At 52.6% G+C, this 57,671-nt stretch carries 53 protein-coding genes (1 of these 53 running past the window's edge); 38 read left to right on the top strand and 15 right to left on the bottom strand.

Annotation, left to right across the window (positions count from 1 at the left end; genetic code table 11):
• Positions 1–333 precede the first annotated feature (333 nt).
• The 12 genes from BMW31_RS09130 (at position 334) to BMW31_RS09195 (ending at position 11,547) form a co-directional block, all read left to right on the top strand.
• Positions 334–1,002, top strand: coding sequence for a hypothetical protein (locus BMW31_RS09130; RefSeq protein WP_143049177.1), 669 nt, complete (start codon positions 334–336; stop codon positions 1,000–1,002).
• Complete coding sequence (locus BMW31_RS09135; RefSeq protein WP_091824482.1) at positions 923–1,870, top strand: Mu transposase domain-containing protein; 948 nt, start codon at positions 923–925, stop codon at positions 1,868–1,870. Before BMW31_RS09130 ends, BMW31_RS09135 begins: the two co-directional genes overlap by 80 nt.
• A gap of 21 nt (positions 1,871–1,891) precedes the next feature.
• A complete protein-coding gene (gene istB / locus BMW31_RS09140; RefSeq protein WP_091824485.1) occupies positions 1,892–2,632 on the top strand; it encodes an IS21-like element helper ATPase IstB in 741 nt (246 codons plus the stop codon).
• A 550-nt stretch (positions 2,633–3,182) separates the two neighbouring features.
• A complete protein-coding gene (locus tag BMW31_RS09150) occupies positions 3,183–3,758 on the top strand; it encodes a GDSL-type esterase/lipase family protein (RefSeq protein ID WP_255404923.1) in 576 nt (191 codons plus the stop codon).
• A gap of 134 nt (positions 3,759–3,892) precedes the next feature.
• A complete protein-coding gene (locus tag BMW31_RS09155; protein ID WP_091824496.1) occupies positions 3,893–5,314 on the top strand; it encodes a threonine/serine exporter family protein in 1,422 nt (473 codons plus the stop codon).
• A 128-nt stretch (positions 5,315–5,442) separates the two neighbouring features.
• On the top strand, positions 5,443–5,715 hold the full coding sequence (locus BMW31_RS09160; protein WP_091824499.1) for a co-chaperone GroES: 273 nt from the start codon (positions 5,443–5,445) through the stop codon (positions 5,713–5,715).
• 45 nt (positions 5,716–5,760) lie between these two features.
• Complete coding sequence (gene groL / locus BMW31_RS09165; protein ID WP_091824502.1) at positions 5,761–7,389, top strand: chaperonin GroEL; 1,629 nt, start codon at positions 5,761–5,763, stop codon at positions 7,387–7,389.
• 596 nt (positions 7,390–7,985) lie between these two features.
• Positions 7,986–8,219, top strand: a complete 234-nt coding sequence (locus BMW31_RS09175) for a hypothetical protein (RefSeq protein ID WP_091824791.1) — start codon at positions 7,986–7,988, stop codon at positions 8,217–8,219.
• Entirely contained in the window at positions 8,207–8,668 is a 462-nt protein-coding gene (locus tag BMW31_RS09180; RefSeq protein ID WP_091824509.1) for a LexA family protein, read from the top strand. The genes BMW31_RS09175 and BMW31_RS09180 overlap by 13 nt, the downstream gene beginning before the upstream one ends.
• Before the next feature lie 25 nt (positions 8,669–8,693).
• Positions 8,694–10,250 (top strand): RapZ C-terminal domain-containing protein, encoded by a 1,557-nt coding sequence (locus BMW31_RS09185; RefSeq protein ID WP_091824512.1) that lies wholly within the window; start codon positions 8,694–8,696, stop codon positions 10,248–10,250.
• A 43-nt stretch (positions 10,251–10,293) separates the two neighbouring features.
• A complete protein-coding gene (locus BMW31_RS09190; protein ID WP_091824515.1) occupies positions 10,294–10,722 on the top strand; it encodes a hypothetical protein in 429 nt (142 codons plus the stop codon).
• An 87-nt stretch (positions 10,723–10,809) separates the two neighbouring features.
• Positions 10,810–11,547: a nucleotidyltransferase family protein gene (locus BMW31_RS09195; RefSeq protein ID WP_091824518.1), complete on the top strand. Its 738-nt coding sequence runs from the start codon at positions 10,810–10,812 to the stop codon at positions 11,545–11,547.
• A gap of 673 nt (positions 11,548–12,220) precedes the next feature.
• Here BMW31_RS09195 and BMW31_RS09200 read toward each other — a convergent pair.
• The gene (locus tag BMW31_RS09200) at positions 12,221–13,171 is read right to left on the bottom strand and encodes a helix-turn-helix transcriptional regulator (protein WP_091824521.1); all 951 of its coding nucleotides are present in this window, start codon (positions 13,169–13,171) and stop codon (positions 12,221–12,223) included.
• Positions 13,172–13,331: 160 nt separating this feature from the next.
• On the opposite strand from BMW31_RS09200, the gene BMW31_RS09205 reads away from it, so the two are divergent.
• From BMW31_RS09205 to BMW31_RS09235, 7 genes are all read left to right on the top strand, one after another.
• Positions 13,332–14,621, top strand: coding sequence for a TolC family protein (locus tag BMW31_RS09205; protein WP_091824524.1), 1,290 nt, complete (start codon positions 13,332–13,334; stop codon positions 14,619–14,621).
• On the top strand, positions 14,605–15,501 hold the full coding sequence (locus BMW31_RS09210) for an HlyD family secretion protein (RefSeq protein ID WP_091824527.1): 897 nt from the start codon (positions 14,605–14,607) through the stop codon (positions 15,499–15,501). The genes BMW31_RS09205 and BMW31_RS09210 overlap by 17 nt, the downstream gene beginning before the upstream one ends.
• Before the next feature lie 3 nt (positions 15,502–15,504).
• The gene (locus BMW31_RS09215; RefSeq protein WP_091824530.1) at positions 15,505–16,962 is read left to right on the top strand and encodes an ATP-binding cassette domain-containing protein; all 1,458 of its coding nucleotides are present in this window, start codon (positions 15,505–15,507) and stop codon (positions 16,960–16,962) included.
• A gap of 4 nt (positions 16,963–16,966) precedes the next feature.
• Positions 16,967–18,067 carry an ABC transporter permease gene (locus BMW31_RS09220; RefSeq protein ID WP_091824533.1) on the top strand — a complete coding sequence of 367 codons (1,101 nt, stop codon included), beginning with the start codon at positions 16,967–16,969 and terminating at the stop codon, positions 18,065–18,067.
• The gene (locus tag BMW31_RS09225) at positions 18,064–19,149 is read left to right on the top strand and encodes an ABC transporter permease (protein ID WP_091824536.1); all 1,086 of its coding nucleotides are present in this window, start codon (positions 18,064–18,066) and stop codon (positions 19,147–19,149) included. Before BMW31_RS09220 ends, BMW31_RS09225 begins: the two co-directional genes overlap by 4 nt.
• Before the next feature lie 119 nt (positions 19,150–19,268).
• Positions 19,269–20,813, top strand: coding sequence for a glutamine-hydrolyzing GMP synthase (guaA, locus tag BMW31_RS09230; RefSeq protein WP_091824539.1), 1,545 nt, complete (start codon positions 19,269–19,271; stop codon positions 20,811–20,813).
• Positions 20,814–20,934: 121 nt separating this feature from the next.
• Positions 20,935–21,933: an SEL1-like repeat protein gene (locus BMW31_RS09235; protein WP_091824543.1), complete on the top strand. Its 999-nt coding sequence runs from the start codon at positions 20,935–20,937 to the stop codon at positions 21,931–21,933.
• Between the two features lie 274 nt (positions 21,934–22,207).
• Here the strand turns inward: BMW31_RS09235 and mscL are convergent, their stop codons facing one another.
• Entirely contained in the window at positions 22,208–22,597 is a 390-nt protein-coding gene (gene mscL, locus BMW31_RS09240; RefSeq protein ID WP_091824546.1) for a large-conductance mechanosensitive channel protein MscL, read from the bottom strand.
• A 297-nt stretch (positions 22,598–22,894) separates the two neighbouring features.
• Here mscL and gap point away from each other — a divergent pair, with 297 nt between their 5' ends.
• From gap to BMW31_RS09255, 3 genes are all read left to right on the top strand, one after another.
• Positions 22,895–23,926, top strand: a complete 1,032-nt coding sequence (gap, locus tag BMW31_RS09245; RefSeq protein ID WP_091824550.1) for a type I glyceraldehyde-3-phosphate dehydrogenase — start codon at positions 22,895–22,897, stop codon at positions 23,924–23,926.
• Between the two features lie 82 nt (positions 23,927–24,008).
• Positions 24,009–24,938, top strand: a complete 930-nt coding sequence (gene miaA / locus BMW31_RS09250) for a tRNA (adenosine(37)-N6)-dimethylallyltransferase MiaA (RefSeq protein WP_091824552.1) — start codon at positions 24,009–24,011, stop codon at positions 24,936–24,938.
• Positions 24,939–24,989: 51 nt separating this feature from the next.
• Complete coding sequence (locus tag BMW31_RS09255; RefSeq protein ID WP_091824555.1) at positions 24,990–25,922, top strand: diacylglycerol/lipid kinase family protein; 933 nt, start codon at positions 24,990–24,992, stop codon at positions 25,920–25,922.
• A 358-nt stretch (positions 25,923–26,280) separates the two neighbouring features.
• Here the strand turns inward: BMW31_RS09255 and BMW31_RS09260 are convergent, their stop codons facing one another.
• Positions 26,281–26,982: a Crp/Fnr family transcriptional regulator gene (locus BMW31_RS09260; protein ID WP_091824795.1), complete on the bottom strand. Its 702-nt coding sequence runs from the start codon at positions 26,980–26,982 to the stop codon at positions 26,281–26,283.
• A gap of 219 nt (positions 26,983–27,201) precedes the next feature.
• On the opposite strand from BMW31_RS09260, the gene BMW31_RS09265 reads away from it, so the two are divergent.
• From BMW31_RS09265 to BMW31_RS09280, 4 genes are all read left to right on the top strand, one after another.
• A complete protein-coding gene (locus tag BMW31_RS09265) occupies positions 27,202–29,148 on the top strand; it encodes a glycogen debranching enzyme N-terminal domain-containing protein (protein ID WP_091824558.1) in 1,947 nt (648 codons plus the stop codon).
• Between the two features lie 18 nt (positions 29,149–29,166).
• On the top strand, positions 29,167–30,435 hold the full coding sequence (locus BMW31_RS09270) for a glycosyltransferase family 4 protein (protein ID WP_091824561.1): 1,269 nt from the start codon (positions 29,167–29,169) through the stop codon (positions 30,433–30,435).
• A gap of 33 nt (positions 30,436–30,468) precedes the next feature.
• Positions 30,469–31,938, top strand: coding sequence for a glycoside hydrolase family 57 protein (locus tag BMW31_RS09275; protein ID WP_091824564.1), 1,470 nt, complete (start codon positions 30,469–30,471; stop codon positions 31,936–31,938).
• 704 nt (positions 31,939–32,642) lie between these two features.
• Complete coding sequence (locus BMW31_RS09280) at positions 32,643–33,236, top strand: sigma-70 family RNA polymerase sigma factor (protein ID WP_091824567.1); 594 nt, start codon at positions 32,643–32,645, stop codon at positions 33,234–33,236.
• On the opposite strand, the gene rpe is transcribed toward BMW31_RS09280, so the two are convergent.
• Both rpe and BMW31_RS13590 read right to left on the bottom strand, forming a co-directional pair.
• The gene (gene rpe / locus BMW31_RS09285) at positions 33,233–33,889 is read right to left on the bottom strand and encodes a ribulose-phosphate 3-epimerase (RefSeq protein ID WP_091824571.1); all 657 of its coding nucleotides are present in this window, start codon (positions 33,887–33,889) and stop codon (positions 33,233–33,235) included. The genes BMW31_RS09280 and rpe overlap by 4 nt on opposite strands.
• Positions 33,890–33,904: 15 nt before the next feature.
• Positions 33,905–34,030, bottom strand: coding sequence for a hypothetical protein (locus tag BMW31_RS13590; protein WP_255404924.1), 126 nt, complete (start codon positions 34,028–34,030; stop codon positions 33,905–33,907).
• Positions 34,031–34,497: 467 nt separating this feature from the next.
• Here BMW31_RS13590 and trpD point away from each other — a divergent pair, with 467 nt between their 5' ends.
• From trpD to BMW31_RS09320, 7 genes are all read left to right on the top strand, one after another.
• Positions 34,498–35,502 carry an anthranilate phosphoribosyltransferase gene (gene trpD, locus BMW31_RS09290; protein ID WP_091824574.1) on the top strand — a complete coding sequence of 335 codons (1,005 nt, stop codon included), beginning with the start codon at positions 34,498–34,500 and terminating at the stop codon, positions 35,500–35,502.
• Positions 35,503–35,508: 6 nt separating this feature from the next.
• Positions 35,509–36,318, top strand: coding sequence for an indole-3-glycerol phosphate synthase TrpC (gene trpC / locus BMW31_RS09295; protein ID WP_091824578.1), 810 nt, complete (start codon positions 35,509–35,511; stop codon positions 36,316–36,318).
• Positions 36,319–36,389: 71 nt separating this feature from the next.
• Positions 36,390–37,085: a phosphoribosylanthranilate isomerase gene (locus BMW31_RS09300; RefSeq protein WP_091824580.1), complete on the top strand. Its 696-nt coding sequence runs from the start codon at positions 36,390–36,392 to the stop codon at positions 37,083–37,085.
• Positions 37,082–37,858 (top strand): tryptophan synthase subunit alpha, encoded by a 777-nt coding sequence (gene trpA, locus BMW31_RS09305; protein ID WP_091824583.1) that lies wholly within the window; start codon positions 37,082–37,084, stop codon positions 37,856–37,858. The genes BMW31_RS09300 and trpA overlap by 4 nt, the downstream gene beginning before the upstream one ends.
• A 245-nt stretch (positions 37,859–38,103) precedes the next feature.
• Positions 38,104–39,309 carry a tryptophan synthase subunit beta gene (gene trpB / locus BMW31_RS09310; RefSeq protein ID WP_091824586.1) on the top strand — a complete coding sequence of 402 codons (1,206 nt, stop codon included), beginning with the start codon at positions 38,104–38,106 and terminating at the stop codon, positions 39,307–39,309.
• Positions 39,296–40,708: an anthranilate synthase component I family protein gene (locus BMW31_RS09315; RefSeq protein WP_091824589.1), complete on the top strand. Its 1,413-nt coding sequence runs from the start codon at positions 39,296–39,298 to the stop codon at positions 40,706–40,708. The genes trpB and BMW31_RS09315 overlap by 14 nt, the downstream gene beginning before the upstream one ends.
• On the top strand, positions 40,705–41,295 hold the full coding sequence (locus tag BMW31_RS09320; RefSeq protein ID WP_091824594.1) for an anthranilate synthase component II: 591 nt from the start codon (positions 40,705–40,707) through the stop codon (positions 41,293–41,295). Before BMW31_RS09315 ends, BMW31_RS09320 begins: the two co-directional genes overlap by 4 nt.
• Here the strand turns inward: BMW31_RS09320 and BMW31_RS09325 are convergent.
• On the bottom strand, positions 41,285–42,547 hold the full coding sequence (locus BMW31_RS09325; RefSeq protein WP_091824597.1) for a hypothetical protein: 1,263 nt from the start codon (positions 42,545–42,547) through the stop codon (positions 41,285–41,287). The two genes, BMW31_RS09320 and BMW31_RS09325, sit on opposite strands and share 11 nt — an antisense overlap.
• A gap of 360 nt (positions 42,548–42,907) precedes the next feature.
• On the opposite strand from BMW31_RS09325, the gene BMW31_RS09330 reads away from it, so the two are divergent.
• Positions 42,908–43,543 carry a UpxY family transcription antiterminator gene (locus BMW31_RS09330; protein WP_091824600.1) on the top strand — a complete coding sequence of 212 codons (636 nt, stop codon included), beginning with the start codon at positions 42,908–42,910 and terminating at the stop codon, positions 43,541–43,543.
• A 45-nt stretch (positions 43,544–43,588) separates the two neighbouring features.
• Here BMW31_RS09330 and BMW31_RS09335 read toward each other — a convergent pair whose 3' ends face one another.
• Genes BMW31_RS09335 through BMW31_RS09350 form a run of 4 tightly spaced genes read right to left on the bottom strand, consistent with a single transcriptional unit; the run spans position 43,589 to position 47,357 of the window.
• The gene (locus tag BMW31_RS09335; RefSeq protein WP_091824603.1) at positions 43,589–45,157 is read right to left on the bottom strand and encodes a peptide chain release factor 3; all 1,569 of its coding nucleotides are present in this window, start codon (positions 45,155–45,157) and stop codon (positions 43,589–43,591) included.
• 7 nt (positions 45,158–45,164) lie between these two features.
• A complete protein-coding gene (gene rfbD, locus BMW31_RS09340) occupies positions 45,165–46,064 on the bottom strand; it encodes a dTDP-4-dehydrorhamnose reductase (RefSeq protein ID WP_091824607.1) in 900 nt (299 codons plus the stop codon).
• A 28-nt stretch (positions 46,065–46,092) separates the two neighbouring features.
• The gene (locus BMW31_RS09345; protein WP_091824611.1) at positions 46,093–46,644 is read right to left on the bottom strand and encodes a DUF4924 family protein; all 552 of its coding nucleotides are present in this window, start codon (positions 46,642–46,644) and stop codon (positions 46,093–46,095) included.
• Between the two features lie 44 nt (positions 46,645–46,688).
• Positions 46,689–47,357, bottom strand: coding sequence for a LysE family translocator (locus BMW31_RS09350; RefSeq protein WP_091824614.1), 669 nt, complete (start codon positions 47,355–47,357; stop codon positions 46,689–46,691).
• 165 nt (positions 47,358–47,522) lie between these two features.
• Between BMW31_RS09350 and BMW31_RS09355 the strand changes: the two genes are divergently transcribed.
• A complete protein-coding gene (locus BMW31_RS09355; protein WP_091824618.1) occupies positions 47,523–48,503 on the top strand; it encodes an ROK family protein in 981 nt (326 codons plus the stop codon).
• 405 nt (positions 48,504–48,908) lie between these two features.
• Here the strand turns inward: BMW31_RS09355 and BMW31_RS09360 are convergent, their stop codons facing one another.
• The 5 genes from BMW31_RS09360 to BMW31_RS13490 form a co-directional block, all read right to left on the bottom strand.
• On the bottom strand, positions 48,909–50,681 hold the full coding sequence (locus tag BMW31_RS09360) for a chloride channel protein (RefSeq protein ID WP_255404925.1): 1,773 nt from the start codon (positions 50,679–50,681) through the stop codon (positions 48,909–48,911).
• A gap of 75 nt (positions 50,682–50,756) precedes the next feature.
• Positions 50,757–51,326 (bottom strand): L-threonylcarbamoyladenylate synthase, encoded by a 570-nt coding sequence (locus tag BMW31_RS09365; protein ID WP_091824623.1) that lies wholly within the window; start codon positions 51,324–51,326, stop codon positions 50,757–50,759.
• Positions 51,327–51,506: 180 nt separating this feature from the next.
• A complete protein-coding gene (gene fmt, locus BMW31_RS09370; RefSeq protein ID WP_091824626.1) occupies positions 51,507–52,463 on the bottom strand; it encodes a methionyl-tRNA formyltransferase in 957 nt (318 codons plus the stop codon).
• Between the two features lie 122 nt (positions 52,464–52,585).
• The gene (locus BMW31_RS09375; RefSeq protein ID WP_177166302.1) at positions 52,586–53,188 is read right to left on the bottom strand and encodes an outer membrane beta-barrel protein; all 603 of its coding nucleotides are present in this window, start codon (positions 53,186–53,188) and stop codon (positions 52,586–52,588) included.
• Between the two features lie 710 nt (positions 53,189–53,898).
• Positions 53,899–54,072: a hypothetical protein gene (locus tag BMW31_RS13490; RefSeq protein WP_177166303.1), complete on the bottom strand. Its 174-nt coding sequence runs from the start codon at positions 54,070–54,072 to the stop codon at positions 53,899–53,901.
• 307 nt (positions 54,073–54,379) lie between these two features.
• Here BMW31_RS13490 and BMW31_RS09380 point away from each other — a divergent pair, with 307 nt between their 5' ends.
• The 3 genes in view from BMW31_RS09380 to BMW31_RS13690 are tightly spaced (at most 56 nt apart) and all read left to right on the top strand, a layout consistent with a single transcriptional unit that may run on beyond the window.
• The gene (locus tag BMW31_RS09380; RefSeq protein WP_091824632.1) at positions 54,380–55,882 is read left to right on the top strand and encodes an MATE family efflux transporter; all 1,503 of its coding nucleotides are present in this window, start codon (positions 54,380–54,382) and stop codon (positions 55,880–55,882) included.
• A 5-nt stretch (positions 55,883–55,887) separates the two neighbouring features.
• The gene (locus BMW31_RS09385) at positions 55,888–56,799 is read left to right on the top strand and encodes a capsular polysaccharide synthesis protein (protein ID WP_177166304.1); all 912 of its coding nucleotides are present in this window, start codon (positions 55,888–55,890) and stop codon (positions 56,797–56,799) included.
• A gap of 56 nt (positions 56,800–56,855) precedes the next feature.
• Positions 56,856–57,671 carry the 5' portion of an acyltransferase family protein gene (locus BMW31_RS13690; protein ID WP_410524443.1) on the top strand. Its footprint extends 174 nt past the window's final position, so only the first 816 of its 990 coding nucleotides appear in the window; the start codon lies at positions 56,856–56,858; the stop codon falls past the right edge of the window.

A 57,671-nucleotide genomic window follows, 5' to 3' on the forward strand; every position in this document is an offset into this window, starting at 1 on the left:
CAGAAAACAGAAAATGATTAACTTTGCACCCGGAAGACAGCTGTCAACCTAAAGTGCACTTAACAGAAAAACCTGACAACCAGATTTCCACATAAGAAATTTATTGTCAACCTAAAGAACATTTAACTACTAAAACTGTCAACTAAATCTAGGACAGGAGACCCCAAAAAGTGGTCCATCTGACCAATTTGAAAGTGGTCCACCCGACCTGCTGAAAGTGGTCCACCTGACCTGCCGAAAATGGTCCACCCATTTTCTTTGTTAAATGTTCCTCTGATTGCCTGAGAAAGGCTACCTTTATCTGTTAATTATTCTAAAGAGGACTAATTGCAGATGCCTATGCCTAACAATGCCATCAAGATGAACAAACTTCGTCAAGTATTAAGACTGGGCGGCAGCGCCCATGGTACCCGCAGCATCGCCGTGATGCTCGGTCTCTCCCGTACGACGGTGAGAAAGTACCTCCGTATCTACCACCGGCTGGGACTGTCCCTTGGGGAACTCCTTTCCAAGGACGACGCCACGCTGTATGAACTCTTTCAGGTCAATCCCAACTCCGGCCGCCCTGAGAGCCCGTCGGCCAGGGAACTCCTGGCCCTGCTTCCTTCATATGCACGGCGGCTGAGGAAGCGTGGGATGACCAAGAAACGTCTCTTCGAGCATCCCGTAGGTTACTCCAAGAGCCGTTTCAACTCCTTCCTGCTGGCCTACATGGAACAGGGCCGGACCGTCATGCACATAGAACACAGGGCCGGCGAGCGCATGTTCATAGACTTTGCCGGCGACAGGCTCCACCTGACCGACCCCACAACGGGGAAGCGGACTGCCGTGGAGGTCTTCGTGGCCATCCTGCCCTGCAGCCAGCTGACCTACGTCGAGGCGGTCATGAGCCAGGACAAGGAGCATCTCATTGCGGCATGCGATGGAGTTCTTCGGCGGCGCTCCGAGAATCATCGTTCCCGACAATCTCAAGTCCGCCGTGAAGAAGCCCGGTCGCTATGAGGCCGTGATCAACGACGACTTCGAGGCCTTTGCGGAGCATTACGGCTGCGCGGTCGTGCCGGCAAGGGTGCGCCGGCCCAGGGACAAGGCGCTCGTGGAGGATGCCGTCAGGCTGACCTACCAGCGCATCTATCCCATGATTTCCGATGAGGACGCGGCCTCCGTGGAACTGCTCAACGCAGCCATCAGGAAGGCCCTGGAAGCTCACAACAACACACCGCTCACGGGCAGGCCGTACAGCCGCAGGGAACAGTTCGAGGACATTGAGCGCACGGCGCTCTGTCCGCTTCCCGAACGCCCCTTCGAGCTCCACAACCGGCGCATGCTCACCGTGCAGCGCAACGGGCACATACGCCTGCACGGCCATTTTTACAGTGTCCCTTACAGCTATGCGGGCAGGAAAGTGAGCGTATTCTACAACTCTTCCGATGTGGACGTGTACATCCATTACCGGCTTATCGCGCACCATTCCAGAAGCGCGGAGGGGTTTGGATATACCACCGCCGCGGAGCACCTGCCCCCAGGACAGCGCATGGCCATGGAGGATGACCCCACGCCGTATATCCGTCAGGCCGGGGACATCCACCCGGTAGTTCAGGAGTATCTCAGCATGGTCGCCACGGGCAAGAAAGTACCGCAGCAGGCCTGCAATGCCTGCAGGGGCATCCTCTCCCTTGGACAGAAGGCCGGGAAAGAACGCCTCGTGGCCGCCTGCAGGCTGGCCATGCAGCTGCAGGCCTACAACTACGCGGCAGTGGAGCATATATTAAGAACCGGACAGGACCGCACCTCGGCCCCCGAGGACGGGACAATGCCGGAATCAACGCCAAGGCACGCAAACATCAGGGGAAAGGATTATTATAACTGACAAACTTAAAGGAACAAAGCAATGGAAATGAACAGGGAAACACTGGGCAGGATGCTGCAGATGCGCCTGCTGGGCATGCACGCGGCCTTCAAGGCCTCACAGGAAAACTTCACCACCGACAGGATGACCACCGACGAGTTTGTCTCCTGGCTCGTCACCAGCGAGTGGGACGACAGGTGCAACCGCACCATAGAGAGGCTCATCCGGCAGGCAGGCTTCCGCTATCAGGCCGCGGTGGAACACATTGACTACGGCACCCCGAGGGGGATTGACCGCAATCTCGTACAGCGCCTGGCGGAACTGGGCTTCATGGCAGAAGGACGGAACGTGTTCATCACCGGAAGTACGGGAACGGGGAAAAGCTATCTGGCCACGGCCCTGGGATACAGGGCCTGCCAGAAAGGCCACAAGGTGCTCTATGCCAACACGGCAAGGCTCATGGCACAGCTCAGGATGGCCAGGACAAAGGGAACCATCCTGCAGGAACTCAAGAAAATAGAGCGCACGGAGCTGCTCATACTCGATGACTTCGCACTACAGCCCTTCGACACACAGGCCAGGAACCATCTCATGGACATCATCGAGGACAGGCATGAAAGAAAGTCAACCATCATCGCCTCACAGATACCCGTACGGGGATGGTATGATGCCATTGCCGACAAGACCGTGGCAGACGCTCTCATGGACAGAATCGTGCATCAGGCCATCAGGATAGAACTTGAAGGAGAATCTCTCCGGAAAAGGCAAGAGAAAAAGAATTAAAACGCTTGCCATATTGAAAATAATGTTTATATTTGCAAAAAACAATTACTAACAATGACGTAGGAAAAGGAACACTCCAAAGGAAGAATGATGAACATTTTAACATATCAGATGTGCAGTAACTTGGGCGGGCCACTTTGCGTAGGCCAACTGGGTCTGTTTCGAGTGGATTTTTCATCTTGCGCTAAGTTTTTAATTTCTTGATGCACCTTGTTCCTCAAACACTTCGATATATAAATATGGTAGTGTAGCTCTTTGAATAAGTTAAAATCATCCTCTATAGAATACATGCTAATGATTCTTGTTGGGTCATGTACAAAATGTGTTACCGGTGTGTTACCACCGCAAAATTCATAGCAAAGTGAAAGTTTAAGGAATCTATATAGCACATTGACATATACTCAATTACATTAAAATGAAATAGTGCTGAAAATGATTCCAGCCGAATCACAAATTATTCCAGCGCCAGTTCGAGTTCCACGACCAGCTGCTGAGCGACCTCTCAGCCTGGCTCGGCTCGTTCCGGGCGCCGCGGCAGGATGCCGTTCGCGTGGCTTGCATCGGCAACAGCATTACCGACGGCATGGGTATAGACATGGCGGAGGCCGAAGGTTATCCCGCCCGGTTGCAGCAGTTGCTGGGCGAGGGCTACAGGGTAATGAACTTCGGGGTGAGTGCGCGCACCGTTCTCAACAAGGGCGACTGGCCTTATCAGCATGAACGGGCCTGGCACGATGCACTCGGCTACAACCCCGACCGGGTAGTGCTGATGTTGGGAACCAATGATTCGAAGCCTTATAACTGGCAGTACGGCAGCGAGTTTGAGCACGATTACCAGCAACTCATAGACAGTCTGCAGGCCCTGCCGGCCAGGCCGCACATCTATCTCTGCACCCCGATACCGGGCCAGAACTCCTCGTGGGGCATCAACGACTCCACCATCAGCCGGGCCATTATCCCCGCCCTACGCCGCTTGGCCAAGCGTAACGGCCTGCCGCTCATCGACCTGCACGCCCGCTTCAGCAACAAGGACGGGCTGCAGCTGCAGCGTGACGGGGTGCATCCCACGGCCCGCGGCGCGGCTCAGCTGGCCGAAATCGTGTGCCGGGAGCTCAAGAAGAATTGACAGCCCGATTGACATAAAGCAATAAAACGCCCGTTGCAGCGCTTTTTTATGTTCCTGCCGGTCGGGCGGTTCACGTTTTTTCGTACTTTTGCAGCGTACAATCAGCAAGCAAATTCACGAAACTCAACTTACGCATGGAACCCATCGAACAGGTTACTTCCGAAAAGATACTGCGGCGAAAGCTCGACTTGCTTCTCCGCACAGGCCAGATTTTGGTAGAGAGTTCGGCCGATACGAGCCGCATCATCCGGAATATGAAACGCACGGCAGCCTACCTCGGTCTGCCTGAAGAGAACCTGCACATCAACGTAGACTACTACATGCTGCAGGTGAACGTGAGCGACGAGACCCATTCTTTTTCCAAAATGCAGCGCTGCGACCGGCATGGCATCGACATGACTGCCATCCAGGACATCAGCAAACTGTCGTGGCAGGCCATCAAGGAAGACTATTCGCTCGACCGTTACAGCGAGGAACTGGAGAAAATAGCCCACACCCGGCGCCATTACTCGGAGTGGATGGTGGCCATCTGTGCAGGTTTCGCCTGCGGTGGTTTCTGTATCCAGTTCGGCTGCGACTGGCCTGCGTTCTTCTACGCCTCCATTGCCGCCATTCTGGGTAACCGCTTCCGCATGTACTTGAACAGCCTGGGTTCCAACGTGTATGCCAACATCGCCATCGCTGCCTTTGTGTCCACACTCATTGCGTGGGCGTCGGCGTTCATCTCAACGCCCGTGGTAGAGGCTCATATCCCCGACTGTCTGCTGCCTGTGTTCCATTCAGATACGCCCTGGCATCCGCTCATGGCCTGCGCTCTCTTTATCGTTCCGGGCGTTCCGCTCATCAACTTTGTGAGCGATATGCTCGACAATCACATCGAGACCGGCCTGGTTCGGGCCACCAATACGGTCATCATGGTACTCGCAATGTCGTTCGGCATCGCCGTAGCCATTAAGGTTTGCGGCATCGATAACTTCGTGAAGAGCTTGAGCATGACGCCCCACCACACGTTCGGTGAGTATGCCTTGGCGGCTGCCATATCAGCTATGGGCTTCGCAACCATCTTCAATGTGCCCCGCCGGCTGATGCCCTGGATTGCCGTTGGCGGCATCATAGCCGTTTGCTCGCGTAACTTTATCAACTTAGGGCCGAGCAACGGCAATATCGGTCTCGACCTGGGACCCATCCTCGGCACGCTTTGCGGCTCGGCGCTCATCAGCATCGTCAACATCAAGATGGTGCATCTGGTCCACACGCCGCATCAGTGCATCACCATTCCGGCCGTCATCCCGATGGTTCCCGGCGTGCTCATGTACCGTGCCCTCTATGCTGTTATCGACATGCAGGGCGTGGTTGGCGAGGTTACCCTGGCCGCCCACAACGCCATCAACGGCTCGCTGCTCATCATCTGCATCGCCATCGGCGTGGCCATTCCCAACATCTTTGCGCGTAAGTGGATAGCTCCCGACCGGCGGAAGAAGCTCAACCGCCTCATTGAGGAGCGCAAGGCGAGGGGAGAGTTCATTGACCTGGACGCCGTGGTGGAGAGCAAATGACCCCTTGGGCTGACAGAATTGTCAGTCAGAAGTGTGCCAATTTTGTCATTCGACGAGATTGGCACACTTTTCGTATAGCGTAGGGCGTAAACCTGAAAGTTCAAACAAACAATTAAAATATAAGTATTATGACAATTAAACCATTAGCAGACAGAGTGCTGGTACTCCCCGCACCAGCTGAAGAAAAAGTAGGTGGAATCATTATTCCGGATACAGCAAAGGAGAAACCGCAGCGCGGCAAGGTGATTGCTGTTGGCAACGGAACCAAGGATGAGGCAATGTTCCTGAAGGTGGGCGATACCGTTCTCTATGGCAAATATGCCGGCACCGAACTTGAAAACGGCGGTGAGAAGTATCTCATGATGCGCCAGAGCGATGTGTTGGCAGTTGTTGAAGACTAATACAAACAGATAACAGATAACTTTAAAACATTAAATAATAACGAAATGGCTAAGGAAATTAAATTCGATACAGATGCCCGCGAACTCCTGAAGAGTGGAGTTGACCAGCTGGCTAACGCAGTTAAGGTAACGCTGGGACCAAAAGGACGCAACGTAGTGATAGAGAAGAAGTTCGGTACTCCGCAGATAACAAAGGACGGAGTGACCGTAGCTAAGGAGATAGAGCTGGAAGACAAGTTCGAGAACACGGGCGCCCAGCTCGTTAAAAGCGTAGCCAGCAAGACCGGCGACGATGCCGGCGACGGTACCACTACTGCCACTATCCTGACCCAGAGCATTGTGAACGAGGGCCTGAAGAATGTTGCTGCCGGTGCCAACCCGATGGATTTGAAGCGCGGTATCGACAAAGCTGTCAGCAAAGTGGTTGACTACATCAAGGAGAATGCCGAAGTCGTGGGCGATAACTACGACAAGATAGAGCAGGTTGCTACCGTTTCGGCCAACAACGACCCTGAAATCGGAAAGCTGCTGGCCGATGCCATGCGCAAGGTTTCTAAGGATGGAGTCATCACGATAGAAGAAAGCAAGACCCGCGAAACCAACATCGGCGTCGTTGAAGGCATGCAGTTCGACCGCGGCTACCTCTCCGGCTACTTCGTGACCGATGCCGACAAGATGGAGTGTGTGATGGAGAATCCCTACATCCTGATATATGACAAGAAGATAAGCAACCTCAAGGACTTCCTGCCTATTCTGCAGCCGGCTGCCGAGAGCGGGCGTCCGTTGCTCGTGATAGCCGAGGATGTTGACTCCGAAGCCCTCACCACGCTGGTTGTGAACCGTCTGCGCGGCGGCCTGAAGATTTGCGCCGTCAAGGCTCCCGGCTTCGGCGACCGTCGCAAGGCCATGCTCGAAGACATCGCCGTACTTACCGGCGGCGTGGTTATCAGCGAGGAGAAAGGTCTCAAGCTCGAGCAGGCTACGCTGGAGATGATGGGCTCTGCCAAGAAGGTAACTATCTCTAAGGACAACACAACCATCGTAGATGGTGCCGGATCAAAGGAAAACATCCGCGAGCGTGTTGCCCAGATAAAGAACGAAATTGCCAATACCAAGAGCTCGTACGACAAGGAGAAGCTCCAGGAACGCCTGGCCAAGCTCTCCGGAGGCGTAGCTGTGCTCTATGTGGGTGCCAACTCCGAGGTTGAAATGAAGGAGAAGAAGGACCGTGTTGACGATGCTCTCTGCGCCACACGCGCTGCCATCGAGGAGGGCGTAGTTGTGGGTGGCGGCACTACCTACATCCGTGCACAGCAAGCGCTGCAGAACCTCAAGGGCGACAATGCCGACGAACAGACCGGTATCAACATTGTTTGCCGCGCCATCGAGGAGCCTCTCCGCCAGATTGTTGCCAACGCCGGAGGCGAAGGCGCAGTAGTTGTGAACAACGTGCGCGAGGGCAAGGGCGACTATGGATATAACGCCCGCACCGATGCCTACGAAGACCTGCGCGCCGTGGGTGTTATCGACCCGGCTAAGGTTGCACGCGTGGCACTGGAGAATGCGGCATCCATTGCCGGCATGTTCCTTACAACCGAGTGCCTCGTCTGCGACAAGCCTGAGGAGAAACCCGCCATGCCGGTTCAGCCGGGAATGGGCGGCGGCATGATGTAACCGCAATTTTGAAAACTTCAGATATCAAAAGAGGGGCAGACCATGTCGGTTTGTCCCTTTTTTAGAGATAATTTGCAAATAAATAGTTTTTTTTCTTTTAAGGGTTTGGAGCATATAACGAAAAACCCTATATTTGCGGCATCATTAATGTGGTAATTACGGCTAAGGCCGGAAAGAAATATTTTTTGATTTGTTTTAGTAGATTAGTTTTTAAGTAGTTTGTTTTTTGAAGGTCGGCTGTCGGGATGACAGCCGGCTTTTTTCGTTTGTCTCCGTTCCGTCCGCCGGCGGCTTGTACCATCCTCATATACATTTTATTCCCGTGCAGGCAGCAGTCGGCTGAGGTGCTGAAGCTATGCTTCTGCAACTTTCGACACTTGTCGCACGATGGTGTGACACCTGTCGGATGATTGTGCGACAAGTGTCGAAAGTTCGTGGGTGATAGGTGTTGGGTGTTAGGTGTTGGCTTGTGAGAGGGCAGGGGAGCAGCTGGTTGAGGCGGAAAACGCATTTCCGCCATCAAAAGGCAGGGCAAAACGCAAATAAAAAGAATTGAAATCCTTTTGTTATTCACGCTATTTCACTATCTTTGCAATATGAATATGAAAATTGACTGGAAGCATATCCTGCTCTTTGCCTTTGTTGCCGGAGGGCTCGTTTACATTACCAGGCACCTCTTGGGCATGTCGTACACGGCGTCGTTCTTCATGTCGCTCGGCATCTTCATGCTGTTGTTGCTGGGCGATCGCTTTGCAGCCATGTACGATGAGAAGAGGAAACGCGAGCGTAAACGCAAGGAGCAGGAGGAAAAGGACCGATGGATGAAGTGACCATATTCCGCGGTGAGTTCGACAGCCGACTGGAACAACCGTTTGTTTCGGGCGGCATCAAGGCCGGTTTTCCAAGTCCGGCGCAGGACTACATGGACGATACCCTGGACCTGAACTCCTACTTGGTGAAGCATCCTGCAGCCACTTTCTACGGCAAAGTGAAAGGAGACTCGATGAAGGATGCCGGCATCGACGAGGGCGACATCCTCATCATAGACAAGTCTCTCAATCCCCGGAGCGGCGACATCATCATTGCTTATCTCGACGGAGAGTTCACCATGAAGTTTCTCGACGCCTCTCACCGCGACGAGGGCTACATCATGCTCGTGCCGGCCAATGCCAAGTACCGTCCCATCAGGGTCGACGCAACCGACAACTTTACCGTCTGGGGAGTGGTGGCATGGACCATCAAGAAGCGCGTAGCCTCGCTTCTGAACAACGAACTGTAAGCTAAAACAAAACGAAAAGACATACATGAGGAAACTCGCAGAGCTGTACACATCCTGGAAAGGGGCCGAGCCTGCCCGCGTGGAGCAGCTGCCGGGCGCCGGAAGCAACCGCGCCTACTACCGCATAACCGACAACGAAGGTAACACCGTGATAGGAGTCATCGGCACCAGTCGCGACGAAGACCACGCTTTCATCTACCTCTCACGCCACTTCACGCTGCGGCAACTGCCCGTGCCACGCATACTCGCCGTGAGCGACGACGAGTTGCGCTACATCCAGACCGACCTGGGGCGCCTCTCGCTCTTTGACGCCATCAGGGGCGGACGTGAGGCCGGAGGCCGTTACAACCAGCAGGAAAAGCAGCTGTTGGTGAATACCATACGCGAACTGCCCAACATCCAGATACGCGGAGCACGTGAGCTGGACTGGAACAACTGCTATCCGCAACCCGTGTTCGATGCCGACAGCGTGCTCTTCGACCTCAACTACTTCAAGTACTGCTTCCTCAAGCCCACCGAACTCGACTTCCATGAGCTCAAGCTCGAGGCCAACTTCCGCCTCTTTGCCAATGATTTGGTGGCCGAGGAGAGCGAGAGTTTCCTCTACAGAGACTTCCAGGCACGCAACGTGATGCTCGATGCAAAGGGCAATCCGTACTTCATCGACTTCCAGGGAGGCCGCAAGGGGCCCTTCTACTACGACGTGGCCAGCTTCCTGTGGCAGGCTTCGGCCAAGTATCCGGCCAAGCTCCGCCGCCAGCTCATCTATGAATATTACAACTCGCTGAAGCACTACGTTGAGGTTCCTTCAGAGCGCCACTTCATCCAGAGGCTGAGTCTGTTCGTGCTCTTCCGTACCTTGCAGGTGCTGGGAGCCTACGGGTTCCGCGGCTACTTTGAGCGGAAGAAGCACTTCCTGGACTCCATTCCGCCCGCTATGGACAACCTGCGCGACCTGCTCCGGGAGCCTGACGTCTTCCCGTATCCCTACTTGATGGACATGCTTCGCCGCCTCACGGAGATGCCGCAGTTTGCTCCCAGGCAGCAGCCGGTGGTGAAACGGGCCGACGGATACAAGATTACCGACCACGACATCTACCAGGCGAACCCGCTCGACGGCCCTGCAACCTTCTCGAAGTTCGACGGCAAGGGGCCGCTCGTTGTCCGCGTGTACAGCTTCTCGTACCGGCAGGGCATCCCCGACGACCCCTCCGGCAACGGCGGAGGCTACGTGTTCGACTGTCGCTCCACGCATAATCCCGGCCGATACGAGCCCTACAAGCAGCTCACTGGCCTCGACGAGCCCGTTATTCGATTTCTGGAAGACGACGGAGAGATAATTACCTTCCTCTCCGAAGTCTACAAACTGGCCGACCACCACGTACAACGGTACATGCAGCGCGGCTTTACAAGCCTCATGTTCAGCTTCGGCTGCACCGGCGGACAGCATCGCAGCGTGTACTGTGCGCAGCATCTGGGCGAGCACATACACCAGAAATTCGGCGTCGAGGTACACATCATTCACCGCGAGCAGCACATTCAACAGACGCTGGAGGCCGCCTCGCCCCAACCCGAAGCATAACCTTATCAATTTATCTTATTATTAACAATTAATCTTTAACAGTATGAACGAAGAACTGAAAGTAACCGAACCCATGCGCGAACACCTGCTGTCGGCCGTAAGTTGGCTCAAGTTCCTGGCCGTGTTGGGCGTAATCGGAGTTGTGTTACTGGTGCTGATTAGCATCGGAATCATGGTTTTCGGCAACCAGTTGGGCGATGAAATCCCGTTGGGAGGCTATCTCGGCGTCATCTATCTGGTGCTGGCGGCCATTTACATCTATCCGCTCGTCAAGTCGTTTTCCCTCATCCGCAACACCCGCGAAGCCTTCCGGACGGAGAACGGACAGCCTAACATCGAGCAGGCAGCGGCCGACTGCCACGCAATCCTGAAGTATATGGGCATTCTGACCATTGTTCTGATGGTAGTCTATGTGCTCATCATCATCGGTGTCATTGCCGCCGGCATAGCCGGAATGGGACAATTAGACTGACATAACCCTTGAACCGGGCAGTGAGCAGGCAGCCGGCAGCATTGTTGCCGGCCGCCTCTCTGCTGCCCACCTTATTTATATATAGAGATGAAACAAGCCATGATATTTGCGGCCGGATTAGGAACGCGCCTCAAGCCGCTCACCGACAGCCGGCCCAAAGCCCTCATCGAAGTGGGTGGCCAACCGCTGTTGAAGCGCGTGATACTGAAGTTGCGCGATGCCGGATTTACGCGCATCGTGGTCAATGTGCACCATCTGGCCGGCCAGATAGTGGACTACCTGCAGGCCAACGGCAACTTCGGGCTCGACATCCGCATCAGCGACGAGAGCTCGCGTCTGCTCGATACGGGCGGCGGCATCAAGAAGGCGCTTCATTTCTTCGACCCTTCGAGCCCCATACTCATCCACAATGTCGATATTGTGAGCAACGTCGACCTATCCTCTTTCTATGCCCGGGCCGCGCAGAATGACGCCACCCTGCTGGTGAGCGACCGGCAGACGAAGCGCTACCTGCTCTTTGACGACGACATGCTGCTGGACGGTTGGACCAACATAGAGACCGGCGAGGTGCGCTCGCCCTATCCCGGCATCCGGCCGGAGACGTTGCACCGCTACGCCTTCAGCGGCATCCACGTGTTTTCGCCCTTTTTGGCGCCGTGCCTGATGGAGATGCCCGAGAAGTTCAGCATTATCGACTTCTACCTGCGCTGGTGTGCCGACTACCCGTTCCGGGGCTTTGTTCAGCCCGACCTCCGCCTCATCGACGTGGGCAAAATGGATACGCTCGCGCAGGCCGAGCAGCAGTTGAGCCAGATGGAAGGATAGCTGTTGAACCTCATTTTGTAAAGAAAACATGCCTGAAAACAGTGCTGCTTTCCCGCTCGAAATAGAAAGCAGAGAGGCTGTTTTTGGCCTTTTCAACCTCCGGAAACCACCTCCCGCAATGCCGGAGATGACCTCCTGCACCTCAAAAGCTATGCTTTAAAGCCCTTGGAGCTATGCTTCGGCGTTCTTGAAGCTATCGTTCAAAGCCCTTGAAGCTATGCTTCAGCGTTCTTGAAGCTATCATTCAAAGCCTTTGGAGCTATGCTTTTAAGCGTAAGGAGCTATGCTCCTTATTGTAAGGAGGCCATCTCCTTATTGTAAGGAGGCCATCTCCTTATCGCAGTGAGGCCATCTCCTTATTGTAAGGAGGCCTTCTCCTTATCGCAGTGAGGCCATCTCACTATCGCAGTGAGGCCATCTCACTACAGCAGTGAGGCCATCTCACTACAGCAGTGAGGCCATCTCACTACAGCAGTGAGGCCATCTCACTACAGCAGTGAGACTATCTCTCTGCGGTCAAGAAGCATGCTGTAAAGGTAACAGATTGATGTTCAATGTGTTACGGAAGCGGCCCGAAACTCGCGTATTTGCGGCCAATAGGCTGCTTGTTGGCAAATACGCGAAACCTGAAAGGGCTTTTGTAAAATAATCAGAGCATGTGTTTTTGTTTGCATCAAACGGTTTCGGGCGTTTGCGCAGCTGTCGTCTCACCGTTGCGGTAAGCGAGGGGAGTGAGTCCGGTCATGCGTTTGAAGTACTTGCAGAAGAAGCTCGTGTTGGGAAAGTTGAGCTCATCGGCAATCTGTTTCATCGCCTTGTCGGTGTGTTTCAGGTCCACTCGGATGGCCGTCAGCAGGGCTTCATCCGTCCATTGTTTGGCACTCTTGCCGCTCACCTGTTTGATGAGCGTGCTCAGGTAACGCGGTGACAGACAGAGCTTTGAGGCGTAGAAGCTGATGGTCGGCCGCCTCCTGACGTGCTCGTTTACCAGGCTGATAAAGTCGGTAAACAGCCTTGCGTCGTGAGTTTGTACCCTTGTCTCGTCCTGCTGGCGTTTTTCCCACATGTTGTTGACGTACCAGAAGAAGGCCGCCGAGAGGTTGCGCAGCACGTGGGTCTCGTGGTTTGCGTCCAGCGTGGCCCGGTAGAGCAGCCGGATGAGGCCGCTCAGGAAGCGGCGCTCCTGCGGTTCGGTGTGCAGGCAGAAGTCGCGTACGTGGCCGTCGAAGGCTTTCGGCACGAATGCAGCTATGGCCAGGCGGAACAGTTCATCAGAAACGGAGAAGCCCTCTATCGCCACCTCGGGCGATACACGGCTGACCTGGGCCGTGGAGTTGCTGCTTACGAAGATGAGATCGCCCGCCTCGCAGCGGCGCGGCAGCAAGTTGATGACGGGTTCCGCCCATCCTCGCTTGATGATGATGACGCGCATCTCGCGCAGCCGTATGGGTTGGCTGAACAGAGTGAGCACGGCCTTGGGCATCGCGTGGCGTATAACGGCCACGTCGGGACGCATGACTACCACGTTCCGGTCGCGGCTGCCGGCAGTGTCGTCGTTTTCGTGTTGAGCCAGCAGTGACCAGAATTGCTCCAGCGATACGGGTCTGATTTCTTTATGGTTCATGGCTTTTTGGTTTGAATATCAGATGCAAAGATAACGCTTTCTGGCAAATTCAAGCATCCCGCAGTCGTTTTTCGTACAAAAAGAACATCATTGAATGCGTACGGATAACAGTCCTTTACCCGATTAGGCCTACCTTTGCAGCCGAACAAACATTCCGCTCATGAACAGAGAAATCGCAACCATCGTACTCTCGCTCACGGTCTTCGGGCTCTCGGCACAGAGTATAGACGAGTGTCAGAAGGCCGCCGCGCGCAACTATCCGCTCATCAGGAGGTACGAGCTCATTGCCCGTTCGGCCGCTTTCACGGTAGCCAACATCGGCAAGAGTTGGCTGCCCCAGGTCTCTGCTACGGCTCAGGCAACCTGGCAGAACAAGGTGGCAACGCTGCCCGATGCTCTTACCGCCATGATGGCAGGGCAGGGACGGGCGCCCGAAGGCCTGCGGAAGGACCAATATAAAATAGGTATAGACATCAGTCAGACGCTTTACGACGGTGGCGACAGCCGCGCCCGCCGCGACGTGGCACGCTGGCAGGGCAACGTAGAGCAGGCACAGAACGAGGTCGACCTGTACGCCGTAGGCCGGCGGGTGAACGAGCTCTACTTCGGAATCCTGCTTACCGACGACCAGCTGCAGCTCAACCGCAACCTGCAGGAGCTGCTGCTGGCCGACGAACGCAAGCTGGCAGCCATGCTCAAGAGCGGCACCGCGGCCGAGAGCGACTGCCACTCCGTGCGCGCCGAACGGCTCCGGGCCGTGCAGCAGGCCGTGGAGCTGGAGAGCAGACGCACGGCATTGCAGCGCATGCTGGCAGCTTTTACGGGGTGGGATTCCGTAAGGGTGGAGCGTCCGGCTGAACTGCAGGCCTCCGATGGGAATAACCGGCCCGAGCTGTCTTTGGTTACCAGCCGACTGATTTTGGCCGACATGCAGGAGCGGATGTTGGATGCGGCACTCAAACCACGGCTCAGTCTGTTCGCCCAAGGATGGTACGGCAGTCCCGGACTCGACATGTTTCACGACATGATGACGCGCAGCTGGTCGCTCAACGGGCTGGTAGGTGTCCGCCTCTCGTGGAATATCGGGGCACTCTACACGCGCCGCAACGACAAGGCACGTATCGACCTTACGCGCCGGCAGGCCGAAATCGACCGCGAGGTGTTCCTCTTCAACAATCGTGTGGAACGGTTGCAGCAGGACGAGAACATCTCCAAGTACCGACGCCTGAAGGCTGCCGACGATGAAATCATCGCTCTGCGGGAGGCTGTGCGGCGGGCTGCCGAGTCTAAACTTGCCCACGGCATCATCGACACAGACGCGCTGGTGAAGGAAATAAACAGCGAGAACGAGGCCCGGTTGCAGCGTTCCATCCATGAGATTGAGATGCTGAAAGAGATGTATGACATGAAGTTTACCCTTAACCAACAGAATAATGAAGAATGGAAGTAGCCTGCTGGCGGCCTTGTTGCTGCTGTCAGCTTGCGGAAACAGTGAGAAGGCGTACGACGCAACCGGCACTTTTGAGGCCACAGAGACCACGGTATGCGCCGAACAGAGCGGCCAGCTGACGAGATTTGACGTAACCGAAGGCGACAGCCTAAGGATGAACGAGGAAGTGGGATTGGTGGACACGGTGCAAATTAGCCTGCAGATAGCCCAGACGATGGCCACCAGACAGGTTTACAACGCACAGCGGCCCGACGTGCGCAGGCAGCTGGCAGCTACGCAGGAGCAGCTGGTCAAGGCCCGCCGGGAGCAGCAGCGGTACACGGAATTGGTAGCCGACGGGGCGGCGCCGCGCAAGTTGCAGGACGACGCACGCAGCCAGGTGCTGGTATTGGAGCGGCAGTTGGAAGCGTTGCGGTCGTCGTTGGCCGTTGAACAGTCAACCCTTACGGCCCGCCAGAAAACTGCCGACACGCAGGTGAACCAGCTTGCCGACCAGCTGCGCAAGTGCCATATCGTGGCTCCGCTCACCGGAACGGTACTCGAAAAGTACGTGGAACGTGGCGAATTTGTTGCCATGGGCAAACCGCTCTTCAAGATGGCAGACACCCGGCACATGTTCCTCCGCGCCTATGTTACATCGGCCCAGCTCGAGCATATCAAGGTAGGGCAGCGGGTGAAAGTGGCCACCGACTATGGCGACGGACGTGGCCGCTCCTATAACGGCACCGTAACGTGGATTTCGACCAAGAGTGAATTCACGCCCAAGACCATCCTTACCGACGATGAGCGGGCCGACCTGGTGTATGCGGTCAAGATATCCGTGGTCAACGATGGCTATATTAAAATAGGTATGTACGGCCAAGTGAAATTCACGGAGTGAGACATGAGCAGCGTCATCGAAGTAAGTCATCTGTCTAAATCGTACGGTGCAGTCAGTGCACTCAGCGATGTTTCGTTCTCCGTTGAGCCCGGCGAGGTGTTCGGACTTATCGGTCCCGACGGTTCGGGCAAGACGACGCTCTTCCGTATCCTTGCTACTTTGCTGTTGCCGGATGCCGGGCAGGCAACCGTTTGCGGCTTCGACACGGTACGGCAGATGAATTCCATCCGCCGGATGGTGGGCTACATGCCCGGCAGGTTTTCCCTTTACGAGGATTTGACGGTAGCAGAAAACCTGCAATTCTTCGCCACGCTCTTCGGTACAACGGTGGAGCAAGGGTACGACAGCATCAAAGCTATCTACTCGCAGATAGAACGTTTCAAGGGCAGAAAGGCCGGGGCACTCTCCGGAGGCATGAAACAAAAGCTGGCATTGAGCTGCGCCTTGGTTCACAGTCCGCGTGTGCTGTTCCTTGACGAGCCAACTACGGGGGTGGACCCCGTGAGCCGCAAGGAACTGTGGGACATGCTCGGCACGCTTCGCGAGCGGGGTATAACCATCGTGGCAGCCACTCCCTATACGGACGAAGTGCGCCGGTGCAGCCGCGTGGCGTTTCTCCGGCACGGCCAGGTGGCAGGCGTCGGCAGCGCGGAAGATATCCTGACGCGCTTTCGCGACGTGTTCAATCCTGCGCCAATCAGCCCCATCGTGCATGAGGAAACAGAACAACCGGCTATCGAAGTGGAGCATTTGGTTAAGGCTTTCGGTAACTTCAGGGCTGTTGACGACATTTCCTTCACCGTCCGAAAGGGTGAAATCTTCGGCTTTCTGGGTGCAAACGGAGCCGGGAAAACCACTGCCATGCACATCTTGACCGGATTGAACCAGCCCACCGGAGGCAGTGGTAAGGTGCTGGGCTACGACGTAACGACGGACTATGAACAAATAAAGAAGCACATCGGCTACATGAGTCAGCGTTTTTCTCTCTATGAAGACCTGACCGTGGCAGAGAATATCAGCCTCTTTGGAGGCATCTACGGCATGCCCAAAAGTGAGATACGGGAGAAGACCAAACGCATGTTGGCCTATCTGGGAATGGAAGAACAGCGCGATACTGTTGTGAAGTCAATCCCTTTAGGATGGAAACAGAAGCTGGCGTTCTCGGTGAGCATCTTCCACGAACCGGGCATTGTGTTCCTGGATGAGCCAACGGGAGGCGTCGATCCGGCCACAAGGCGCCAGTTCTGGGAACTCATCTATGATGCTGCCCGTCGTGGTGTAACCGTTTTCGTAACCACTCACTACATGGACGAAGCGGAATACTGCGACCGCATTTCCATCATGGTCGACGGCAAAATCAGCGCCATGGGAACCCCTGCCGAGCTGAAAGCGAAATACAACAAGCCCGATATGGACGGCGTGTTTACTTACTTGGCCCGCGCGGCCAAACGTGAGGATTGAGCCTATGAGACAGTTCACAGCCTTTGTTATCAAGGAAGCCAGGCACATACTGCGTGACAAACGCACCATGCTGATACTCTTCGGTATGCCTGTGGTACTGATGTTGCTCTTCGGTTTCGCCATCCGCAACGATGTACGAAACGTGCGGACGGTGGTCGTTACGTCGTCAGTTGACGGGCTGACGCGCCAAATCGTCGACGCGCTTGATGCTTCCGAATACTTCTCCATCACGCGAGCCGTAGCCACGCCTGCCGCTGCCGAGCGCTTGCTTCGCCGCCAGCAGGCCGACGTGGCCATTGTTTTCTCCCCCAACTTTGCCGGCAGCAGGCACCGTGATGCGGGTATGCAGGTGCTTGCGGACGCATCGGATCCCAACATGGCACTGCAATATGCCAACTACATTGAGGGCATTGTGACGCCTCTGATGGCTGCAGCAAGGGGCGGTTCCGTTGCCGGTTATAAGCCGGCAGTCATCATCCGGATGCTCTACAACTCGCAGATGCTCTCGGCGTACAACTTCGTTCCCGGCATTATGGGCATGTTGCTGCTGCTCATCTGCGCCATGATGACCTCGGTGAGTATAGCCCGCGAGAAGGAGAGAGGTACAATGGAAGTGTTGCTGGTGTCGCCGGTCAGGCCGCTGAACTTGATTTTAGCCAAAGCCGTTCCTTACATGTGCCTGTCGGTTATCATATTGGTTTCCATCCTCCTCATGAGTTATTACGTTCTCGACGTTCCCCTCGCCGGTTCCGTTTTCTGGATTTTCATGCTCTCGCTGCTGTACATCCTGCTGGCGCTCTCACTGGGATTGCTCATCAGCAACGTAGCCAATTCGCAGCTCATGGCGTTGTTGCTTTCGGCTATGGTGCTGTTGCTGCCCACTGTGTTGCTGTCAGGCATGATATTTCCCATTGGAAGTATGCCGCGCGTTCTGCAGTGGATATCGTGCATAGTGCCGGCTCGCTGGTACATTGCAGCCATGCGCAAGCTCATGATAATGGGCGTAGGGATAGGCAATGTGCTGCGAGAAGCACTCGTGCTCGTGCTGATGACGGTGGTACTGCTGTCCGTTTCATTGGTTAAATTCAAAACCCGATTGGAATGACACTTAACTATCTGCTTCGCAAAGAAGCCATCCAGATACTTCGCAACTCGTTTTTGCCGAAGCTCATCTTCGTTTATCCCATTCTGGTTATATGCGTAATGCCGTGGGTGATGAGCATGGAAGTGAAGAATATCAAGGTAGATGTGGTTGATGCCGACCGTTCTGCGACGAGCAGAAGGCTTGTTGACAGGATTGGAGCGAGCAACTATTTCGTCTTTAATGGTCAGCGGGAGTCCTACCGCGAGGCGATGGACGACATCGAAAGAGGCGATGCCGACGTGATTGTAAACATCCCGCAGGGCTACGAACGCGACCTTGTGAGGGGGTGCAACCCGCAGGTACTCCTCTCTGCCAATGCCGCGGATGCCACCAAAGGAGCAATGGGAGCCTCTTATCTTGCACAGATGGTGACGGAACATGTAAATCCCCAGGCCGGCAAAATGCAACTGGGACTGTCCGTACTCGACCTCTACAACAGGCATCTTGATTACAAGTTGTTCATGATTCCCGCCCTGATGGGCATTCTGCTCATGATGCTCTGCGGCTTTCTTCCGGCCCTGAACATCGTCGGAGAGAAAGAGTCTGGAACCATTGAACAAATCAATGCAACGCCCGTGAGCAAGTGGGAATTCATCTTGGCCAAGCTCATTCCCTATTGGATTATAGGCTTGCTGGTCATGACAGTATCGCTCCTGCTGGCCTGGCTCATCTACGGCATCACCTGCCAAGGCAGCCTGTTGCTGGTCTATTTCATGTCGGTGCTGATGGCATTCGTGTTCAGCGGCATCGGTCTTTGTGTGAGTAACTACAGCGACACCATGCAGCAGGCCATGCTCGTGATGTGGTTTATCGTGGTGATACTCATGCTCATGAGTGGCTTGTTCACCCCTGTAACTTCGATGCCTGCGTGGGCGCAGCAGCTGGTAACGGTCAACCCGATGCACTATTTCATTGATGCCATCCGCACGGTGTTCATCCGCGGTGCCGGTTTCGGCGGCGTTTCCACTCAGATAGCCATTCTGGCAGTGTTTGCACTCGTGACCGACGGCTGGGCCATACTTAGTTACCGTAAAAATCATTAGCCTGCAGCGCGGTCGTTGTTTTTTTAAGGTGACGATGAAGGATTATTGGAATAATTTGTCTACCTTTGCATTATTCTAATCAGAAAGGGATTCTCCCTGCCAAATAAACCTATTTTTACATGCAACAGAAGATAATAATTCTCGACTTCGGTTCTCAAACCACACAGCTCATCGGGCGACGTGTAAGAGAGCTCGACACCTTCTGTGAGATTCTTCCTTACAACAAATTTCCGAATAACGACCCATCTGTGATAGGCGTCATTCTGTCCGGTAGCCCTTATTCCGTTCACGACCGGGAGGCTTTCAAGGCTGACTTGAGCCAGTTCGTAGGCAAGCTCCCGGTGCTTGGTATCTGCTATGGAGCGCAGTTCATTGCCAATGCCGGCGGCGGCAAAGTGGAGCAGACAGGCATCCGCGAATATGGTCGGGCGAACTTGGAGACCATCGATTTGCAGAATCCACTGTTCAAGGGCTTCGACCAAAGGTCGCAAGTATGGATGAGTCATGGCGACACCATCACGGCCATACCGGCCGACTGCCACGTCATAGCCTCAACTGCCGACGTGAAGTATGCCGCCTACGCCTCCGCCGAAAAGCCCCTCTGGGCCGTCCAGTTCCATCCCGAGGTGTTCCACACCACGCAGGGAACGCAGCTGCTGCGTAACTTCGTGGTCGATATTTGCGGCAGCCGCCAGGAGTGGAGCGCAGCTTCGTTCGTGGAATCTACCGTCAGCGAGCTGAAGGCGCAGCTCGGTAACGACCGCGTGATACTCGGTCTCTCGGGCGGGGTGGATTCCTCCGTGTGCGCCACATTGCTGAACCGGGCCATTGGCAGCAACCTTACGTGCATCTTCGTTGACCACGGCATGCTGCGCAAAAACGAATTCCGGAAAGTGATGGAGGCCTATAAAGGACTGGGACTCAATGTCATCGGCGTTGATGCCTCAGAGAAGTTCTTCAAAGACTTGGAAGGAGTGTCCGATCCGGAGACGAAACGCAAGATAATTGGACGCGACTTTGTAGAAGTGTTCAACGCCGAGGCAAAGAAGATAACCGATGCCAAGTGGCTGGCCCAGGGAACCATCTATCCCGACCGCATAGAGAGTCTCTCCATTACGGGCATGACCATCAAGAGCCACCATAACGTGGGCGGACTGCCCAAGGAGATGAAGTTGCAGCTCTGCGAGCCGCTGCGCTGGCTGTTCAAAGACGAGGTCCGGCGCGTCGGCTACCAGCTCGGAATGCCCGAAAGGCTCATCAAACGCCACCCGTTCCCGGGCCCCGGACTGGCTGTGAGGATACTGGGCGACATCACGAGAGAGAAAGTGCGCATTCTTCAGGATGCCGACGACATCTATATAGAGGCCATGCACAACTACCTGATGCCCGATGGCACCAGCCTCTACGACCACGTTTGGCAGGCCGGCACCGTGCTTTTGTCGACCATACGTTCCGTGGGCGTGATGGGCGATGAGCGCACCTACGAGCATCCGGTGGCACTTCGGGCCGTTACGTCGCAGGATGCCATGACGGCCGACTGGGCGCATCTGCCTTACGACTTCATGGCTAAGGTCTCCAACGAGATAATCAACAAGGTGAAAGGAGTTAACCGCGTTTGTTACGATATCTCCTCCAAACCGCCTTCGACCATAGAGTGGGAGTAGCAGCCATGCGTGGCCGGCGGTCTCCGGAGCTTGTGATGAACAGATTAAACAGCATATAGCAACATACAGGGTGAGCGGTTTTTGACTGAAAAGACGGCTCACCCTTTTGCTTTACAGAACCATGAAACGATTTACATTTCTTGTTTTATTCCTCCTTGTTCCCATCTTCGAGCTGGCAGCTCAATCGTCGGTACAGGTGGAGTTTGATACGCTGACGGTTGCAGAAGTGGAGCAGATGGCCGGCATGTCGGTAGACTCCATCCGCCTCTTTGCTGATGCCGGCGACGCCACAGCCCAGTTTTATCTTGGTGTTTACTATGACCAGACGCCCTTTACCGACCTTGGCAAGGCCCGTTACTGGTACGAGAAGGCTGATGCACAGGGCGATGCGGACGCTGCCTTCTATCTGGGATGTATGTACGATGTGGGTCGAGGCGTGCCTAAGGACAATCACCGCGCTTTTGAATACTACCTGAAATCGGCCGAGAACGACCAAGTTCTTGCCGCCAATAACCTGGCTTGGTGCTATGCGTTAGGCCAAGGCGTGAAGCAGGACTATGCCGCTGCCGCCCCCTGGGCACAGAAGGCAGCCGATGCCGGCATACCAGCAGCGCAGCGATTGCTGGGGGTTCTCTATACAAGTGGATATGGTCTGCCCCGCGACTCTACAGAGGCTTTCAGGTGGACGTACCGTGCCGCCCGTCAAGATGACGCCCAGGCAGCGCTCAATCTGGCAGCTATGCTGGCTGGAGGTATTGGCTGCGAGCGTAATCTAAGCCTGGCTCGGGAGTGGGCTCTCAAAGCTCAGGCGGCGCAGGTTGAGGGAAGCAACGAGATGCTGGAGGCCATAGATGAGAGTATAGCAGGTGAGAAGAGACTGCAGAAGTTCGGCGTTACGCGTGAACAAGTGAAGCAAATGACGGACGCCGAGTCTGTTAAGCTCTTGCAAAAGATGGCTGCCGCAGGCGACGTGGAGGCGCAGTACAGCCTCGCCAGCGGTTATTACGGCGGCCATTGGGGCATCAAGAAGAATTACAAAAAAGCCCGCTACTGGTACCGCGAGGCAGCCAAAAACGGTTCGGAGGAGGCCAAACGGGCCCTGAAAGAGCTGGGCTGGTGAGCGGAAACATCCTTTCCGGTAATCAGAAAGCTATGCTCTTGGAACTTTCGACAAGTGTCACACAATCGTTTGACACTTGTCACACAATCGTGCGACACTTGTCAAAAGTTCCCGAAGGTATCATTCGGCACCCCAACAGTTATTATTCAGAGAGCTGAAAGAACTGTTTTTGCTTGCTCCGGCGAAGCATAAAACGCAAAAAGGCATGAAGCCGGGTCTGCACAATCAGCGGTGCAGGGTTCGGCTTCATGCCTTTTACAGGGTTCGGAGCGGCTTACTTGTTCTTCAGCAGGTCGCGAATTTCGCCCAGAAGTTTCTCTTCTGCCGATGGCTCGGGTGCTGCTTCGGGCTGCTCGGGCTCCTCTTTCTTGCGTGTAAGTTTGCTGATGCCCTTAATCATTAGGAACACACAGAAGGCAATAATCAGGAAGTCGATGGTGTTCTGGATGAACATTCCGTACTTCACCTCTGCACCTTCAACCTTCCACATGAGGCCTGAGAAGTCGGTACCGCCGGTAATTACGCCAATGAGAGGCATCAGGATGTCGTCTACGATGGAACTTACAATCTTGCCGAAAGCGCCACCTATGATAACACCTACAGCCATGTCAACCACGTTGCCACGCATGGCGAACGCCTTGAAGTCGTTTAAAAAATTACTCATTGTTTCTATTTGAAATTAAAAAAATAATATACTTGTTTTGCTACCTCTACATTTCAGTCGCCTTGCATGTATGTATTTTCGGGCACGATTACAAGTGCCGCTCCTCACATTTTATATAATTTAATACTCTTACAGCGTGCAAATATAGAAAAAAAATTGTAACTTTGCGGTCAGAAAAAGAAAAAAATGTCGCGTTGGTGTTATCTTTTAGATGTTTTCAGTAGATATTGAGCAGGTTTCGCCCGTGGCCGTCAAAGACGTACATTATTAATTCTTTAATATAAATTAAAAAGAAACATGATTAAAATTGGTATTAATGGTTTCGGTCGTATCGGCCGTTTCGTTTTCCGTTCAACAGTTGAGGCAGAGAATGCCAAAGACGTACAGGTAGTAGCTATCAACGACTTGTGCCCAGTAGATTACATGGCTTACATGCTGAAGTATGACACCATGCACGGCCAGTTCAATGGTACTATCGAGGCCGACGTTGAAAAGAGCGAGCTGATAGTTAACGGCAATCACATCCGCGTAACCGCAGAGCGTGACCCCGAGAACCTGAAGTGGGACGAAGTTGGTGCAGAGTATGTAGTTGAGTCTACCGGTCTGTTCCTCGCAATGGACAAGGCAGAGAAGCATCTCAAGGCTGGTGCCAAGTACGTTGTTCTTTCTGCTCCTTCCAAGGCAGGTGAGGACGGCCGCCAGGCTGATATGTTCGTTTGCGGTGTAAACACCGACAAGTATGCCGGCCAGAAGGTTGTTTCCAACGCTTCTTGCACCACCAACTGCTTGGCTCCTATCGCCAAAGTCCTCAATGACAACTTCGGCATCGAGACCGGTCTGATGACCACCGTTCATTCTACTACCGCTACACAGAAGACAGTTGATGGTCCGTCGATGAAGGACTGGCGCGGTGGCCGTGCTGCTTCAGGCAACATCATCCCCTCTTCTACAGGTGCAGCAAAGGCTGTAGGCAAGGTTATCCCCGAACTGAACGGCAAGCTGACAGGTATCTCCATGCGTGTTCCTACTCTGGACGTATCTGTAGTTGACCTGACTGTAAACCTGAAGAAGCCTGCTTCTAAGGAAGCTATCTGCTCTGCCATGAAGGCTGCCGCCGAAGGTGAGCTGAAAGGCATTCTCGGTTACACCGAGGACGCTGTTGTTTCTTCTGACTTCCTGGGCTGCCCGTTGACTTCTATCTTCGATGCCAACGCCGGTGTTTACCTCACAGACAACTTCGTAAAGGTTGTTTCTTGGTACGACAACGAGATTGGTTACAGCCACAAGGTTGTTGACCTGATTAAGGTAATGAAGAAGTACAATGGCTAATCCCTGAACGGAATTAAGACATTCTAAGATAAAATGAGCCGCCCGGTATTGCCGGACGGCTTTTTTTTATTATATTTGCCGCATGAAGATGATAACCATTCTGGGCCCCACGGCCTGCGGGAAAACGGCTCTGGCGGCACGACTGGCATGCGATATGGAGGCTGAAATCATTTCGGCCGACAGCCGGCAGGTGTATCGGGGCATGGACATAGGCACGGGCAAGGACCTGGCCGACTATGTGGTGGCCGGGCGGCGGGTACCTTATCATCTCATAGACATTGCCGAGCCGGGCACGAAGTACAACCTCTACGAATACCAGAAGGATTTTCACCGGGTTTACGCCGACATCACCGGGCGCGGCGTAAGGCCGATACTCTGTGGCGGAACGGGGCTTTACATCGAGGCTGTGCTCAAAGGCTATCAGCTTTCTCCGGTTCCGCAGAATCCAGAACTGCGTGAACGGCTTGCCTCGAAAACGCTCGCCGAGCTGACCGAAATGCTCATTGCGCTGAAGCGACAAACGGGCTCCAACATGCACAACAAGACTGATGTGGACTCCTGTCAACGTGCCATCAGGGCAATAGAGATAGAAACCTACAACCTGGAACATCCCACCGAGCTGCGCTGCATGCCGCCTGTGAGTTCGCTGGTTGTGGGCGTTTCTATCGGCCGCGACGAGCGCCGGCACAGGATAACGCAACGCCTGAAGCAGCGCCTGGACAACGGTATGGTTGAGGAAATAAAGGACTTGCTTGCCCGGGGCATACCTGCCGAGGACCTGATTTACTACGGACTGGAGTACAAATACGTTACGGAGTACGTTACGGGCAGGTCGACGTACGGCGAGATGTTTACCGGTCTCGAGACTGCCATCCATCAGTTTGCCAAGCGACAGATGACTTGGTTCCGCGGAATGGAACGCAGGGGCATCGCCATCCACTGGATAGAAGCCTCGCTGAAGATGGAGGAAAAGCTGCGGATGATAAAAGAACTGGCTGCCGATGAGGATTAAGCAGGCCGCCGGAGCATCACTGTTTCTTAACGCCTTTTATACCTTATTAATATGGTAGATGAAAACAAATGGGGCATTATCTATTGCCCAAACCACTCCATCCGGGCGCTCAGGCGCTGGGAAAAGATAGAGAAATGCCTGCGGGAAAGTGGGATAGACTTCGATTTTGTGCAGAGTGAGAATGCCGGAAGCGTGGAGCGGCTGGTCAGGATGCTGATAAACAACGGCTACAAGACACTTATCATCGTTGGAGGAGACTCGGCGCTGAACGATGCGGTGAACTGCTTGATGCAGCTGGAACGCAGTCTGCGTGACACGATAGCGCTTGGCGTGATTCCCAACGGGCTCATCAACGACTTCGCCCACTTCTGGGGATTCCGCGAAGGTGACATTGCCCGCAACGTCGAGTGGCTCAAGCGGCACCGTGTTCGTAAGATAGACGTGGGGCGGATAGGCTACAGAAACGCGAAGGGAGAGCCTTGCCACCGCTATTTCCTGAATTGTGTAAACGTAGGACTAACGGCAGCCATCATGAACATGAAGCGCCGGACGCGGCGTTACTTCTTCGGATCAAGAACCATATCTTTCTGTATTTCGTTCGTTCTGATGCTGTTTCAGCGGCTGGAATACGACATGCACCTCAAAATAAACACCGATGTCATCAGGCGGCGGGTAATGACCGTCTGCATCGGCAATGCCCACGGCTACGGGCAAACGCCCAATGCCGTGCCCTACAACGGCCTGCTCGACGTGAGCGTGGTCTATCATCCGGCGATAGGGCAGCTCTTCGAAGGCATCTATCTCTTCGTGAGAGGCAGGTTTCTCAACCACAGGAGCGTTCATCCTTTCCGTGCCCAGGAACTCGAAATACTCTCCGCTCCCCATGCCATGATAGGTGTCGACGGCCGGTTACTTCATGCTCCGGCGCCTCCTTTCAAGGTTCGCGTGGAGCAGGAGGTTGTTAATTTCCTGATTCCTGATTAGCATTCCGGACACCGCTGACGGGGGAGAAGGGGTTCGCCTTTAACGGGTGCTCACCAAATTCGGGTTATCTGTAAAGGGTGCATGTTTGCTCCCGTCGTGTTGAAGCTATCGGTCAAGGCCTTTGACCGATAGCTTCAAGGCTCTTGACCGATAGCTTCAAGAACGCCGAAGCACAGCTTCAAGAAAGTGAAAAAGCATGAACAAGGAAGACGCATTGTAAACCAGACGGTTACAAAGATATGTACAAGAAAAGATTGAGGTATGCGAACGAGACCACGCAAGGTAACCTTCTGCTGTCCGCTGCCTGTAGTATTCAAGTAAAAACCACTAATCCCGCCGCGTAGCATGCCAAGCGGCATCAGCCTAATTCGGATATTCGCCTGAGTTCTTCCTCGTTTAAAAAGCAGATGGTACGGCCATCTACCGATATGATATGCTCGTTGGCGAAAGCCGAGAGCGTGCGGATGGCGTTGCTGGTCGTCATGTTCGAGAGGTTTGCCAGGTCTTCTCTGCTTAGTCTGATGTTCAGAATGCGGTTCTCGTTGAGTCCATAAATGTCTTCCAGAAAAAGCAATGCTTCGGCCAATCGGCCGCGCGTGTGCTTCTGGGTGAGGTTCAGGGTTCGCTTGTCGGCATAACCCAAGGCTGTTGATAGCTTGTTGATGAAGAACAGCGACAGGTTATAATTGCTCTTCATAATGGTTACCACGAGTTCCATGGGTATCATGGCAATGGTTGTGTCTTCAAAAGCCATGCCGGCCGTTTTGTAATCTTCCTGTGCAAAATACGCCCGGTAGGCAAAGAACTCGATGGGCTTGAGAACCCGCAGTATCTGTGGGCGCTTGCTGATGCCCTCTTTGTATATCTTAACTTTTCCCTTTACAAGGCACAGCAAATGGTCAGGAAGCTCCGAATCCTTGTAAATGATGTCGTTCTTTCGGTATTTCCTGATGGTCATCCTGTCCCTGAGCGCCTGGATATGTGCTTGCTCCAAAGGCGCCCAAAGTCTTGTCAGCTCTTTGACAACGAAGTGTTTAGTAGAATTATCAGCGGAAGGCATAATCATAACTTTCTGCTTGCAAAATTACTATATTTTTTCTTCATTTAGCATTTATTTGACGAATATATGCCTTAAAACACAAAATACGAACTTTAAATGCAAAAAAGCAAGCGATAATTTTGTGTGAGCTGTATTTTTTATTATCTTTGAAGCAATGGATTGCGAGTGTGTTACAACAACCTCGCTATAATAGTTGACAAATTTAAACCTTAATAGACTATGAGTTATCTACGATTCGAGAAAGCTCTGATGACTAACCTGGAGGAGTCTTTACCGAAAGAGTTGCTTCGCACCAACCGTTCGGGAGCCTATTCTTGTTCTACGATTGTGGATTGCAACACCCGCAAGTATCATGGCTTGCTGGTGGTTCCCATTCCGGAACTTGATGACGACAACCATGTCCTGCTTTCGTCTATGGACGTTACGGTCATACAGCACGGGGCAGAATTTAATCTCGGTCTCCACAAGTATCAGGGCAACAACTTCAGTCCGAAGGGTCACAAGTACATCCGCGAGTTCGATTGTGACCGTGTTCCCACCACGCTTTACCGTGTCGGTGGAGTACTGTTGAAGAAGGAGGTAGTCTTCCAGCACTATGAAGACCGCATCCTTATCCGCTACACGTTGGTAGATGCCCACTCGGTAACTACGCTTCGTTTCCGCCCGTTCCTCGCTTTCCGCAGTGTCCGGCAGTTCACCCATGAGAACTCTACTGCCAGCCGCGATTACAGCGAAGTGGAGAATGGCATCAAGACGTGCATGTACGCCGGCTACCCCGACCTGTATATGCAGTTCTCCAAGGGTAACCAATTCGTTTTCCAGCCCGACTGGTACAGGGGCATCGAATACCCGAAGGAACAGGAGCGGGGCTACGCCTCCAACGAGGATCTCTATGTTCCGGGCTATTTCGAGATGAACATCCGCAAGGGCGAAAGCATCGTTTTTGCCGCTTCAACGACTGAGTCCCGGACCGGAACGCTGAAACATATCTTCCAGAAAGAAGTTGACGAGCGTTCTCCTCGCGACAATTTCCTGCACTGCCTCATCAATGCTGCCCATCAGTTCCATCTCCGTGTCAAGGACGACGAGCGTTACATCCTGGCCGGTTATCCCTGGTTCAAGAGCCGGGCACGTGATACGTTCATCGCATTGCCGGGCCTTACGCTTTCGATAGAGGAAGAAGATTACTTTGAACTCATCATGAAGACGGCCGAAAGGGGCCTGCGCGAGTTCATGGAAGGCAAGCAGCGTACGGTCTGTCTCTATGAGATCGAGAAGCCCGACGTGATGCTGTGGGCCATCTGGGCCATCCAGCAATATGCCAAGGAGTGCGGACGCGACCGCTGCGACAAGATGTATGGCAAGCTCGTTGCCGACATAGTGCAGTTTATAGTCGACGGAAAACACCCCAATCTTACCTACAAGGACAACGGTCTGATATATGCCGACGGTGGTAAGGACAAGCCTATCACCTGGATGAATTCCACGGCCAACGGTCGCCCGATTGTGCCCCGCAACGGCTATATCGTAGAGTTCAATGCCCTGTGGTACAATGCTTTGAAGTTTGCTGCAGGCATGGCGGCCGACAACGGCTATCCGGACTACGCCGAACGGGTAGAGAAAGTGGCCGCCAAGTGTAAGGAGTCGTTCCTCGAAACCTTCCTGAACGAATACGGATACCTGTACGATTACGTTGACGGCAACATGATAGACTGGAGCGTACGGCCTAATATGATATTCGCCGTAGCGTTAGACTATTCGCCGCTTGACCAGCAGCAGAAGAAGAGCGTGCTCGATATATGCACCCGCGAGCTGCTTACACCAAAGGGTTTACGCTCCCTCTCGCCCAAGAGCGGCGGCTATAATCCCATGTATGTAGGCCCGCAGACGCAACGCGACTATGCCTACCATCAGGGTACGGCGTGGCCTTGGCTGGGCGGATTCTACATGGAGGCCTGCCTGAAACTCTACAAGCGTACCCGCCTGAGCTTCATTGAGCGCCAGATGGTGGGCTATGAAGACGAGATGTTCAACCACTGCGTGGGCACAATTCCCGAACTCTTCGACGGCAATCCGCCGTTCAGGGGGCGCGGAGCCATCTCGTTTGCCATGAATGTAGGTGAGATTCTCCGCACGCTGGAGCTTCTTGAAAAGTACACATATTAAATAAGGAGGGACGAGAATATGAAAGTATTAATGTTTGGATGGGAGTATCCTCCTCATGTATATGGCGGCCTCGCCACGGCCAATTACGGCATATCCCAAGGCCTGCACGCACAGGGAGGCGTCGATATCACGCTCTGCTTGCCTAAACCTTGGGGCGACGAAGACCGTTCGGCTGCCAATATCATTGCCATGAACTGCGTGCCCATAGCCTGGCGCGACGTTGATTATGACTATGTAAAGAACCGCATAGGGAACGTGATGAGCCCGGAAACCTATTATGAGCTGCGCGATCACATCTATGGCGACTTCAATTATATGAACGTGAACGATTTGGGTTGCATGGAATTTGCCGGCGGCTATCCTTCAAATCTGCACGAAGAAATCAACAACTATTCTGTTATTGCGGGCGTGGTGGCCCGTTCCATGGACTTCGATATCATCCATGCACACGACTGGCTCACCTATCCTGCCGGCATTCATGCCAAGAACGTGAGCGGCAAGCCGCTGTGCATACACGTTCATGCCACGGATTTCGACCGCTCGCGTGGTCACGTGAACCCTACGGTTTTCTCCATTGAGAAAGACGGAATGGATAATGCCGACTGCATTATGTGTGTGAGCGAGTTGACGCGTCAGACCGTAATCAACCAATACCACCAAGACCCACGTAAATGTTTCACCGTCCACAATGCCGTGTACCCGCTGAAGCAGGAGTGGGCCGACATACCCCGGCCCGACCACATCGGCAAGGAGAAGGTTGTTACCTTCCTGGGTCGCATCACGATGCAGAAAGGTCCGGAGTACTTCGTAGAGGCTGCCAGCATGGTGCTGCACCGCACTCGTAACGTACGCTTCTGCATGGCAGGGTCGGGTGACATGATGAACCAGATGATTTATTTGGCTGCTGAACGCGGCATAGCCGACCGTTTCCACTTCCCGGGCTTCATGCGCGGCAAGCAGGTTTACGAGTGCCTGAAGGATTCCGACGTATATGTCATGCCCTCGGTGAGCGAACCTTTCGGCATTTCTCCACTGGAAGCCATGCAGTGCGGAACACCTTCTATCATCTCCAAGCAGAGCGGCTGCGCCGAGATACTTACCAACTGTATCAAGATAGACTATTGGGATGTAAACGCATTGGCCGACGCCATCTACAGTATCTGTCACAACGAGAGCCTGTTCCGCTACCTATCCGAGGAAGGAAAGAAAGAAGTTGACCAGATAACATGGGTGAAAGTGGGCGCCTGGATTAAGGAACTTTACGAGCACACCTTAGGTTGGAAGTAATAAAATAACAAATAACCATAAATCAGAATCAAAATGAAAACGATTTGCTTATATTTCGAGATACACCAGATTATCCATCTGAAGCGTTACCGTTTCTTTGATATCGGTACCGATCATTACTATTATGACGACTACGAAAACGAGCGCAGCATAACCGAAATAGCCGAGCGCTCGTACATGCCGGCCCTGAACACGTTGCTGCAGATGATTAAGGACAGTGACAAAGCCTTCAAGGTGGCCTTCTCGCTCTCCGGAGTTGGCTTTGAACAGCTGGAGAGTCATGCTCCGCAAGTGTTGGAGAAACTGCAGGAACTCAACGAGACCGGATGCGTGGAATTCCTGGCCGAGCCTTACTCACACGGTCTCTCGTCGCTGGTGAACGAAGAAAGTTTCGCCGCCGACATCAAGAGACAGATGGAAATGGTAAAGGAATACTTCGGCCAGAAACCGAAAGTTCTCCGCAATTCCGGGCTCATCTACAGCGACGACATCGGCTTGCAGGCCTCGCAACTCGGCTTCAAGGGCATGCTGACCGAAGGTGCCAAGCATGTATTGGGCTGGAAGTCACCCCACTATCTCTATCATTGTGCCATGGCACCCAACCTGAAACTCCTGCTGCGTGACGTGAAGCTGAGCGACGACATATCCCTGCGGTTCAACAACAGCGACTGGGATGAGTATCCACTCTTTGCCGACAGCTACATTGATGAGATATCCCGCTTCCCTGCCGAGGAGCAGATAATCAACATCTTCATGAACCTCTCCGCCATCGGAATGGCGCAGCCGCTGTCCAGCAACATTCTGGAATTCCTCTCCGCGCTGCCTGCCTGTGCCAAGGCCAAGGGCATTACGTTCTCCACACCGACCGAACTCTGCATGAAGATGAAGAGCGTGGGGCAGCTGGATGTGCCCGACACGCTGTCGTGGATGGACGAGGAGCGCGACGTGTCGACCTGGTTGGGCAACCAGATGCAGCGTGAGGCATTCAACAAGTTGTACAGCGTGGCCGACCGTGTGCGTATTGCCAACGACCCGCGCATCAATCTCGACTGGAACTACCTGCAGGCAACCAACAACTTCCGCTTCATGACCACCAAGCCTTCGGGCGTGGGTATCGACCGCGGCATCTACAGTACGCCGTTCGACGCATTTACCAATTACATGAACATTCTCGGCGATTTCATCAACCGCGTGAACAGTCTTTACCCCGAGGATATAGACAACGAGGAGCTGAACAGCCTCCTCACCACTATCCGCAACCAAGGAGAAGAGATTGAAGTAAAGGAGAAGGAAATCGTGCGTTTGCAGGCCAAGATAGACAAAATAGAAGCAGCCAGCGACAAGCTGCGTGACAAACTCGACATGAAACCCGAGGTGAAGAAGCCTGCAGCCAAAAAAACTGCAGCCAAGAAAGCCCCTGCCAAGAAGGCGGTAGCAGCGGTGGCTGAAGTTAAAACGGCAGAACCGGCAAAGGCAGAAACCAAAGAACCGGCTGCCAAATAAGCCAACGCGAGTTTTTATTCATGAGAGGCCCCTGTTCCTATAGAGAGCAGGGGCCTTTCTGGTTGTTCCCTGCCGGCTCGTAGGAAACGGCCGGCAGCTGCATTCCCGGATGCCGAGATGCCTGCTGTTTCATGCAGTTCGGGTGCCGGATAGCAGGTTCCTGGCGTGCTGAAGCTATGCTTCGGGAACTTTCGACAAGTGTCGCACGATTGTGTGACAAGTGTCTAATGATTGTGCGACACTTGTCAAAAGTTCCCGCCGGCAGCTGATTACACCCCCAAATCACATCCGGCAACACTCCGGAACGGGCGTTTGCCACAGACAGCCGGGCATGCGCAGGCCTGAAAGCAGATTGTTACAGCGAAGCGGAGGGCTCTTAATGGCACTGTTTATCGTGCATTTCGGCTTCCCGGTGCGCTTTAATCGAGAGGCCGCATGTGTTAATTATCTCATTTTTAGGTAGAAATATTTGCTTTTGTGGAATATATATTTTATATTTGCTGCATGATTTTAAATGATTTCGAAGTTTCGAAATCGTCCCTCGAGGTTGGTAGCTTCCTGCGCCAACCTCTTTTTTATGGTAAATTATTTGGCTGTATGGAGAAAAGTATTTATCTTTGTCGCAAGATTAATTAACACATTAAATACAATAAAATCACGTTGCCTATTGACAGAACATTTACTTAATACAAAAATCTTAAGGAATGAACAATCTTGAGACAATGAGCGACGAAGAGTTGGCTCTTTCGTACATAGATGGAAACAATAGTGCATTCGACATTTTATTGCAGCGCAATGAGTCGAAAGTCTTCTCTTATATATTGTTTGTCGTACACGACAAGGAGAAGGCCAATGACATCTTCCAGGAAACTTTTGTGAAGGTGATAGTGAAGTTGCGCCAAGGCAAATACACCAGTAACGGTAAGTTCAGTGCGTGGGTTTTGCGCATTGCACGCAACATAATGCTTGACGGTTTCAGGGAGCAGAAGCGCGATAACGTGGTCGAGGCGCGGCAGGATAACGACCTGTCGAACTTCGGTTGCGAGATGCTCGACGGCAATATCGAGAACAAATTCATCAATGACCAGGTGCTGCTCGATGTGAAGAAGATGATGAACCTGCTGCCCGAAACGCAGCGCGAGGTTGTTTTTATGCGCTTCTATCAGGACATGTCGTTCAAGGAAATTGCCGAGGTAACTAATGTAAGCATCAATACGGCACTGGGGCGCATGCGCTACGCCATCCTGAACCTGCGCCGTATGGCCAAGACATACGACATAGCGCTGCAGCTCGATTAGGGGTGCAGCTCGCGCAGGGCGTGGATGGTAGAAAGCGGGTCGGTTGACTTGAACACGAAGCTGCCGCTCACCAGCACGTCGGCTCCAGCCTTTACCAGCCGCGGGGCGGTTTCGGCTTGCACGCCGCCGTCTACCTGTATCAGGGCGTGACTGCCTTTCTGGCGGATGATTTTCTTCAGTTTTTCAATTTTGCTGATGGTGTTCTCAATGAATTTTTGGCCTCCGAAACCCGGGTTCACGCTCATCAGCAGCACCATGTCTACATCCTGTATGATGTCTTCGAGCATGCTGACGGGAGTTGACGGGTTCAGGGTAACGCCGGCCTTCATTCCGTGGGTGTGTATATCCTGTACGGTGCGGTGCAGATGAGTGCAGGCTTCGTAGTGCACGTTCATCATCATGGCGCCCGTTCGGGCTACCTGTTCGATGTAGCGTTCGGGCTGCACAATCATGAGATGTACGTCGAGCGGCTTCTTGCAAACCTTGGCCACGGCTTCAATGACGGGGAAACCGAAAGAGATGTTGGGCACGAACACGCCGTCCATCACGTCCATGTGAAGCCAGTCGGCCTCGCTTCTGTTTATCATTTCCACCTCTTCCTGCAGGTGCAGAAAGTCGGCCGCAAGCAGCGAGGGAGATATAATTGTTTTCATAGTCAGCGTGGTTCCTTAGTTCAGGCAGTAGCTCTCGTTTCGCCCGTTAATGTTGACTACACGGTAGGTGTGGGCTATCTGTCTGATGAGATTTAGGGTCTGCTCCGACGGTTTCATTTCTTCAGGGGTAAAATACTTCATAGGCTTTTGTATAAGTTGTCTTTATTAAAAGAACGTTACACGTATGTCTTTATTACATGCAGGCCCACTTTTTTCGGTACGGGCATGCTTGCTGCGCAGTGGGAGAGTGACAGATGCGATACTGCTGCAATGCTTTTGCCGTTGCGCAGCAAACCGTAGACAACTATATATAATAAGGAGAAAATGTTAAAAACATAACAATCCGTAATTTTTATGCCCCGTATGTTTGCTGTTTCGGCAGATTAATGTATCTTTGCAAGCAATTAACAACAAACAGCGAGATGATGACATTTACAGTATCTACTTCTTGGTGGTGGCGTAGCTCAAGATTAAATAAGTCGTGAGTCGCGAAGCCGTGTAGATATAAATCAACCGAAAGATATCCCGAGAGGCCTGCCGTTCTTACGACAGGCCTCTTTCTTTTTGGCGCTGACTGAACAGAACAATCATCAAAAATACAACGAAATATGAAAGCTAAAGACATTTTCAACAGGTTGCTGAACCACGAGGAGCTCACTCGTGAGGAGACTAAGCAGATTCTGGTGGGCATTACCCGCGACGAGTTTTCAACCGAGGAGATTACCGCTCTGCTCACTGCTATCCAGATGCGGGGCATCACCGTAGACGAGCTATTGGGCTTCCGCGAAGGCATCTTGGCCACAGGAGTGCCCGTGCCGTTGGATTGTGACCGCTACATCGACGTGGTTGGAACGGGCGGCGACCGCAAGAATACCTTCAATATCTCTACTACGGCCTGCTTTGTCATAGCCGGCGCAGGCTACAAGGTGGCCAAGCACGGCAACTACGCGGCAACTTCAGTGAGCGGAGCGTCGAATGTCATCAAGGAGCACGGCGTGGTTTTCACCGACGATATCGACAAGCTGAACCGCTCACTCAACGAGGCAGGCATCGTGTACCTGCACGCCCAGCTCTTTGCCAAGGCCATGAAGTTCGTCGGCCCCATCCGCAAGGCGTTGCCGTTTCCCACGTTCTTCAATCTTCTGGGCCCCATCATCAACCCTTCGAAGCCGCAGTGCCAGCTGCTCGGCACGGCCAATCTGGACCAGATGAGGCTCTACAACAGCGTTTATCAGAAGATAGGAATCGACTACGGCATCGTGAACAGCATCGACGGATACGACGAGATATCGCTCACGAGCGACTTCAAGGTAACCACCAACCAGTATGAAAAGGTCTTCAAGCCGGCCGATTTGGGTTTTGAACTTGCCAAACCCGAAGAGCTGGTGGCAGGAGCAACCGAGGAGGAGGCCGCCGGAATATTCGACGCCGTACTGGAGAACCGCGCCCTCGCGGCACAGAAGAACATCGTGCTGGCCAATGCCGGCTTCGGCATACAGGTCATGGAGAAAGGCCGCAAGCCCATAGAAGAGTGTATCGACATGGCCCGCGAGAGTCTGGAGAGCGGCAAGGCGTACGCTACATTCAGGAAATTTGTTGAACTGAATTCATAAACACGCATGGATATACTCGAAGAAATAGTAGCAAACAAGCGCCGTGAGATGGAGCTGCTCCTGCAAACCAACTCGCTTGAGCAGCTGTACAGGCTCACGGAACCCCTGCTCGCCGAGCCCGTGCCGTCCATGCGCGAGGCGCTGATGCAGTCCGGCACGGGCATCATAGCCGAGTTCAAGCGCAAGTCACCGTCAAAGGGATGGATACACGAGGATGCCAATGCCGAGAAAGTTCCATTGAGTTACCAGCACAACGGGGCAGCTGCAGTGAGCATACTGACCGACAACCGCTACTTCGGAGGCCGCGATGAGTACATCAGCACGGCCCGCCGGTCGGGCGTCACGCTACCTATATTATATAAGAACTTCATCGTCCACGAGCTCCAACTCTGTCAGGCGCGCCTCTGCGGAGCGTCGGCCGTGCTGCTCATAGCCGCCGTACTGCCCCTTGAAACCTGCCGCGAGCTGACACAGAAAGCCCATAAACTGGGCTTGGAAGTGCTGTTGGAGATGCACGGCGAGCACGAGTTGGATTACGTGGAGATTGCTCCCGACATGTACGGCATCAACAACCGCGACCTGGGAACTTTTCACACCGACGTTGAGAACAGCTTCCGCCTGGCCAGCCGGCTGCCCGCAGCTGCGTGTAAGGTGAGCGAGAGCGGCATTGGCAGCGTGCAGACGGTGCTCCGACTGCGCGAAGCCGGCTTCCGGGGGTTCCTGATGGGCGAGCATTTCATGCGCTCCGCAATGCCCGGAGAGGCGCTGGGCGACTTCATCAACACGCTTTCGGCAGTCCCGAAAGACGGAAATTGAAGCGAAAGACCTGATATTTCAGGAAAAAGAATTACCTTTGAAACAAAAATACAAAACAGCAAATGAAACGAATGATGATAAAGGTATGCGGCATGCGCGAGCGAGACAACATTGCCGCCGTGGCCCAGTTGGATATCGACATGATGGGTTTTGTGTTCTGGCCGCAGAGTCCCCGCTACGTCAGAATGATTTCTTCAGCGGCCGGCATCATACCCGACTACTCCGAGGAGCGGCTCCGCCGGAGCCGGGGAGAGCAGCTGCGCGACGCCAGCCGGCAGCCTAAACGGGTCGGGGTGTTTGTGGACGACATGCCGCAGAACATCGTGACGCGCGTCTACAGCTACCGTCTCGACTTCATCCAGCTGCATGGCGACGAGCCGCGGGAGACCTGCGAGAACCTGCGCAGCACCCTCGACCCTGACATCAGGCCCGGCATAGGCATCATCAAGGCCATCAGCGTGGCCTCGCCGGCCGACCTGCGCAGGTGGAAGGACTATGCGGGAGCCGTTGACATGCTGCTCTTTGACACGAAGTGCAGCGGCAAGGGCGGGAGCGGGAACAGGTTCGACTGGAGACTGCTGAGCGAATACGACGGCGACATACCTTTCCTGTTGAGCGGCGGGATAGGGCCCGACGACGCCGAAAGCATCCGCTCCGTGGCCCATCCGATGATGGCCGGCATCGACCTGAACAGCCGTTTTGAGACCCAACCGGGCCTGAAAGACGTGGAAAAACTAAGAAATTTTATTGAAACAATCAGACAATGAACAAGATAAACCAGCTTTTCAGCAGCAACAGAGACCGCAAGATCTTCTCCCTGTACTTCTGTGCAGGCTGTCCGGAGGCCGACATCACGGGCCCGGTCATCAAGACTCTCGAGTGCCGCGGGGTAGACATGATAGAAGTGGGCTTCCCCTTCAGCGACCCGCTGGCCGACGGTCCTGTCATCCAGAACGCTGCCACGGTGGCGCTGAAGAACGGCATGACGCTCACCAAACTCTTCTCCCAGCTCGCCGAAATCAAGGCCGACGTGCACATACCGCTCATCCTCATGGGCTATCTTAACGTGGTGATGCACTACGGCATCGAGGCTTTCTTCCGCAGTTGTGTGGAGAGCGGCGTCTCGGGAGCCATCATCCCCGACCTCACCTTCGATGATTACGAGGCGGTGGTGAAGCCCGTCGCCGACCGTTACGACGTGCGTGTAATCATGATGATTACGCCGGAAACGTCGGAAGAGCGCATCCGCTACATCGACAGTCATACCGACGGCTTCATCTACATGGTGAGTTCGGCCGGCACAACGGGCACCCGCCAGAGCTTCGACGACGGTCGGCAGGCTTACTTCCGCCGCATCGACGCCATGCAACTGCGCAATCCCCGCATGATAGGGTTCGGCATCAGTAACCGCCAGACGCTGGAGAGTGCCCGCCAATATGCCGCCGGAACCATCATTGGAAGCAAGTTCGTAACCCTGCTCAACGAGACTCATGACGCCGACCGGGCCCTGGATTTGCTCCAAGACGCATTGAGCTCATAATCAGCAACTTACATCCATCGCAGTAAAAGCTATCCTTCAAGGCCCTTGAAGCATACCTTCAAGGCGCTCGGAGCATAGCTTTTGGAGGCTTGAAGCATAGCTCTTTCTGATAAGGAGATGGCCTCCTTACGATAAGGAGATGGCCTCACTACGATAGTGAGATGGCCTCCTTACGATAGTGAGATGGCCTCACTACGATAGTGAGATGGCCTCACTGCAAGTAATACATTAATTAAGAATAGCAAATGAGTGATTTTTTAGTAGACAACAAGGGGTTCTTCGGCCGTTACGGCGGCGCCTACGTACCCGAAATATTGTATAAATGCGTGCACGAACTGCAAGATGCCTACCTCCCGATAATCGAAAGCAAGGAGTTCAGAGACGAGTACCATCAGCTGCTGCGCGACTATGTGGGCCGTCCGTCGCCGCTCTACGAGGCCCGCAGGATGAGCAGCAAGTACGGTTGTCGCCTGTTTCTGAAGCGCGAGGACCTGAACCACACGGGCGCTCACAAGATAAACAACACCATCGGACAGATACTGCTGGCCCGCCGCATGGGCAAAACACGCATCACGGCAGAGACCGGCGCCGGCCAGCATGGTGTGGCCACGGCCACCGTATGCGCACTCATGGGCATGCAGTGCGAGGTCTTCATGGGTCAGACCGACGTGCAGCGGCAGCACACCAACGTAGAACGCATGCGCATGCTCGGCGCCACCGTGCATCCCGTAACAACGGGTAACATGACGCTGAGCGATGCTTGCTCGGAGGCGATACGCGACTGGTGCAGCCATCCTGCAGACACTTACTATCTCGTGGGCTCAACAATGGGCCCCCATCCTTACCCCGACATCGTGGCCAGAATGCAGAGTGTTATCTCCGAAGAGATAAAGTGGCAGCTGCTGGAGAAGACGGGCCGCGACTATCCCGACTACCTCGTGGCCTGCGTGGGAGGTGGAAGTAACGCCGCGGGAACCATTTACCATTACGTTGACGACGACCGCGTGAAGATTGTCCTGGCCGAGGCGGGCGGTCACGGAACCGATACCGCCTACACCGCAGCCACCATACACTGCGGCACGGAGGGCATTATCCACGGCGCGCGGACGCTCGTCATGCAGACCGATGACGGCCAGATAAAGGAAGCCTTCACCATTTCGGCCGGGCTCGACTATCCCGGCATTGGCCCCATGCACGCCAACATGGCCGACAAAGGCAGGGAACAAGTGCTCGCTGTGAACGACGATGAGGCCATCTATGCAGGCTACGAGCTCACGCGCATGGAAGGTATCATCCCCGCCATAGAGAGCGCCCATGCCGTGGCTGCACTGGGTAAGATGCACTTCAAGCCCCAGGATGTGGTCGTGCTCACCGTCTCCGGCCGCGGCGACAAGGATGTGGAAACTTATCTGAACAACAAACCTATGGCTAAAGAGTATGGCAACTTCTAATCAACTGTTCAGCTTCCGGACCGCCTCACGCACCGTGCTGGCCGACCTCCACACGCCAGTTGGCGTCTACATGCGGCTGCGCGACCTCTTTCCACAGAGCGCGCTGCTCGAAAGTTCCGACTATCACGGCACCGAGAACAGCCGTAGCTTCATCTGTATTCATCCCCTTGCATCGTTCGCAGTGAGTCATGGAGAGGTGCTGACCACGTTTCCCGACGGCTCCGTTGCCACCTCGCACCTGCCCGCTGCAGGTTGCAAGGAGGCCGTAGCCAATGCGCTCGATGCCTTCCTGCATGCCTTCAGCATTACGGGAGAGGGCAGCCGGTTCTGCGGAATCTACGGTTACACGGCCTTCAATGCCGTGCGCTACTTCGAGAACATTGCTGTAAAGGACACCAGAATGGCTGAAAACGATGCGCCCGACATGCTCTACATTCTCTATCAAGACCTGATCGTGTTCGACCACTTCAACAATCGCATGCAGCTCATCACGCTCTCCGACGAGGCTCATCTTGACGAGCTGGAGCGGCTCATGGCCCGTGCCAACGTGCAGCCTTTCGGTTTTCGTCCCGTTGGAGACATCCGCAGCACCCTCACCGACGAGCAACACAAGGCCAACATACGCCGCTGCGTGCAACATTGCCTGCGCGGTGACGTGTTCCAGATTGTTGTTTCGCGCCGGTTCATGCAGAAGTTCGAGGGCGACGACTTCAAGCTCTATCGTGCCCTGCGCTCCGTTAATCCAAGCCCGTACCTGTTCTATTTCGATTTCGGAGGCTTCCGTATCTTCGGTTCCTCGCCCGAGACGCACAACCGGATTGTGGGCAACAGGGCCTTCATCGACCCCATTGCAGGCACTACCAAGCGCACGGGAGACCCGGAAAACGACCGCCGGAACGCCGAATTCCTGCGCAACGACCCCAAGGAAAACGCCGAGCACGTGATGCTGGTGGACCTGGCACGCAACGACCTGAGCCGTAACTGTCATGGCGTAAAGGTCGATTTCTACAAAGACATGCAGTTTTACAGCCACGTTATCCACCTGGTGAGCCGGGTGAGCGGTACGCTGAATGAGGACGCCAAGCCCGTAGCAGAGTTCATAGACACCTTTCCCGCCGGCACGCTTTCCGGCGCTCCGAAGGTCAGAGCCATGCAAATCATCAGCGAACTGGAACCCCACGACCGCGGCGCCTATGGCGGTTGCATCGGCGTGATAGGCTTTAATGGCGAGCTGAACCAGGCCATCGTTATCCGCACTTTTGTGAGCCGCAACGGCGAACTGTGGTTCCAGGCCGGCAGCGGTGTGGTGGCCAAGAGCAACGACGAGTACGAACTGCAGGAGTGTAACCATAAACTGGGAGCCTTGGTGAAGGCCATCCGCATAGCCGAAAAGATATGAAAGTAGTAGTGATAGATAATTACGATTCCTTTACCTATAACCTCGTACATCTTGTAAAGGAGCTGGGAGCGCAGGTAACTGTGTTCCGCAACGACAGGTTTGACCTCAATCAGCTGGACAGCTTCGATAAAATCATCCTTTCGCCCGGCCCCGGCATTCCGTCGGAAGCGGGCCTGCTGCTCGACGTTATCCGTGCTTATGCCGGCCGCAAGCCCATCTTGGGCGTCTGTCTGGGCCATCAGGCCATCGGCCAGGTGTTCGGGGCAAGGCTCGTGAACCTCTCCGAAGTGTATCACGGAGTGGCCACTGAGGGCCGACGGTTGGGCAATGACTACATCTTCAGGGGGCTGCCCGGGCGGTTTATGATGGGCCGATACCACAGCTGGGCGGTAGAGCGAGAGGGGCTGCCCGACTGCCTCGAGGTTACTGCCGAGAGCGATGACGGCTGCATCATGGCGCTTCGCCACAGGCAGTACGATGTCCGCGGCATCCAGTTTCACCCCGAGAGCGTACTCACACCCGATGGAAGAAAGATAGTGGAGAACTGGTTGCAGGGGCCCGGTGCTGCCTGCATGGCTACTTCCTGACCGCTTTCCGCCCGCCCGTGATGTAGATGCCGGCAGGCAGATTGCGCCAGGGGGCGGTCTGGCGGATGCCCTGCAGATTGTAGACGGCAGGCTCCGAACCGGCTTCTTCCGGGCCTGCAACAATTGCATTGAGGACTTCGGAGCCGTTCACCATCAGCCTGACAGCGTTTTTATTGGCCTCGTCAACGGCCACCATCCATTTATAGGGTTCTACCGCCACGTCGCTTTTAAGCTGCGTGCAGCGGTAGAAACCGTCTTTCCACAGTATATAATAGTTGCTTCCACCTACGTTTTGCCTGCCGTACAGGCAGTGAATAACCACGCTGCCTGCCGCAACCGGTACGTCGGCATCGGCCTCGTTGTGGCCGAAGTTCACGCCGGTTATCGTGTAGGGGCTCTTGCTGAAGGTTCCCCGAAGTAAGTAGGGACGGTTTGCCCGCAGCGGTTCATGGGGCGCAACTTCCACGAACGAGAGCGTCTCTGCCGTGGCCTGCCGCAGCTGGTAGGCCGTGGTGCCGGTGCCGAACACCTGCCGGTAGTCCTTCACATCGAACGGCAGGACGAGCGTGTTGTAGTAACCGTCGTAGAAAGTGCGCACGAACGAGACGCTTCCCTTGAAGTTTTCTACTCCCGGCAAGTCCTCGTTTTCGTTCAGCGTCATGGTCTTTTCCGGTTCTCTGGCTGTGCCCTTGTACAGTTCAATCTCCTCTTCGGCATCGCATCTAGACTTCAGCCGGTAGCCTTTCGACTGCTCCTGATGCACCAGATACAGTCCTCCAATCTTGATGAACAGTCCGCTCGGCCGTTGCTCAAACGTAACCGTAAAGTCTTTGTTGTCAGCAGCCTCGCTGCTTTCTCTGAAGAGGTTGAAGCATTCTGTGTGCCTCTCGGGCACCTTAGACACGCATCCCACGTACTTTCCGCTGGCCACGTTACGCATCAGCCAGCGGCTGTCGGCCTTCTCGAAGCGAAAGGTCGTCGTGTTGCCGATGAACTCTGCCGAGACTGCAGGGTAGGAGGTGTCGGCGAAACCGTTGCTGTCGTAGACATGGATGTCGGCCGAAAGCTCCTCGTTCCAAAGCCGCGGCACGAGCGTGTGATAGTATTGGTCGGTACGGAAGGTGATGACGAAGGCGGAGCTGTCGTCTATTTCGCTTGCCGTAGCTACGCGGTGCCACTCCAGTTCCTGCGCAGGGGCGAGCAGACTGCAAAGCAGCGAGAGGAGGAGCAGATGGAGATGCAGTTTCTTCATGGATGGTTCGTTTACACGGCAAATATAACACAAATAGCTTGAAGTATCAAACAAAGCGGACAAATTAACGTTATCAGACGTGCTGAAGCAGTGCTTCGTGAACTTTCGACAAGTGTCGCACATGAATTTGACACTTGTCGCACGATTGTTTGACAAGTGTCAAAAGTTCCTCCCTGTTGCCGATAATCTCCCTGCAGCAGCCTCAACTGACCCTTAGCAGTAGCCATTCAGGCCTGCCGCGGCCTCATGGTACAAAGCAAGAAAAAGGAAAGAAAGGGGGCAACGGCCGCTTTTTTGAGCTTGCTAAATTTGGTTTTTCAGCATAAAATCATTACATTTGCATCATATTTAGCATACTGTATGGACTTAAATCCAGACAAAAATACAATTAGAGAGCAAAATACGGACAGCGAGAATCCGCTGTTTACCGCCGAGATAGCAGACGACAACTGTACTTGGTATGCGCTGCGACTGTTCACGCTAAGGCTGAAACAGGTTGCACAATACTTCAAGGACAAAGGCCTAACTTATTTTGTGCCAATGGAATATACTGATATCGTTGACCCAAAGGAACAGAAAATAAGGCACGTACTGCGCCCCGTAGTGCGCAATCTGCTGTTTGTGAAAAAGGACCGTGACGAGCAGTTGCTGCGTAAGGTGATAGCCGATGCACCGTTCAAGTTGAGCGTTGTCCGCAAGTCGAAGGACGACAGCGACTTTTATGAGATACCTGCCAAGCAGATGTACGAGTTCCAGGTGATGTGTAATCCGGAGATAGAGATGCGCAAGTACTTGCGTGAAGACGAGGCAAAGCTCAAGTCGGGCACGCCCGTCTTGGTGACACACGGACTGCTGAAAGGCCTTACGGGCAAGCTGGTGCGTTCCAGCAAGAAGTATTATCTGCTGAAGGAAGTGCCCGGAATGGCGGTGATGATAAAGGTTTCGAGATGGTGCTGCGTCCCGATTGAGAAGCAGCAAAGCGGAAAAACCGAATGAACTGAAAGGTTCCTCTCCACAAGGAGAATTTTAGCTCGCAGTGAGCTAAAATTCTGATGTAAAGTGGAACTTAATATGCTTGAAGTCTTGCTGGGCCATGCTCAGCACGTAGCCCGAGTCGGCCAGGAACACATCGCGGCCTTCGGTGTCCTTGGCCATGTACTGGTACTTGCGTTTCTTGAAGTTTTCCAGCTCGCTGTCGTCGTCGGCTTCAATCCAGCACGCCTTGTAAAGGTGCACCGGTTCCCAGCGGCATTTGGCGTTGTACTCGTGCTCCAGGCGGTATTGAATGACCTCGAACTGCAGCTGCCCCACGGTTCCTACAACCCTGCGGTTGTTGAACTGGTTGACAAACAGCTGGGCAACGCCCTCGTTCATCAGCTGCTCCAGCCCCTTCTGGAACTGCTTCGACTTCATGGGGTCGTCGTTCTCAATGTATTTGAAAAGCTCTGGCGAGAAGCTCGGCAGTCCGCGGAAATGCAAGTCTTCGCCTTCGGTGAGCGTGTCACCAATCTTGAAAGTGCCTGCGTTGTCGGGTAGTCCTACGATGTCGCCGGGATAGGCTTCATCGACCGTGCTCTTGCGCTGTGCCATGAACTGCGTGGGTGAGCTGAAGCGCAGCGTCTTGCCCAGGCGGACGTGCTGGTAAGGCTGGTTGCGAACGAACCTGCCCGAGCACACCTTGCAGAATGCTATGCAGCTGCGGTGGTTGGGATCGATGTTGGCGGTAATCTTGAAGATGAACCCCGTGAACTTGGGTTCTTCGGGTTGAACCATCCGCTCCTCGGCCTTGGTGGGCTTGGGGCTGGGAGCTATCTCCACGAAACAGTTGAGTAGCTCCTGTACACCGAAGTTGTTGAGGGCCGAACCGAAGAACACCGGAGCTACTTCTGCCGAGCGGTAGCTGTCTACATCGAATTCGGGATAAACGCCGTCAACAAGTTCCAGGTCGTCGCGCAGCCGCTTGGCATAATCTTCGCCAACGTGTTCTTCGAGGTCCTTGCTTTGGATGTCGACCGCAACTTTTTCGGTTACGCGCTGCTTGTTGGGCGTAAAGAGGTTGAGTTGCTGCTCGTATATGTTGTACACTCCTTTGAAGCGCAGACCCTGTCCGATAGGCCAGGAGAGCGGACGGACCTTTATCTGCAGCTCTTCTTCAAGCTCATCGAGCAGGTCGAAGGGGTCGCGGCCCTCGCGGTCCATCTTGTTGATGAAGATGATTACAGGCGTATTGCGCATGCGGCATACCTCCATCAGCTTGCGGGTCTGGGTCTCCACGCCCTTTGCTGAGTCCACAACGATGATGGCGGAGTCAACAGCAGTGAGCGTGCGGTAGGTGTCTTCGGCAAAGTCCTGGTGTCCCGGCGTGTCGAGAATGTTGACTTTATAGCCCTCGTAGTCAAACTCCATGACCGATGTTGACACCGAGATGCCGCGCTGCTTCTCAATATCCATCCAGTCGCTGGTGGCCGTCTTGCGTATCTTGTTGCTCTTTACGGCTCCTGCAACCTGTATCTGACCACCGAAGAGGAGGAACTTTTCGGTCAGTGTTGTTTTGCCCGCATCCGGGTGAGAGATAATGGCGAAGGTTCTTCGCCGCTGTATTTCGTTCATTGCCTGCTCAAATGCTTTGGTTTGCTTTCAGTTTCCCGATACACGTGTGGAGTGAGTCGGTCCAGTAAGGTATCTTGATGCCGAATGTTTCTTTTATCTTTGTCTTGTCGAGAACGGAGTAGGCAGGGCGCTTGACAGGCGAGGGAAACTCGCTGCTGTGGCAGGGTTGGATGTCGCATGTGGTGTTTCCGGCCTGGCGGGCAATCTCTTTCGTGAAGTCAAACCATGAGCAAACACCCTCGTTGGAGAAGTGGTAAATGCCGGTGTTGTTCTCGTATTTCCTGTTCTCAACGATGTTGTAAATGGCTTCAGCCAGGTCGCCGGCGTAGGTAGGTGTGCCGCATTGGTCGAATACAACTTGCAACTGGGGCTTGGTTTGGGTGAGGTTGAGCATCGTCTTGACGAAGTTGTGGCCGAATTCGGAGTAGAGCCATGCCGTGCGGATGATGATATGGTCGACGCCGGTGGCCTGAATTTTCTGTTCTCCGTGCAGCTTCGTCAGTCCGTAAACACCCGTTGGCGTGCCCTGCTGGTCTTCTTTGCAGGGCGTATTGTAGGGATCTCCGCCGAATACATAGTCGGTGCTGATGTGTACGAGCAGGCCTCCCACTTCCTTCATGGCAATGGCCAGGTTCTCGGGTGCAGTGGCATTCAGTGTTTCCACGATGTCACCGGCCGTTTCGGCTTTGTCTACATTCGTATAGGCAGCACAGTTGATGATGCAATGGATGTTGTTTTCGCGTACCGCGGAGCGTATGTCCTCTATCCTCGTAATGTCCAGAATGGTGGTCTGCAAGCCTTCGGTAGCAACGACGTCGGTAAAGAGATAGTGGTCTTTAGACTTGCTGCTGACGAGCCTGATTTCGTTTCCCAGTTGCCCGTTGGCGCCTGTTACTAATATATTCATATTGCTTTAAGTTTATGACTGTTGATAGTTAGCCGAGCTCTCCCCAGTCAAGACCCTCCTTGTGGTCCTTGATGTAGTAGTCGGAAAGCATGCCGATGAACGTCGTTATTTCCTGAAGGGCGTGCTCGGTCTCGGCCGTAATCTCCTTGTGTTGTAAGCGGAGCATCATCACACCGTACAGAGCATCGAAGCAAGTCTCTATCTCGTTCACCTCACTGTCGCCCTTTTGGCGCAACTCGACGATAAAAGGCAGAACCTTGTAGTACTCTGCGTTGTAGTACGGAAACTTGGGTGATTCGAGCAACTGGATGTGTAGGTCGATGATGTCCTGTAGCAGCACCTGGTTAATTTGCAGGTGTCCTTTCTCCCGTTTGCCTTCCTGGTTCATCATGGTAACCATGTTCCCGAACCAGTCTGCTTCCTCTTCTTTCTGTTCTTCGGTATAGTCGAACCGGCTGATATACTCCCTGCGAATGCGCGTAAGCGAACAGTCGTAGGCGCGGATGACGTCTTCTATCTGCCACATGTAGAGCAGATATTCGGCTATTGATTTCTTTCTTAGTTCCTGAGCAATGTACATATATTGGCAAAAAAGCTGATGAATGGCAAGCGCACCGGCCGTCCTTAATAATGGAACGTGTAGAGATTGAATATCGTTCCTACGAGAATGATGAGCGATATCAGGATAACGACGCTGCCTATAACCTTGTTGATAATCTGAATACCGAAGTTATCGAACTTTCCCCGCACCTTGTCAATGAGCCAGGTAAGGCCGAACCACCATACCAGTGCGCCGATGATGATGCCCAGAAAGCCAAACCCCATCTCCACCGGGCGGTTGGGTATCACGAAGCCTAACTGTGCAAAAGCGGCCATGAAGAGAAAGATGATGAGGGGATTGGAGAACGTCACAAGGAAAGCCGTAATGCCGTTGTGCCACAGCGAGCCTTTCTTCTTGCCACTGATGTGCATGTTCTTCGTCGGGTCACTTCTGAAGCAGTAGACTCCGAAGAGCAGCAGAATGACGCTGCCGGATATCTTCAGCCAGAAGAAGTTCGTGGGATTGGTAATCAGATCCATCACGAAGCTCATGCCCAAACCCGTTATCAGGGCGTAGATAATGTCGCTCGCAGCGGCTCCCACGCCCGTAACAAAGCCATACCATCGGCCTTTGTTCAGCGTTCGTTGTACACACAACACACCTACAGGACCCATTGGGGCAGACGAAATGATGCCGATGAGCAGGCCTTTGAAGATGATGTCAAGTATGTCTATATGGATAGGAAATGGCATGTCTTTGTTCTAATTCGGCTGCAAAGTTACTCAATTTACCCGAGAATAGATAACCGGAGGATGAAAATAATGGATTAGCAAGTGAAAAAAAGCGTAATAAAAGTTTGGTTTCATCTACTTTTTTGTACCTTTGCCTGACATCTATTAATTCTAAACATAGTAAACATGGGAACAGAAGAATTGAAGCCGTACGTTATCGGCTTGGATCTTGGAGGAACCAACTCCGTCTTTGGAATTGTTGACAGTCGTGGTGAAATCAAGGCAACTACGGCCATCAAGACACAGGCTTATCAGGATGTGAACGACTATGTGAATGCTTCGGTCGAGGCACTCCAGGCCATTATAGACATCGATACCGTAGGAGGCATTGAGAACATCAAGGCCATGGGCATTGGTGCTCCTAACGGAAACTACTACAGCGGCACCATAGAGTTTGCGCCGAACCTGATATGGGGACACAATGGAGTTGTTCCCTTGGCCAAGTTGTTCTCCGATAAATTAGGCATTCCGGTGGCCCTCACCAACGATGCCAATGCAGCCGCAATCGGCGAAATGACCTATGGCGTGGCGCGAGGCATGAAGAACTTCATCATGCTTACATTGGGAACGGGCGTTGGCTCGGGCATAGTTATCAACGGGCAGGTTGTTTACGGCTGCGACGGCTTTGCCGGCGAGCTGGGCCATGTGATTATGCGGCGCGAGAACGGACGCCCCTGCGGCTGCGGCCGTACGGGTTGCCTGGAGGCTTACTGCTCGGCTACGGGCGTGGCACGCACGGCTCGCGAGTTTCTTGCTACACGCGATACAGACTCGCTCCTGCGCCAACTGAAACCCGAGGACATAACTTCGCTCGACGTCTCCATTGCCGCCGGCAAGGGCGATGAGCTTGCAAAGGAAATCTACGAGTTCACAGGAGAGATGCTGGGCGAGGCTTGTGCCGACTTTGCAGCTTTCTCCTCACCCGAGGCGTTCATATTCTTCGGCGGTCTGACCAAGGCCGGCGAACTCATCATGGAACCCATCCGCCGCAGCTATCAGGAACATGCACTGAACATCTTCCGCGACAAACCGAAGTTCCTTGTTAGTGGTCTCGACGGCTCTTCGGCAGCAGTGCTCGGTGCATCTGCCGTGGGTTGGGACCTCTAACGCCGTAAGCAGCAGGCGGACTGCGCTCTTGCAGCCCGTGCGCAGCGGTGTTTTCAGTTGCACAAATCCCGGATTTCAGTCCGTAAGTATTCTGATACGACGGACTGAAATCCGGGATTTTGCGTTTATGCACGTTGAGAATCGGAGCCTAAAAAGAGCAGGGAATGGTAGAATACTCATGCCAGCCAGGTGTTCGATGGCCTCCGTTTTTAGTCTCAAAGCTATGCTTCGGGAACTTTCGACAAGTGTCGCACATGAATTCGACAAGTGTCACACAATCGTGCGACAGGTGTCGAAAGTTCCTGACTGCCACATTCCGCACCTTTAAATCTGCCCTGCTGCACTCTGGCAAAGGGCGTACTGAACCGATAAAGGGGGCCGATGCAGTGGCATGGGCGGGCGAAACTACTCGGCAGAGTAGTCGGCTACGAGCTTGCGATACATGGAGTACATGCGCGTGCGGGATATGTAACCTATCATTCTGTTGTCCAAATCGACAACGGGCAGATAGCTCGCGTTGGTCTTCTCAAACTTTTTCATGGCTTCTTCCATCGGGTCGTTCACGCCCAGTGTGGCCGGTATTTCCGTCATAACCTGCCGGACGGTGAACTTGCTGTACAGCTCCGTGCGGAATACGATGTGCCTTATCTTGCGTATGTCGACTTCTCCCAGCAGCGTGCCGGCGTGGTCCAGCACCGGCATGAAGCTGGTGTGGCTGTCGCTGATGGCGTGAACGAGTTTGCCGAGCGGCATTTCCGGCGTTACCGATGAGTATTCGCGCTCTATCACGCTGTCTAAGTTCATGAGCGTGAGGATGGACTTGTCCGTGTGGTGAGTTAGCAGTTTGCCCTCCCTGGCCAGTCGCATGGCGTAGATGCTGTGAGGTTCGAAGATGCTGATGGCCATGACCGAAACCACGCTGACAATGATGAGTGGCATGAAGAGCTGGTAGCCGCCCGTGAGTTCGGCTATGAGGAACACGCCCGTGAGCGGCGCGTGCATCACGCCGGCCAGCACTCCGGCCATGCCTAAGAGGGTGAAGTTCTTCTCCGGAATATAGACGCCTATCTGCTGCATGTTCCAGATGCGGGCGAAAAAGAACCCCGTAAAACCGCCTACGAACAGCGACGGCGCGAAGGTTCCGCCGCAGCCACCGGCGCCGTTGGTGGCCGATGTGGCAAATACTTTGGTTAACATGACGAGCCCGATGTAGACAATCAGCAGGTTGCCGTGGCCGTAGAAGAGCGAGTTATTCATCACTACGTTCCAGTCGGCCTCCGTTTTACCGTTCAAAAGAATGCCCAGCGTGTCGTATCCTTCGCCGTAGAGAGAAGGGAAGAGGAAGATGAGAATGCTGAGAAGCAGACCGCCCGAGATGAGCTTGAGATAGGGATGGCGCTTCATGTTGGCAAAAACATTCTCGCAAGCCGTCATCATCCGCATGAAGTAAAGACCCGTAATAGCGCAGAAAATGCCGAGCAGAATGCTGGCCGGAACACGTTCCAGCACCCATGCGGAGTCCAGGTGGAAGGAGAACATGGAGCTTTCGCCCACGAAGATGTAGGTAAAGCAGGTTGCCGTTACGCACGCCGTGAGGATAGGAATGATGGAGGCCATGCTCAGGTCTACCATCAACACTTCGAGCGTAAACACCATTCCGGCCATCGGGGCCTTGAAGATACCGGCGATGGCGGCCGCTGCTCCCGCTCCCACAAGCAGCAGGAGCTGCTTGTTCTGCAGCTTAAAGAACTGGCCCAAGTTGCTGCCTATGGCCGAACCTGTGAGCACAATGGGAGCCTCGGCACCAACGGAACCGCCGAAACCGATGGTGATGGCCGATGCGATGACCGACGACCAGCAGTTGTGAGCCTTCAGGCGGCTTTGCTTGGAGGATATGGCGTAGAGCACGCGCGTAATGCCATGAGAGATGTTATCCTTGACAATGTACTTGATGAAGAGGGAGGTCAGGTAGATTCCTACAACCGGGAAAAGCAGATAGAGCCAGTTATAGGACGTGCTGGTAAAGCCTGCCGTGAGCAGCATCTGTATCTGCCTGATAATCCAGTGCAGGGCATAGGCGGCCACGGAGGCAAAGAAGCCGATGAAGAAAGACAAGATAATCGTCATCTGTCTGTCCGACAGATGCTCCTCTCTCCAGCTTATAATCTTTTCAATCATAGTGACAGGCAGGTTTCAGAGATGCCCTGCAGACAGGCCGGCCCCCTCCGGATGGCCTGCCGGCGGTACGTTCTCTTACTTGCGTATAATCTTAATTTCGCCGTCTTTCGCCAGTTTGATAATGGTAGAAGGCGTGTGGGGCTTGTGTTCCTGGCGGCGTGAAAAGCACACGTAGTCTACCGCCTCGAGCAGTTCCGGGCTGATGTCGCTGTAGTTGGAGGCTGCAGGTTGGCCGCTGATATTGGCACTCGTGCTTACGAGGGCTTTCTGGAAGCGGTAGCACAGCTCCTTTGAGAAAGGCTCGTTGGTAATGCGCAAGGCCACGGAACCGTCTTCGGCAATCAGATTAGGCGCCAGGTTGACGGCACCGTCCAGTATGACCGTCATGGGTGTTACGGCCGCCTCTATCAGTTCCCACGCCACATTAGGCACGTTGCGCACGTATCGCTGCAGGCGTGCATCGGAGTCCACCAGGCAGATAAGAGCCTTGGAGTCTTCGCGCTGCTTGATTTTGTAAACCTTGGCCACGGCTTCCGCGTTCGTTGCATCGCATCCTATGCCCCATACAGTGTCGGTAGGGTAGAGTATTACGCCGCCTTCTCTGAGCACTCTGACGGCATTCTTTATATCTTCAGCTTGATTCATGTCTCGTTGTTTGACGCAAAAGTAACAATAAAATAAGTATTCCCCAAATATTCAATGTGTATTTTCTCGTTCCTGCTTGTTTTTTGCGTCATTCTCACCGGCCTGCTTTCGGGCGGGCAAAGGCCTGCTTTCAGTAAGTGCAGGCTTTGCTCCCGGGGGATTAGGAAGCGTTGCATCCTGTTATAGACGAATGCCGTTCAGGAAGTCTTTGGCATCCATGCGCTTCTTGCCGGCCACCTGCAGGGTTACGATTTCGAGCCATTCGTCGGCACAGGCCACCAGTAACTGGCGGCCTTCAGCCTGCAGCGTACCGGCCGGTGCTTGGGTTCGGAGACCGGTCTTGCGCGTTTTGAAAACCTTGAGCATGGTGCCGGCTTGCGATTTGGCTATCTGGCTGCTGGTTACATTGCACCAGGCGCCGGGGTAGGGGCTAAGTCCGCGAATGAAGTCATAGACCTTTTTGGCCGGCTGTTGCCAGTTTATTTCGCAGGTTTCCTTGAATATCTTGGGGGCTGGTTTCAGGTTGTGGGCATCTTGCTGGGCCATAGACGGCACGTTGCCGTCGGTCTCTATAACCCTGTCTACGGTCTCTTTGCAAATCTCGGCGCCCAGATACATGAGCCCGTTGTACACGTATTCGGCGTCGGCATCATCGGGAATGTCGAACGTCTTTTGTGCAATAATTCTGCCGGTATCTATGTTCTTATCCAAAAAGAACGTAGTTACGCCGGTCTGCTTTTCGCCATTAATGACGGCCCAGTTGATGGGCGCCGCGCCACGATACTGCGGCAGCAGGGCTGCATGCACGTTGAACGTGCCGAAACGGGGCATGGCCCACACCACTTCGGGCAGCATGCGGAAGGCTACAACCACCTGCAAATCGGCCTTGAAGGAGCGCAGTTCTTCGATAAACTCTGGGTCTTTCATCTTTTCGGGCTGCAGTACGGGTATGCTGTGTGCCTGTGCATACTTCTTCACTTCCGAGGGTTGGAGCGTGTCCTGATGTCTGCCCACGGGCTTGTCGGGCTGCGTTACCACGGCCACAACGTTGTATCCACCCTCTACAAGCTGCCGCAATGACTCTACGGCAAACTCGGGAGTGCCCATGAAGATAATTCTTAAATCTCTTTTTTCCATTCTTTTCCTGTTATGGTGTGACTGCCTGTCCAGCCGTGCAGCCGTTGTGTGTGCCTCTATATAATATAAGGTGTGAGGTGTTGCTGTCTTTTTCAGCACTCTCTCCTGCTTTCGGCAATGGTTCAGAATACTTGTATCTTGTAGCCTACCGTCAGCATGAAAGCTGAATGAGTGGCGTCTCCAAGGTTATGCTTGGCCATCTCGGTGTGGGCAATCTTGCGTGCAGAGAAGTTGTATTTCGCGTCGATGGCCACCTTGCCCACTTCGTATCCAATGCCCACCGGCACGCCAATGTCGCCGCCATGAACCTCATCACGTATGTCGCGGTAGTTAACCTTGAACCATGCAACATAGGCTCCGTGCAGCCCGGAGAAAAGACTTAGCCGCGGTATGCTCCTGATGGGGTAGAAGCGAAACATGAAGTCGAAGTTCAGCAGGTTTACGCGGGCATCGTTCTGCATCTGCGTTTCCGGGTTGATATAATTGTGGGAACCCTGGTGGGAGAATGAAAGCTCGGTATCGAAAGCAACCGCCGGCGTGATGAAAACCTCTAAATTGGCTCCACCGATGAAGCCTAATTTGTATTTGCCACCATCAACGCCCCTGAAGTTAGAATACGTGGCGCCTACTTTCGGGGTAATGTAAATATCCCAAGGTTCGTGTTGTGCCATCGCGTTTCCTAACGAGGCAATGGCAAGCAACAATAAAAGCAGAGTTTTTTTCATTGTCATTAAATTTGTTGCAAAGATACTCTAAAAAGAACATAATAACAAATAAAAAAGCTGAATTTTCTGCTTCGGCGCTCTCTGTTTTGTCTTGTGTCCGTTGTTTCTGTACGGGTTTTGTGTTTTGCATGCCATGAGTAAGGACGTTGACTTGCTACATGATTTCTCCATCTATCAGTTGCGGAGTTGGCAATCAATTACTGTTTGCCTCACGGCGTAGTCGAAATCGGCTGACGATGTACCCATGCGGCCCCGCAAGATTGTATTCCGCTTCAGACAAGGCTGGTTGTCTGATGGGCGTTTTGTCAATATATAATGCCTGAAAAACGTGCTTCATTTTCTTGTGAAATAGAAAGCAAGAGAACTATTTTTGGCCCCTTGTGTCTCTTTTTTTTGTATTCTAAACTCCTGGAGCTATGCTTTGATATTCCCGCAGCATAGCTTCGGAAGCCTTGAAGCATAGCTTACAGCGGCTGGTTCAGGTGCTTTTGTTTTCTTTTTAAGGGCCTTCTCGGCCCTTGAACGGCAACTCCAAGAGCCTCGTATAATGTAAGGAAAATATAACGAACTGGTTATCAGTTCTTTACATGACGCCTCAGGATTTGCGTATTTTCGGCCGATAATACACCTGATTGAAAATATCGTAGTCCTTAAAAGCAATTTGTCAAACTATCTTATAGCCGTTTTTACCCTTTCGTCTTGCTCGCTTTTTATCCCTCCAGGCCATCCGTTTCGTTACTCATTGCTCTGGATTTACCATCTAATTTTGCTTTTCCAGCTCGTGCCCATTTTCTCTTTGCACCCTCGGTTTGAATAAGCCGGATGTCCGACTGGACAAATTCTTTTGCCTTCATTCCGTCTTTTCCGCCTCTTTTTATTTCCAATTTAAATATTTTTTCGTAATTTTGCGCGCGTTAAAGACGTTTGTCGAAAAATAGTATGTGGATGTAATTGAAGCTGCAAGCTGTGCTTATAGGCGGACTTTCGGTTATTTTCCTTTTTAATTCTGCATTTACTGTTTGTGCAGAGAGGGAAAACATAACTGTAAAGGAAGGCTTGTATTTTATTCGACATGGTTCTGTCTAGTCCGTTTTTGTCTATATATGCAGTTTTGTAAAATAGGTATGAAATCCTATTTCTGTAATGTTAATCGTAGTTAATTTGTAATTGAAGTCGATTGGTAATAATAGATTGATAGCAAAGAACACTCTGCTACTTTATGTGCGGATGTTGCTGACGGTAGTGGTTTCACTGTACACTTCCCGCATAGTACTTAATGTGCTGGGTGCTTCTGATTACGGTGTGTACAATGTCGTTGGCGGTGTGATAGCCTTATTCACTTTTGTAAATACTGCCATGAGTGGTTCTACCTCCCGTTTTCTTACATTCGAAATTGGAAAGGGAAATAAAGCAGCATTGCGCGATACTTTTAACAGTACTTTAATCATTCATATCTCAATCGCCTTAGGTATCTTTGTACTTTCCGAAACAATTGGCTTGTGGTTCGTTCTGAACAAGTTGGTTATACCCGAAGGCCGCCAGGTAGCCGCATTTGTAGTGTATCAGGCTTCGGTGCTGTCAATGATGGTCGGAGTTACTCAGACCCCATATAATGCGTGTATTATTGCACATGAGAAGATGGACATCTATGCCTATGTTGAACTTCTCAATGTTTTTCTTAAATTAGCGATAGTTTACATGCTGCTGCTGAGTGATGTTGATAAATTGATATTGTATGCTATTCTGACTTTAGCTGTTTCTGTCATCATCGCATTGATATATCGCATTTACGGTATCAGACATTACGAAGAGTGCAGGTTCAAATTCGTATGGCGCCCTGAGATGTTGAAACCAATGTTGTCCTTTTCGGGTTGGAACCTGTTTGGCAATATTAGTGAAACAGTAAACCTACAAGGTTGCAGTATATTGCTCAATATGTTCTTTGGTCCGGTTATGAATGCTGCGAGCGGAATAGCCAACACGGTGCAGGGTGTCATTAAAGGTTTCGCTTTCAATGTAGTGACTGCGTTCAGGCCTCAAATCGTGAAAAGCTATGCGGGCAATGATATTGATTATATGCAGACACTTGTTATCAATGCCTACAAATATACCAATGCCCTGTTTCTCGTTCTCGGTATTCCCTTGTTTATAGAAGCAGACTATGTTCTTAAATTATGGCTTGTCAATGTTCCGGAATACACAGTCTGCTTCGTGAAACTGTCGCTGATAGCCAGTCTGATATCAAGTAATTACGGATTAGTGGGTACTATTGTAGGGGCAACGGGTAACATAATGTGGCTGAATGTAGTGTCGGGCGTGCTGAATATTATAATGGTGTTATTGGTTTATATAGGTTTCAAAAAAGGAATGAATCCTTCGTATGCATATTATCTGTTTATTCCGATTTACTTATCGATTTTCCTATGTAATCTAATCATACTCAAGAAATATATAAAGAAATTCAGTATAGCCAGAATATTTTTAAAGTCCTTTCTTCCGAATATTGTAGCTATCCTGGTATCTTGCATGTGTAGCTACCTTATTCTGGAGGAGTTTAATGAATCGTTTGCAAGATTATGCTTGATAAGTGTGAGCAACTTAATGATATTTTTACTGTTGTTTTATGCTGTTTTTTGTGATGCTGCCCAGAGGAAAAAGATACGGACAGCTGTATACGCTTTTATTTGTAGATGATGAACATGAAAGACATAATTTTAGACATCTCTGAATTCGGGGTGGGCTATGCTTTGAAAATAAGGATACTGCCTCGCATGTGTTCTTTATTTAAAAAGGTCTCTTACAATTACACTTATAATCTTATAATCTGTAAGTATTTAAAGAAATCTCTCTTTCCCATTATAGCTAAATATAAAAATCATGATGCAAGAGTGGTGCGGGAAAAATCCAGATACGTATGGTTGTGCTGGTGGCAAGGCAAAGACGAAATGCCAGAATTGGTGAAGAAATGTTATCAGTCGGTAATTGAGAAATTTGCAGGGTGTAACGTTGTTGTGGTTACTGCTCAGAACTATAAGGGTTATGTAGATATACCTGATAGTATAGATGAAAAATGGCATAAAAAGAAGATTTCTTATGCTCATATGTCTGATATATTACGATGTTCTCTTTTAGCAAAATATGGAGGCTTGTGGATAGATGCAACCTACTGGGTTGTTAAATCTCCAAATGTAACCTTCTCCCCGTTTTTTTCTACTAAACAACATTATGACAAAGATTCGCTTGTCTCAGGATGCAGATGGACGGGATCCCTTATGGGATGTGATGAAGGATACTATGTATTCGAGTGCTTACGAGAATGTTTGTTTGCTTATTGGGAACAGCATGAACGCATCATCCATTATTTCTTGATGGATTATATTATGAATATTTTCTACCATGAGTTCGCTGATTTTAGACAAGCAATAGATCAATTACCATATTCTAATGAGGAGTTGCATGTGATGAAGCACATATTCAATACACCATTTGATGAGAACAGATGGAAACTGCTGATAGCAACAAACGATTTCTTTAAGTTGTCCTGGAAAGAAAAGTATTATACGCATACAAAGCAAGGACACTTAACTTATTATGGTTATTTCATGAGTTAATATAGCTTGTCATGAAATTAATAGAATGCGAAACTATTGCCCACAGAAATTCAAATATGGAACTATTGCGCATCATAGCAATGTTTCTGGTAATGGTATCCCATGCCAATTTTTGGATTTTGTCATTTCCTACAACTTCGGATTTTGCCGTTTCACCGTTGGCAACATTGATGAGAGTTCTTTTGGAAACCCTCTCTATTGTGAGTGTAAATGTTTTTGTGCTCATATCAGGATGGTATGGCATGAAGTTGAGAAGAACAAAGCTCCTCTCTTTTATATTCCAGATATTATTCTTTAATGTATTAATATCAGTGCTATCCTCACTGTACGCAGGTAAGGAGATTTATGTCATTGATATAGTCAAGGCTTCACTCCTGCTGGATGGAAGTTTATGGTTTGTAAAAGCTTATCTGATGTTACTGATATTGTCTCCTCTCCTGAACATCTATATCCAGAATGTTGAGAGAAAACAATATAAATGTCTGTTGATCTCTTTCTTTCTGTTTCAGTCTGTTTATGGATGGCTGTTTCCGTATAGTACAGTATGGATATGCAATGGTTATTCTGTCATTTCTTTTGTTGCACTTTATCTGTTAGCTCGTTATATTTACATCTATAGACCCTCATTTTCTTGCAATAAGAGATATATGGATTTCATGGGATATATAGGTCTCTCTGTTTTTATCTTAGTGCTATATGTGTTATTAAGTAATTATAACCTGGAGCTCTGTCGCAGATTGTTTATGTATTCTTCGCCTTTGGTTATCCTTTCGTCCTTATATTTGCTATTTGCCTTTTCTAAGATGCAATTTAAGAGTTTATATATCAACTATGTAGCAGCTTCTGTCTTCTCTGTATATCTGTTTCATCAG

This window comes from Prevotella sp. kh1p2 (assembly GCF_900111525.1).
Taxonomy (GTDB): Bacteria; Bacteroidota; Bacteroidia; order Bacteroidales; family Bacteroidaceae; genus Prevotella.

Excerpts from the sequence above, each read along its gene's own strand:
- BMW31_RS09215 (WP_091824530.1), top strand. The coding sequence starts at position 15,505 with ATGAGCAGCGTCATCGAAGTAAGTCATCTGTCTAAATCGTACGGTGCA.
- groL (WP_091824502.1), top strand. The coding sequence starts at position 5,761 with ATGGCTAAGGAAATTAAATTCGATACAGATGCCCGCGAACTCCTGAAG.
- miaA (WP_091824552.1), top strand. The coding sequence starts at position 24,009 with ATGAAGATGATAACCATTCTGGGCCCCACGGCCTGCGGGAAAACGGCT.
- BMW31_RS09280 (WP_091824567.1), top strand. The coding sequence starts at position 32,643 with ATGAACAATCTTGAGACAATGAGCGACGAAGAGTTGGCTCTTTCGTAC.
- BMW31_RS09205 (WP_091824524.1), top strand. The coding sequence starts at position 13,332 with ATGAACAGAGAAATCGCAACCATCGTACTCTCGCTCACGGTCTTCGGG.
- BMW31_RS09195 (WP_091824518.1), top strand. The coding sequence starts at position 10,810 with ATGAAACAAGCCATGATATTTGCGGCCGGATTAGGAACGCGCCTCAAG.
- BMW31_RS09325 (WP_091824597.1), bottom strand. The coding sequence starts at position 42,547 with ATGAAGAAACTGCATCTCCATCTGCTCCTCCTCTCGCTGCTTTGCAGT.
- istB (WP_091824485.1), top strand. The coding sequence starts at position 1,892 with ATGGAAATGAACAGGGAAACACTGGGCAGGATGCTGCAGATGCGCCTG.
- mscL (WP_091824546.1), bottom strand. The coding sequence starts at position 22,597 with ATGAGTAATTTTTTAAACGACTTCAAGGCGTTCGCCATGCGTGGCAAC.
- BMW31_RS09130 (WP_143049177.1), top strand. The coding sequence starts at position 334 with ATGCCTATGCCTAACAATGCCATCAAGATGAACAAACTTCGTCAAGTA.
- gap (WP_091824550.1), top strand. The coding sequence starts at position 22,895 with ATGATTAAAATTGGTATTAATGGTTTCGGTCGTATCGGCCGTTTCGTT.
- BMW31_RS13590 (WP_255404924.1), bottom strand. The coding sequence starts at position 34,030 with ATGAAGTATTTTACCCCTGAAGAAATGAAACCGTCGGAGCAGACCCTA.
- guaA (WP_091824539.1), top strand. The coding sequence starts at position 19,269 with ATGCAACAGAAGATAATAATTCTCGACTTCGGTTCTCAAACCACACAG.
- trpA (WP_091824583.1), top strand. The coding sequence starts at position 37,082 with ATGAACAAGATAAACCAGCTTTTCAGCAGCAACAGAGACCGCAAGATC.
- BMW31_RS09385 (WP_177166304.1), top strand. The coding sequence starts at position 55,888 with ATGAAAGACATAATTTTAGACATCTCTGAATTCGGGGTGGGCTATGCT.
- BMW31_RS09160 (WP_091824499.1), top strand. The coding sequence starts at position 5,443 with ATGACAATTAAACCATTAGCAGACAGAGTGCTGGTACTCCCCGCACCA.
- BMW31_RS09270 (WP_091824561.1), top strand. The coding sequence starts at position 29,167 with ATGAAAGTATTAATGTTTGGATGGGAGTATCCTCCTCATGTATATGGC.
- BMW31_RS09155 (WP_091824496.1), top strand. The coding sequence starts at position 3,893 with ATGGAACCCATCGAACAGGTTACTTCCGAAAAGATACTGCGGCGAAAG.
- BMW31_RS09265 (WP_091824558.1), top strand. The coding sequence starts at position 27,202 with ATGAGTTATCTACGATTCGAGAAAGCTCTGATGACTAACCTGGAGGAG.
- BMW31_RS09375 (WP_177166302.1), bottom strand. The coding sequence starts at position 53,188 with ATGAAAAAAACTCTGCTTTTATTGTTGCTTGCCATTGCCTCGTTAGGA.
- BMW31_RS09235 (WP_091824543.1), top strand. The coding sequence starts at position 20,935 with ATGAAACGATTTACATTTCTTGTTTTATTCCTCCTTGTTCCCATCTTC.
- BMW31_RS09220 (WP_091824533.1), top strand. The coding sequence starts at position 16,967 with ATGAGACAGTTCACAGCCTTTGTTATCAAGGAAGCCAGGCACATACTG.
- BMW31_RS09175 (WP_091824791.1), top strand. The coding sequence starts at position 7,986 with ATGAATATGAAAATTGACTGGAAGCATATCCTGCTCTTTGCCTTTGTT.
- trpC (WP_091824578.1), top strand. The coding sequence starts at position 35,509 with ATGGATATACTCGAAGAAATAGTAGCAAACAAGCGCCGTGAGATGGAG.
- BMW31_RS09260 (WP_091824795.1), bottom strand. The coding sequence starts at position 26,982 with ATGCCTTCCGCTGATAATTCTACTAAACACTTCGTTGTCAAAGAGCTG.
- trpD (WP_091824574.1), top strand. The coding sequence starts at position 34,498 with ATGAAAGCTAAAGACATTTTCAACAGGTTGCTGAACCACGAGGAGCTC.
- BMW31_RS09190 (WP_091824515.1), top strand. The coding sequence starts at position 10,294 with ATGAACGAAGAACTGAAAGTAACCGAACCCATGCGCGAACACCTGCTG.
- BMW31_RS09210 (WP_091824527.1), top strand. The coding sequence starts at position 14,605 with ATGAAGAATGGAAGTAGCCTGCTGGCGGCCTTGTTGCTGCTGTCAGCT.
- BMW31_RS09275 (WP_091824564.1), top strand. The coding sequence starts at position 30,469 with ATGAAAACGATTTGCTTATATTTCGAGATACACCAGATTATCCATCTG.
- rpe (WP_091824571.1), bottom strand. The coding sequence starts at position 33,889 with ATGAAAACAATTATATCTCCCTCGCTGCTTGCGGCCGACTTTCTGCAC.
- BMW31_RS09350 (WP_091824614.1), bottom strand. The coding sequence starts at position 47,357 with ATGCCATTTCCTATCCATATAGACATACTTGACATCATCTTCAAAGGC.
- BMW31_RS09360 (WP_255404925.1), bottom strand. The coding sequence starts at position 50,681 with ATGATTGAAAAGATTATAAGCTGGAGAGAGGAGCATCTGTCGGACAGA.
- BMW31_RS09225 (WP_091824536.1), top strand. The coding sequence starts at position 18,064 with ATGACACTTAACTATCTGCTTCGCAAAGAAGCCATCCAGATACTTCGC.
- rfbD (WP_091824607.1), bottom strand. The coding sequence starts at position 46,064 with ATGAATATATTAGTAACAGGCGCCAACGGGCAACTGGGAAACGAAATC.
- fmt (WP_091824626.1), bottom strand. The coding sequence starts at position 52,463 with ATGGAAAAAAGAGATTTAAGAATTATCTTCATGGGCACTCCCGAGTTT.
- BMW31_RS09255 (WP_091824555.1), top strand. The coding sequence starts at position 24,990 with ATGGTAGATGAAAACAAATGGGGCATTATCTATTGCCCAAACCACTCC.
- BMW31_RS09180 (WP_091824509.1), top strand. The coding sequence starts at position 8,207 with ATGGATGAAGTGACCATATTCCGCGGTGAGTTCGACAGCCGACTGGAA.
- BMW31_RS09300 (WP_091824580.1), top strand. The coding sequence starts at position 36,390 with ATGATGATAAAGGTATGCGGCATGCGCGAGCGAGACAACATTGCCGCC.
- BMW31_RS09330 (WP_091824600.1), top strand. The coding sequence starts at position 42,908 with ATGGACTTAAATCCAGACAAAAATACAATTAGAGAGCAAAATACGGAC.
- BMW31_RS09355 (WP_091824618.1), top strand. The coding sequence starts at position 47,523 with ATGGGAACAGAAGAATTGAAGCCGTACGTTATCGGCTTGGATCTTGGA.
- BMW31_RS09185 (WP_091824512.1), top strand. The coding sequence starts at position 8,694 with ATGAGGAAACTCGCAGAGCTGTACACATCCTGGAAAGGGGCCGAGCCT.
- BMW31_RS09200 (WP_091824521.1), bottom strand. The coding sequence starts at position 13,171 with ATGAACCATAAAGAAATCAGACCCGTATCGCTGGAGCAATTCTGGTCA.
- trpB (WP_091824586.1), top strand. The coding sequence starts at position 38,104 with ATGAGTGATTTTTTAGTAGACAACAAGGGGTTCTTCGGCCGTTACGGC.
- BMW31_RS09365 (WP_091824623.1), bottom strand. The coding sequence starts at position 51,326 with ATGAATCAAGCTGAAGATATAAAGAATGCCGTCAGAGTGCTCAGAGAA.
- BMW31_RS09335 (WP_091824603.1), bottom strand. The coding sequence starts at position 45,157 with ATGAACGAAATACAGCGGCGAAGAACCTTCGCCATTATCTCTCACCCG.
- BMW31_RS09345 (WP_091824611.1), bottom strand. The coding sequence starts at position 46,644 with ATGTACATTGCTCAGGAACTAAGAAAGAAATCAATAGCCGAATATCTG.
- BMW31_RS09135 (WP_091824482.1), top strand. The coding sequence starts at position 923 with ATGGAGTTCTTCGGCGGCGCTCCGAGAATCATCGTTCCCGACAATCTC.
- BMW31_RS09320 (WP_091824594.1), top strand. The coding sequence starts at position 40,705 with ATGAAAGTAGTAGTGATAGATAATTACGATTCCTTTACCTATAACCTC.
- BMW31_RS09315 (WP_091824589.1), top strand. The coding sequence starts at position 39,296 with ATGGCAACTTCTAATCAACTGTTCAGCTTCCGGACCGCCTCACGCACC.